Below are 56,157 nucleotides of genomic sequence, written 5' to 3'. Positions count from 1 at the left end.
ATGCCCCGGTGCCCGTAGCGCAGCTTGTAGGTGCCGCGGCCCAGCGCGCGGCCGAGGATCTGGTTGCCGAAGCAGATGCCGAACAGCGGCAGCTTGCGGTCCATGGCCTGGCGGGTCAACTCCACCTGCTGATCGGTGGTGGCCGGGTCGCCGGGGCCGTTGGACAGGAACAACCCGTCCGGCCGCACCGACAGCACCTCGTCCATAGTGGACGCCAGTGGCAGCACGTGGACCTCGATGCCGCGCTCGGCCATCATCCGCGGCGTGTTGGACTTGATGCCCAGGTCCAGCGCGGCCACCGTGAACCGCTTGGCGCCGATGGCGGGCACCACGTAGGGCTCGGCGGTGGTGACGTCACCGGCCAGCGACGCGCCGACCATGCCCGCACTGGCCTTGACCTCGGCGATCATCTCCTCGTCGGAGCCCAGCTGCGGGCCGGAGAAGATGCCGCCGCGCATCGCGCCCAGCTCGCGGACGTGCCTGGTCAGGGTGCGGGTGTCGATCCCGGCGATGCCGACGATCTGCTGGCGCCGCAACTCCTCGGCCAGGGATCGGCGGGAGCGCCAGTTGGACGGGATCCGGGCGGGGTCGCGCACCGCGTAACCGGCGACCCAGATCTGCTCGGACTCGTCGTCCTCGTCGTTCCAGCCGGTGTTGCCGATCTGCGGCGCGGTCTGCACCACGATCTGGCGGTGGTACGAGGGATCGGTCAGGGTTTCCTGGTAGCCGGTCATGCCGGTGGTGAACACGACCTCACCGAGGGTGCGACCCACCTCGCCGTAAGCCTCCCCGCGGAAGATCCGACCATCCTCCAGCACCAACGCGGCGGGGGTGTGCGAACTCATTTCTCCTCCTGCCGCGACTCAGCGGAGCCACGGGTCGTTTCGGGTCGTGAGTGCGAAAGCCGGTTGGAGCCGGTTTTCGCACTCACGACGTCATCGGCAGGCGCCAGCGCCCGGACCGCCTCGACCCACTCGGTCTGCGCGGCCTTGTCATCGCCGCGGAACCCGGTGTCCAGCAGCTGATCGCCCAGTCGCCAGGTCACCACCACCAGTCCGGCCCCGGGCACCACCTTGTTGGCCAGCTTGTGGTCCAACCGGCAGTCCACTACGGACTCCGCGGGGATCCACAGCGCGCTGGCCCCGGTCCGGCGCAGCAGCAGCCCCGAGGCGTGCAGGTGCGCGGTGCCGTTCGCGCGGTGCCCGATGTCCCCGACCGCGATGCGGTCCTGCCAGTCCGTCCCCCTGGTGGTGCCGACGTACATGCCGGTGGCGGCGGGCAGCAGCTCCTCGCCCGGTTCGACCGGCGGCGCCGGGAAGTCCGGTAGCTCAGCGGCCTGCCGACGGGCCCGGTGCACCCAACCGCGCCGCATCCCGAAGAACACCAGCGCGAGCAGCACGAGCAGGCCCAGCACCCACAACAAGCGGTCCATCAGCGCCTCACCTTGCCCTCGTGCGCGGTGAGCCGTCCGCGCAGCAGCGTCGCGACCACCCGACCGGGCAACCGCATGCCTTCGAACGGCGAGTTCTCGCCGAGACTGGCCAGTTCCGCACCGCGCACCGTCCACTCGGCATCCGGGTCGACCAGCACCAGGTTCGCCGGTTCGCCCACTTCGACCGGTCGGCCCTGGTCGGTCAGCCCCGCGATCTCGGCGGGCCGCTCGCTCATCACCCGCGCCACGCCGCGCCAGTCCAGCAGGCCGGGGCGCACCATCGTCTGCACGACGATGCCCAGCGCGGTCTGCAGGCCGAGCATCCCGGGCCGCGCCGCGGCCCACTCGCAGTCCTTGTCCTGCGCGGCGTGCGGGGCGTGGTCGGTGGCCACGCAGTCCACGGTGCCGTCGGCCAGCGCCCGCCGCAGCGCCAGCACATCGGCGTCGGTGCGCAGCGGCGGGTTGACCTTGTTCACCGGGTCGTAGGTGTCCAACCGGTCGTCGGTGAGCAGCAGGTGGTGCGGCGCGACCTCGGCCGACACCGTGCCCACCTGCCCGCCGTCGGCTCTCTTGCGGGACTTCCACCAGCGCAGGATCTCGGCGGTGCCCTCGGTGGAGACGTGGCAGATGTGCAGCGTGCCGCCGGTGTGCCCGGCCAGCAGGCAGTCGCGGGCGACGATCGTTTCCTCGGCAGGCGCGGGCCAGCCCGCCAGGCCCAGCCGCGCGGCGTTCGCGCCCTCGTGCGCCTGCGCGCCGACGGTCAGCCGCGGCTCCTCGGCGTGCTGCGCGACCACACCGCCGAAGGACTTCGTGTACTCCAGCGCATGCCGCATGATCAGCGGGTCGTGCACGCAGTTGCCGTCGTCGGAGAACACCCGGACCTCGGCGACGCTGCGGCGCATGGTGCCCAGCTCGGCGAGCTTCTCGCCGCCCAGGCCGACCGTCACCGCGCCGACCGGATGCACGTCGACCAGACCGACCTCGCGGCCCCGCCGCCACACGTGCTCGACGATCACCGCGTTGTCGGCGACCGGATCGGTGTTGGCCATCGCGAAAACCGCGGTGTAGCCACCGAGCGCGGCGGCCATCGAACCCGTCTCGATGGTCTCGGCGTCCTCCCGGCCCGGTTCCCGCAGGTGGGTGTGCAGGTCCACGAGGCCCGGCAGCAGCACCGCACCACCGGCCCGCACGATCTCGTCGGCGTCCACGTCCAGCCCGGCGCCGATCTCGGCGATCACCGTGCCGTCGACCAGCACATCCACCGGCTCATCCGCACCGTAGGGGCGGACGTCCTTCAGCAGCACCCGGCTCATGACTGGCCCGCCTCTCCGCAATTCACAGTGGTGGTTGCGTCAAGCCCAATCTCCCGTTGCGTGGCTTCTTGTGGCTGGCTTGCGCCACGGTCCCCTGCGGTGCGGTTGAGGAGGACTGAAGTTGACACAGGGCTGCTCATGCCGCGATCTCCTCTCCGGCCAACAGGTGGTAGAGCACCGCCATCCGAACGTGCACGCCATTGCTGACCTGCTGGGTGATAGCCGCGCGCGGCGAGTCGGCCACCGCTGGCGCGATCTCCATGCCGCGCAGCATCGGACCGGGGTGCAGGACCACCGCGTGTTCGGGCAGCCTGCCCAGCCGCGCCTCGCCCAGGCCGTAGGCGATCGAGTACTCCCGCGCCGACGGGAAGAACCCGCCGTGCATCCGCTCGGCCTGCACCCGCAGCATCATCACCGCGTCCAGCTTCGGCAGCTCCGCGTCCAGGTCGTGGCGCACCTCCGCACCCCAGTGCTGCACCCCGGCGGGCACCAGCGTCGGCGGCGCGACCAGCACCACCTCGGCGCCGAGGGTGCGCAGCAGGTGCACGTTCGAGCGCGCCACCCGGCTGTGCAGCAGGTCGCCGACGATCGCGATGCGGCGACCGGCCAGCTCGCCCAGCCGCTCGCGCAACGTCGCGGCGTCCAGCAGCGCCTGGGTCGGGTGCTCGTGCATGCCGTCGCCCGCGTTGATGACCTGCGTGCCGACCTCGTCCAGCCAACCGGCCAGCCGGTGCGCGGCACCCGAGGCGGGGTGCCGGATGATCACGCAGTCCGCTCCGGCGGCGGCCAGCGTCTGCGCGGTGTCGCGCAGCGACTCGCCCTTGCCGACCGACGAACTGCTCGCCGAGACATTGATCACGTCGGCGCTCATCCACTTCCCGGCGACCTCGAAGGACACCCGGGTTCGGGTGGAGTTCTCGTAGAACAGGGTGACCACGGTCCGGCCGCGCAGCGTCGGCAGCTTCTTGACCTCGCGCCCCAGCAGGGTCTGCTTGAGGGTGTCGGCGGTGTCGAGCACGGCCGTCGCGGTGGCCGCGTCCAGGCCCTCGGTGGACAACAGGTGGCGCATCACTCACCTCCGCCTGGCCGCCGCAGCACCACGCCGTCGGTCTGGTCGGTCTCTTCGAGCTGGACGGCGACGTCCTCGGAACGCGAAGTCGGGATGTTCTTGCCGACGTAGTCGGCGCGGATCGGCAGCTCGCGGTGGCCCCGATCGACCAGCACCGCCAGCTGCACCGCCCGCGGTCGGCCCTGGTCGCGCAGGGCGTCGAGGGCGGCCCGCACGGTGCGACCGGAGAACAGCACGTCGTCGACGAGCACCACCAGCGCGTTGTCGATGCCCCGGGTGGGCAGGTTGGTGGGCTCCAGCGGACGGTTCGGGCGCTGCCGCAGGTCGTCGCGGTAGAGCGTGATGTCCAAAGTCCCGGTGGGCACCGTCACCCCGCTGAACTCGCTGATCTTCGCCGCCAGCCGCCGGGCCAGCGAGGTCCCCCTGGTGGGGATGCCCAGCAGCACCACGTCGCTGTTCGCCGTGTCCAGCGCGGTCTTTTCGATGATCTGGTGAGCGATTCGGGCTATCGTGCGCGCAACGTCACCGGCCGAAAGCAGCTCGCGCTGCTCGACCGGATCCGCCGCGTCCGCCGGTTGGCGTGACGCCACGGTGGACCTCCTTCCCCGCCTCACTGGACGGGTCCTTAAAGGATGGTGTGTGACCTGCCCCGCAGTCACGGACTCGGAAGCCACTGCGGACTGCCGGGCTGCCTTGTACGCTATCAGCGCCAACAGGTCAATCGTCCGGGTGGTGTGGTGGCGTTCGCCGCATTGCCGAGAAAGACCAACTTGACCTGGTGACGCTTGCGAGCGAACATTACTCTCCGTATCGATCTGAGCTTTACTCCCCGACCGCCGTTATCGGCTGACGGGGCGAACGAACGGAGAAACGCCACATGGGCGACTACGCCAAGGCGCTGGGCAGCAAGCTCCGCGCTATCCGCCAGCAGCAGGGTCTGTCGCTGCACGGCGTCGAGCAGAAGTCTGGCGGGCGGTGGAAGGCCGTGGTCGTCGGGTCCTATGAGCGAGGCGACCGCGCGGTGACCGTGCAGAAGCTGGCCGAGTTGGCCGACTTCTACGGAGTTCCGGTCGCGGAACTGCTTCCGGAGGGTCGGGTGCCGTCTGGCGCCGAGCCCGCCACCAAAGTTGTGATCAACCTGGAGCGGCTGCAGCAGCTACCCGCTGAGAAGGTGGGCCCGCTGGCCCGCTATGCGGCCACCATCCAGAGCCAGCGCGGTGACTACAACGGCAAGGTGCTGTCCATCCGCACCGAGGACCTGCGATCCCTGGCCATCATCTACGACATGACGCCAGGTGAGCTCACCGAGCAGCTCATCGACTGGGGCGTGCTTCCGCCGGAGGCCCGCCCGGCGCGGGAGGAGTGACAACACACCCGGCCCCACTCGAACGGGTGAGGGCCGGGCACGCAAACAGGGCACCCGACGACCAGAAGTCGCAACAGGTGCCCTTCGTCTTATCCGAGTGAAGGGCACCTTTTACCGACTTACCCGGTCAAAGGTGCCCTTCACTCGTAATCCGTTCGGGTGAACGGTGAACGGTGAACGGCGTTATTCGGCGGATTGTTCTGCTGTTTGCTCCGGGCGTAGAGCCTTGCGCAGGCGGGGGGCGATGCCTGCGATGCGGCCCAGGACGCCGTTGACGAAGCGCGGCGAGTCGTCCGTGGACAGCGCCTTGACCAGCTCGACCGCCTCGTCGATCGCCACCGCTGGCGGCACGTCGTCGCTGAACAGCAGCTCGTACAGGCCAAGCCGCAGCACCGAGCGGTCCACCGCGGGCATCCGGGCCAGCGTCCAGCCCTCGGCGTGCTGGGTGAGCAGCTCGTCGATGCGCTCGCGGTTCGCGTTGACGCCCTCCACCAGGGTGATCGTGTACTCGCCGACCGGCGGCACATCCGGTGAGCCGACCCGATCGGCCAGCAGGGTCACCGGGTCGACACCGCGCAGATCGGCCTCGTAGAGGAAGTCCACGGCACGCTTGCGTGCTTTGCTCCGAGAACCCACCTCACACCCTCTTTCCGGCCGGACCGGGTCCCGCGGCGGACGGGCAGGCGATCATTTGGTGCTGACGCGGCTGAGGTACCGGCCGTCGCGCGGGTCGACCTTCACCTTGTCACCGGTGTTGAGGAACAGCGGCACCTGGATCTCGGCACCGGTCTCCAGGGTGGCCGGTTTGGTGCCGCCGGTGGAGCGGTCGCCCTGCAGACCCGGGTCGGTGTGCGAGATCAGCAGCTCCACCGAGGCGGGCAGCTCCACGTACAGCGGGTTGGCGTCGTGGCGCGCCACGACCACCGCGCTGTTCTCCAGCATGTAGTTCGCCGCGTCGCCGACGACATCGGTCGAGATGTTGACCTGGTCGTAGGTGTCGGTGTCCATGAACACGTAGTCGGCGCCGTCGTTGTAGAGGTAGGTCATCTCGCGGCGGTCGACGTTCGCGGTGTCCACCTTCACCCCGGCGTTGAAGGTCTTGTCCACCACCTTGCCGGAGAGCACGTTCTTCAGAGTGGTGCGCACGAAGGCGCCGCCCTTGCCGGGCTTGACGTGCTGGAAGTTCACGACGGTCCACAGCTGGCCGTCGATGTTGAGCACCAGTCCGTTCTTCAAGTCGTTCGTGGTTGCCACGGTAGGGTTCTCTCCTGCGGTGATGGCTTGGGCGTGTTTCGTCGGAACGCGAACCCGATTTCAGCGGTGTGCGTCAGACTTCGACGAGCTCCTTCGTCGTCAAGGTGAGGAGCTCCGGTGTGCTGGGACGCACGACCAGCGTGTCCTCGATGCGGACCCCGCCCTGCCTCGGCAAGTAGACACCGGGCTCGACGGTGACCGCCATCCCGGCGCTGATTCTACCGTCCCCCCGCTGCGACAACGCCGGTGCCTCGTGGATCTCCAGGCCCACGCCGTGTCCCAAGCCGTGCGGGAACTGCTCGCCGTAGCCCGCATCCTCGATCACCTTGCGGGCCGCGGTGTCCACCGCCTTGACGTCGGCGTCGACCTGGACCGCGCCGCGGCCAGCGGCCTGCGCCGCCCGCACCAGCTCGTAGATCTCGCGTTGCCAGGCCGCTGGCTTGCCCAGCACCACGGTGCGGGTCATGTCCGAGTGGTAGCCGTCGACCTCGGCGCCGAAGTCCATCTTCACCAGGTCGCCCGCGGCCAGCACCGCGTCGGTGGGCCGGTGGTGCGGCATCGCGGAGTTCGGCCCGGCGGCGATGATCGTGTCGAACGACGGACCGGCCGCGCCGTGGTCGAGCATCCTGCTCTCCAGTTCGCGCGCGACTTCCAGTTCGGTGCGCCCGGGGCGCAGCCCACCGTGCTCGATGAGGTCGGCCAGCGCCCGGTCGGCGGCCGCGCAGGCCATCCGCAGCGCCTCGATCTCGGTTTCGTCCTTGACCATCCGCAGCTGTTCGACCAGGCCCGGTGCACGCACCAGCTCGGCCTTGGCCGCGGCGTCGGCCAGCACATCGCGGCGGTCGACGGTGACGTGCTGGCTCTCGAACCCGACGCGGCCGTACTCGACGGGTTCGGTACCGATCCGCTTGGCCAGCGCCAGATCGCTCGCCCGGTCGTTGACGCGCGCCAGGTCCGGCACCTGCGTGGCGGCCTGGGCGAGGTAGCGACCGTCGGTGCAGAACACCGTCCGCGACTCGGTGCCCGGCTCGTCGGCGGCGTGCACCACCAGCGCGGCGTTGGATCCGGTGAAGCCGGTCAGGTAGCGGATGTTGAGCAGATCGGTCACCAACATCGCGTCCAGGTTCTGCTCGCGCAAGTGGGCGCGGAGGGCGTGACGTCGGTGGTTGTGCGTTTCGGACATGTTTCGGAGCCTAACCCCCGGGAGCGCGAACCGGCCGGGTTGCGGCAACGTCGGCGGGAAGCCGCCATGATCTTGCGCATCGCCTGTTGTCGGTGCTCAGCGGTACTCTTCCGGGCATGTCGCTGTCGTGGAGCGTGGTCGCCAGCCCCGTCGGGGAGCTGACGGTGGTCGCCGCCGCATCCGGGGTGCGCCAGGTGGCCTTCGCCGGGCCGGACGAGGTGCTCGGCGAGTACGACGAGGCCGAGCTGAGCCGGGACACCGGCATCGCGGTCGATGCCGCGCGGCAGCTCGGCGAGTACTTCGCGCGGCGGCGCCGCGAGTTCGACGTGCCGATCGAGTGGTCGCCGCTGCAAGGGTTGCGGCTGCACGTGCTGCGCACGCTGTACGAGCTGGTGCCCTTCGGCGAGACGGTGAGCTACAAGGGGCTGGCGGAGTTGTCCGGCCGACCGGAGGCGTCACGGGCGGTCGGCACCATCATGGGCAGCAATCCGGTGCCGTTGATCGTGCCGTGCCACCGGGTGCTGGCCAGCGGTGGCGGGCTCGGCGGATTCGGGCCGGGGCTGGAGGCCAAGCGGCGACTGCTGGTGCTGGAGGGCATTTTGGAGCCCAGCCTGCTCGAACTCGACCTGCTGCCCTCGTGAGCGACCCTTCGCGTCACCGTCTCGGAATCCACTGTGTACTGTTAGTGATTTTTCCGGCAAGAACCGGGATTTCCGCTCAGGAGCAGCTCACTTGCCGGACAGGAACAGGTGGTAGGTCGTCTGCTTGCGGCCCAGCGCCACCGGGATCGTGATTTCTTCGCAGTTGCCGAAAACCGCGTGCATCGCGGCGCTCAGCTGCGGGGCGGTGTCGGCTGACCAGATGGCCAGGGTGCCGCCCGGGGTGAGCACTTTTTCGCACCGGGTGAGGAAATCGGCCCGGTAGATCGCGGAATTCGCTTCGTAGACGAGGAAATCCGGGCCGTTGTCCACATCGAGCAGCAGGACGTCGACGCCCTCCGGCGGCTGCGCACCGATCACCTCGGCCACGTCGCCGACGCTGAACCCGACCCGGTGGTCCTGGATCGCGGCGGCGGTTTCCGGGATCAGCCCGCTGCGGTGCCAGTCGAGCAGGTCGGGCTCGATCTCGACGACGTGCGCCGCGCGCACCCGCGGATCGGCCAGCACCTCGCGCAGGGTGAAACCAAGGCCCAGCCCGCCGATGAGCACCCGAACCCCGTCGGTCCGAACCGCGGCGGCCCGAACCGCAGCGCGCAACGTGGCGCTGGCCAACATCCGCTCGGTCTCGGTGTGCACGGTATCCATCACGAACACACCGTTGACCCGCAGCTCCAAAGCGCCATCAGCCCGCCGCAACAACGTGACCTCACCACGCTCGCTACGACCCCAAGCGACCCGATCCGCCATCCCCCAAACGTACCGCCCCACCCCCATCACCCGATCCGGGCGAGGTGAAGGGCACCTTTCACCAACTTAATTGGTAAAAGGTGCCCTTCACCCTTCACCAGATCGGAGAAGCGGGGTGGGGTGGGGTTTGTCCGGAAATGGCTTGTTCGTTGGGCTGGATCGGGTAGTTCTGGCCGACCGTCCACGAAGGACGTGCTGTTCTGCGACGGTGCGCTGGCCGCCCCGAACGACGGCATCACCGGGCCGGTCGCGGCGATCCTCGGGGCGGCCTTCAACCGCTCGATCCTGCTGGACCTCACTGACCAGCCCGGCACCGATCCGGCCGCCTTCTACCAGCACCAGGTCACCAACCACTACGCGAAGGTGATGCACGCCAACACCGAGGACGGCAAGGCCTACGGGTTCGCCTTCGACGACGTGGCCGGGTTCGCCCCCTACATCCAGGACGGCGCGCCGACGTCGATCACGGTGACGCTGACACCGTGGTGACCGGCTCCGGCGCCTTGCGCCGGACCGACACCGAGAAGGCCGTCGCCAGCAGGCACAGCAGGCCCGCGCCGTACCAGGCGGCGGCGTAGTCGCCGAACTGGTCGCGCACCACGCCCGCGATGCTGGCGATGGCCGCCGCCCCGACCTGGTGCGAGGCGAACACCCAGCCGAACACCACCGATGCGCGGGAGCCGAACTGCTCCCGGCACAGCGCCATGGTCGGCGGCACGGTGGCCACCCAGTCCAATCCGTAGAAGACCACGAACAGCACCATGTTCGCCTCCACCGAGGGGGCGAACAGCTGCGGCAGCACGAACAGCGACACGCCGCGCAGCGTGTAGTAGACGGCGAGCAGGATGCGCGGGTTGATCTTGTCGGTCAGCCAGCCGGAGAGCACGGTGCCCACCACGTCGAAGACGCCGATCACGGCCAACAGCCCGGCAGCGGTCGTCGTCGGCATGCCGTGGTCGTGCGCGGCGGGCACGAAGTGGGTGTTCACCAGACCGTTGGTGCTGGCCCCGCAGATGGCGAAACCACCAGCCAGCAGCCAGAAAGCCGGTGCGCGGGCGGCATCGCGCAAGGTGCGCAGGGCGATGGCGGCCGGGTTGCCCCGGTCGCGCACCTGCTCGGGTTCGGCGCCCGTCGCGCCGTAGGGGTCGGCGCCGACATCGCGCGGATACTCGCGCATCACCAGCCACACCAGCACCCCGACCAGCAGCGCCGCAGCGGCGATGGTCAGGGCGGCGACGCGCCAGCCGAGGTTCTCGACGAGAACGGCGGCCAGCGGCAGGAAGATCAGTTGACCGGTCGCGCTGCCCGCGGTCAGCACCCCGCTGACCAGTCCGCGGCGGGCCACGAACCACCGATCGACCACAGTGGACACGAAGGCCAGCGCCATCGACCCGGTGCCCAACCCCACCAGCAGCCCCCAGCAGACCACCAACTGCCAGCTGGCCGTCATGAACACCGTCAGCCCGCTGCCCGCCGCCACCAGCAGCAGCGCGGTGACGGTCACCCGGCGGATGCCGAAGCGCACCATCAGCGCCGCCGCGAACGGTGCCGTCAGGCCGTAGAGCAGCAGGTTCAGCGACACGGCCGATGAGATGACGCTGTGCGGCCAACCGAACTCGTCGTGCAGCGGATTCATGAACACGCCGGGCACCGACCGGAAGGCCGCGGCGCCGAGCAGGGCGATGAAGGCGACGGCCGCCATCCACCAGGCGGGGTGGATGCGCCGCGCGGACGCAGTACTGGTCACGCTAGCAGCTTCGTCGACTCCGAAGCCGCCGACCAGTGGCCGGAGGGACAAGATGTGAGAAGATCCGGCCATGGACACCAGCAACCGGCCACATCGGATCGCGGTCCTCGGGATCCCCGACGTCATCGGCTTCGACCTCACGATCCCGTCGCAGATCTTCGCCGGTGCCCTCGGTTCGGACGGCCAAGCGCTCTACGACGTCCAGGTCTGCAGCCTCGACGGTGGCCCGATCCGCACCACCAAGGGCTTCTCGATCCTGCCCCAAGCCGACCCCGGCTTCCGCACCGCGCCGGACACGCTGATCATCCCCGGCACCCATGTGACGGGCCCGCGCACCGACGGCAGCCTGGACCCGAAACTGGCCGCCTACCTGACCGATCTGCCCGCCACGACCCGGATCATGTCGATCTGCACCGGCGCCTTCGTGCTCGCGGCGGCCGGTCTGCTCGACGGCCGTCCGGCGACCACCCACTGGCAGCACGCGCGCCGCTTCCAGCGGCTGTACCCACGGGTCGAGTTGCACCCGGACGTGCTGTTCGTGGACGACGGCGACGTGCTCAGCTCCGCTGGGGTGGCGGCCGGGATCGACCTGTGCCTGCACGTGATCCGCCGCGACCACGGCAGCGAGGTCGCCAACCACGCCGCCCGCTCCAGCGTCGTGCCGCCGTGGCGCGACGGCGGCCAGTCCCAGTACATCGAACGGCCGCTGCCGGAACCCACCGGCGTCGGCACCGCGCCGACCCGCGCGTGGCTGCTCGAACGGCTCACCGATGCCCTCACGCTCGACGAAGTGGCCGCCCACGCCGGGATGAGCGTGCGCACCTTCACCCGCAGGTTCCGGGACGAGACCGGCACCAGCCCGCTGGACTGGCTGCTGCGGCAACGCATCGAGCGCGCCCGCCACCTGCTGGAGTCCACCGACCTGCCGATCGAAGTGGTGGCCCAGCAGTCCGGTCTGAACACCGCCGCCTCGCTGCGCAAGCACCTGCGGCTGCGCCTGGGCACCGGTCCGGCCGCCTACCGCCGCACTTTTCGCCGCGGCGCGTAGTGGTTTGCGCCACGTCTGCAACCTGCGCATGGGGTCGCGCGTCTCTTGATCAGAATTCGATGTATCGGGAGACGAAATGATTCGAGCAAGGATCTTCGCGATCACGGCGGCGGCGCTGGCGGTGGGCACGGTGGGCCTGAGCGCCTGCAGCCCGGGCGGATCGAATGCGCAGGCTCCGGCGGGTCAGGCACCGGTCGCGCAGGAAAGCGCCTCGACCGGCGCGGCGTCCGGGTTGATGGCGCAGTCCAACACCGGCCAGGAAGCGGGATCCGACAACGGGCTGTGCAAAGCCGGTGACCTCCAGCTGTCGTTCGGTCGTGGTGGCGCGGCGGCCGGAACCGCGTACCGGCCGCTGATCTTCACCAACGTCAGCGGCCAGCAGTGCGTGATCCAGGGCTTCCCCGGGGTGTCCTACGTCGGCGGCGAGGACGGCCACCAGGTCGGCCCCGCCGCCTACCGCAACGGTGAGAAGGGCGCGGCGGTCACCCTCGGTCCTGGCGAGCAGGCGTCCGCCGTGATCGGGTTCGTGACCGTCGAGAACTACCCCGCCGAGGTCTGCCGACCGGAGCCGGTCAAGGGCCTGCGGATCTACCCGCCGCAGGAGACGGCGGCGATGTTCATCCCGTTCGACTACGCCGAGAACGGCTGCGCCAACGAGCAGCTGCCAGGCAACCAGCTCACCGTGCAGACCATCCAGGCCGGTCGGGGCGAGCAGTAATCGCTGGGGTGTGCGGCGCTCTCGCCCGGTTGTTCCGGGCGACGGCGCCGCTCACCTGATCGCTGGCCGACCGGCGCCATCGAGGAAGACGGTGGTGATGGCCGCGCCCGCCGACTCGACGCCGAGTTCGCCGCGGGCGACCAGGTTCAGCGCCTTCTCCAGCAGTCCGGTGAACATCTCGAACAGGACCTGCGGACTCAGGTCCGCGCGCAGCGTGCCGTCGGCGACGCCCCGCTCGAACAGCTCGCGGATCGGGTTGGCGACCGCCCGCTCCATTTCGGCGCGGTCGCCCAGCTCCTTCTTCGCGCCGTGCACCAGCACCGCGTACTTGCGACACCGCCGAGATGTACGGGCGCGGCGGCTCGGAACGCGCGCTCACCTCCGCGCTGGGCGAACTCGGCCGCCGTCCCGGCGAAGTCGTGATCGCCACGAAGTGGTCACCGGGCCTGCGCACCGCGTCGAACATCCGCCGCACCATCGGAAACCGGTTGACCGCGCTGCAGGGCTACCCCATCGACCTGCACCAGATCCACCTGCCGCAGGGGAGTTTCTCGACGATCGAAGCGCAGGTCCGGGCGATGGCCGAACTGTGCCGCGCCGGTCGGATCGCATCGGTCGGGGTCAGCAACTTCTCGGCCCGCCAGATGGCGAAGGCCAGCGAGGTGCTGCGCTCCTACGGGTTCGTCCTGGCCAGCAACCAGGTGCAGATCAGCCTGCTCAAACGGGATGTGGAGCGCAACGGGGTGCTGGCCGCCGCGCGGCGCCTGGGGGTCACGCTGATCGCCTACTCCCCGCTGCGCTCCGGGGTGCTCACCGGCAAGTTCCACGACGATCCGGCGCTGGCCAGCACGATGCCGCGAATCCGGCGGAGGATCGGCGGCCTCACCGACCGGGCGCTGGCCCGAACCGCGCCGCTGATCGACGAGTTGCGCGCCATCGCGCGGGCCCACGGCGCCAGCACCGGGCAGGTCGCGCTGAGCTGGCTGATCACCTTCTGCGGCGACACCGTGGTGGCGATTCCAGGCGCGACGAAACCGGGCCAGACCAGGGAAAGCGCCGCCGCCGGTGAGGGGCACCCGTGACCCAGTAAGTTGGTCACGGGCGCCCCTCACCCCGTGCTCAGCCGCGGCGGAGGTCTCCGGCTTGGGTGTGGGTGTCCCATTCCTGTTGGGGGACGTCGACGATCGGGGAGCTGTTCTCGTCGGCCGCCTCCGGGGTGACCGTCCACAATCGACCTTTGTCGTCGAGCAAGCCGACCAGGCCCTGCGGCGATCGCAGTGCCTTCGCTCCGGCGGAAATCGTGCCGGTCACCGGGAGTTTGTCCAATGTGGACATCCGGGTGTCCAACACTCTGGTGACCAGGCGCTCCGCCACCGAGCGGCGTTCCACCCGGATCAGTCCGCCGTCGTGCACCACGTCGACGGTGCGCGCCGGGGACGGTACCCCGAAACCTGCCAGCACAGCGGCGGCCTGCCGGGGCGTCGCGCACCCGTTGACGCCGGTGACGTCGATGCCGAAGTGCCGGATGTCGGTCGGCGCCGCAGCGGCGGCGGTGGCGCGCAGGAGGTCCACCGGAACCGTGCCGCAGGGGTCCGATGTGGACGCCGGGGCGTGACCGTCGGGCTGGCGGACCAGTCCCGGACCCTCCTGCCAAGGGCCCGGCACCACCACCGGTTCGTAGGGATGGCGGGTGAAATCGCGGTCCCAGAAGGTGATCGTGGTACCCGCCGTGGTCTGGTGCGCGATCGCGAAGGCGTCCAGCGCCGGAACCCACATCCAGTCCGCGCTGAACGCATCCACCACCGAACGGGACCGCTTGGCACCAGCGGGCGCGAAACCGGCATCGGTCAAGATCTGCACCTGGTCGGTGAACTCGGCGTTGCGGGCGCGCAGCACGAACTGCCCGGCGCCGTTCCACCCCGCCCCGGACGCCGTGGTGTCGGTGAACATCAGGTAGAACCAGCCATCCAGGAACAGCGCGGACGGCTGGCCAGCCCCGTAGACGTTCTCCCGGTTCACCTCGCCGGAAGCCGTGACGATCGGGCGACCACCGGCCTCCCGCCGCCAGGCGAAGCCGTCGGCGCTGCTGGCGACCCCGATGGCGTTGCCGTGCGCGTGGTCCCCCGCCGCGCCCGTGTAGTACAGGTAGTAGCGACCGTCCACTTTCAACACCGACGGGTCGCAGGTGTGCATGCCGTCGAAACCGCCCGGCTGCCCGGCGAAAACCGGCACCGCGGGCGCGCCGCCGCTGTGCGTGAACGGTGCGTCGAGGTTGCTGGACGCGGCGTTGAGGATGTCGTCACCGGGCGGGCCGATCCCGGGCAGCTGGCTGCACCACCATGCGCGGTACTGCCCGCCCTCGACCAGCACCGTCGGGCCGTAGTTGTACGGCGCGGGCAACCCACCCGCCGCCACCACGCCAGCGCTGCCGCGCTCGCCGCCGACCGCGAGCTCGATCGGCTCGCGCGGCACGTCCGCCCGCTGCTCGGCCTGCGGCTGCGGATCGGGCACGCCCTCCACCTGCGTGCACCCCGCCAACGAAGCCACCGCCGCCAACACGGCGACCAGCCGCAACGGAACCCGCTCGCTCACCCCGGAACCTCCCCCAGCACCAACACGCGAGTGCACCCCCGCGGACTCGGCCGTGCGAATGGTGCAATTGGCGGGGCACCCGTAGCTAAACTACTGGGTCGCCGAGGCCCGTCGCGCCAAGTCAGCCGCGTGTTTCGGCCAGCCAGCGGATCGCCAGCGGGTAGCCCGCCACGCCGAGGCCCGCGATGACCGCGGTCGAGATGTCCGACAGGTAGCTGGTGTGCCGGAACTCCTCGCGCTTGTGCACGTTCGAGATGTGCAGCTCGATCAGGTCCGCGCCCAGCTGCGCCGCCGCGTCGCGCACCGCGATGGAGTAGTGCGTCCACGCGCCCGCGTTGAGCACCACCGGCCACTGCTGGTCGGCGGCCTCGTGCAGCCACTGCACCATTTCGCCCTCGTGGTCGGTCTGCCGGACCTCGACCTCCACGCCCAGCTCCTTACCGGCGCACTCGCACAGCTCGACCAGATCGGCGTACGTGGTGCTGCCGTAGACCGAGGGCTCGCGCTTGCCCAGCCGACCGAGGTTCGGTCCGTTGAGGACCAGCACCTTCACAGCAGCACCTCCGTGCTCGACCCGGCTTCGCCGCCGGTGATCGCGGAATACGCGGCGGCGATCAGCGACGGATCCGGCCCCTCCAACCGGCCGGGCTTGGCCAGGCCGTCGAGCACGACGAACCGCAGCACCCCGGAGCGGTTCTTCTTGTCCACCCGCATCGTCTCCAGCAGCTGGCCGAGCGCGTCCGGGTCGTAGCTGGTGGGCAGGCCCAGCAGGTCGAGGACCCGCTTGTGCCGGTCGGCGGTCTCGTCGTCCAGCCGCCCGGCCAGCCGGGCCAGTTCCGCCGCGAAGACCAGCCCGACGCTGACCGCCGCGCCGTGCCGCCAGCGGTAGCGCTCCCGGCGCTCGATGGCGTGGGCCAGGGTGTGCCCGTAGTTGAGCACCTCGCGCAGGTGCGATTCCTTCAGATCCGCGGCGACCACATCGGCCTTGACCTGGATCGACCGGCGCACCAGTTCACCGAGCACCTCGCCGCTGGGATCGGTGGCGGCCGCCGGGTCGGCCTCGACGAGCCGCAGGATCTCCGGGTCGGCGATGAAACCGGCCTTGACTATCTCGGCCATGCCCGCGACGAGCTCGTTGTGCGGCAGCCCCTCCAGGGTCGTCAGGTCGGCCAGCACCAGGCTCGGTTCGTGGAACACCCCGACCAGGTTCTTGCCCGTCTCGGTGTTGATGCCGGCCTTGCCGCCGACCGCCGCGTCCACCATGCCCAGCAAGGTGGTCGGCACGTGCACCACGCGGATCCCGCGCATCCAGGTTCCGGCGACGAAACCGGCGACGTCGGTGACCGCGCCGCCACCGAAGGAGACCACCACGCCGCTGCGGTCCATGCCGATCTTGCCGAGGACCTCCCAGCAGAACCCTGCCACCTGGAGGCTCTTGCCGTCCTCGGCGTCGGGGATCTCCACGCGGTGCGCGTCCACCCCGGCGTCGGCCAGCTCGTCGCGCACCACCTCGACGGTGTTGGTGATGGTGGGCTGGTGCACCAGCGCCACCACCGATGCGTCGCGCAGGTAGTCGACGAGCTCGGCGAGCAGTCCCCGGCCGACCACCACGTCGTAGGGCTGCTGGCTGGCGACCCTGATCCGCACCGGTTCGGTCATCATCGTCCCTTCGGATGCACGGATGTCATGATCAGCTGGATGGGGCGCTGCTCGCCGACAGCGCGGTGACGACCCGGTCCACGATCTCGGCGGGATCAAGGTGATCGGTGCCGATCTCCACCGCGGCCACCGAGCGGTAGACGGGCAGCCGCTCATCCAGCAGCGCTTTGAACGTGGCGCGGGGGTTCAGCCCGGCCAACAGCGGTCGCGCGGTGGACAGCCCGACGCGCTTGGCCCCCTCGGCCAGCCCGACCGACAGGAAGACCACCGGGTGTCCGGCCAGGCGCTCGCGGGTGCGTTCGGAGAGCACCGAGCCGCCGCCCAGCGCCAGCACCCCGTCGTGTTCCCGCAGCGCCGCGGCGACCGCGTCTTCCTCCATCGCCCGGAACACCGGCTCGCCGTCGTTGGCGAAGATGTCGGCAATGGGCCGACCCGCGGTCCGCACGATGTCGTCGTCGGTGTCCCGGAACGACACGCCGAGCCGCTGCGCCAGCAGCCGACCGATCGTCGTCTTGCCCGCGCCCGGCGGGCCGATCACCACTGCGCGCGGGGCCATCACCGCACCTGCCGCTTCTCGGCGCGCTCCCGCAACGAGGCCAGGTAACCCTCGACGTTGCGGCGGGTCTCCGGCAGCGAGTCGCCGCCGAACTTCTCCATCGCGGCCTCGGCCAGGACCAGCGCGACCATCGTCTCGGCGACCACCGCGGCGCGCGGCACCGCCGTGATGTCGGAACGCTGGTGCATCGCCTGCGCGGGCTCGCCGGTGCTCATGTCCACAGTGGCCAGTGCGCGCGGCAGGCTGGAGATCGGCTTCTTGGCCGCCCGGACGATCAGCGGTTCACCGTTGGTGATGCCGCCTTCCAGGCCGCCCGCCCGATTGCTGCCGCGGCGCACCCACTTGACGCCCTGGTCGGGGTAGATCTCGTCGTGCGCCGCGCTGCCGCGCCGGTGCGCGTTGGCGAAACCCTCGCCGATCTCGACGCCCTTGATCGCCTGGATGCTCATCAGCGCCCCGGCCAGCCGCGCGTCGAGTTTGCGGTCCCAGTGCACGTGGGAGCCGATGCCCGGGGGTAGGCCGTAGGCGATGACCTCGACGACACCGCCGAGGGTGTCGCCGTCCTTGCGGGCCGCGTCGACCTCGGCCATCATCCGCTCGGTCGCCTCGTCGCCGAAGGCGCGCACCGGGTTGTGGTCGATCGCGTCCAGGTCGTCGGGCCCGGGCAGCACGCCGCGTTCGGCGTCGACACCGCCCAAGCTGATCACGTGGCTGACGATCTCGACCCCGAGCAGCTGCCGGAGGAACTGCCTGGCGACCGTGCCGACCGCCACCCGCGCCGCCGTCTCGCGGGCGCTCGCCCGCTCCAGCACCGGTCGGGCCTCGTCGAAGCCGTACTTCTGCATCCCGGCGAGGTCGGCGTGACCGGGGCGCGGCCGGGTCAGCGGCGCGTTGCGGGCCAGCGACGAGAGCACGTCCTCGTCGACCGGATCGGCCGCCATCACCTGCTCCCACTTGGGCCACTCGGTGTTGCCGATGCGGATCGCGATCGGGCCGCCCTGGGTCCGGCCGTGCCGGATGCCGCCGACCAGCTCCAGCTCGTCGGCCTCGAAGTTCATCCGCGGGCTGCGCCCGAAGCCGAGCTTGCGCCGCTCCAACTGGATCGCGATGTCGGTGGAGGTCACCTCGACCCCGGCCACCATGCCTTCCAGCACCGCCACCAGGGCGGAGCCGTGCGATTCTCCAGCGGTCATCCAGCGCAGCACACACAAATCCTGCCACGTTCAGTCCACCGTGAACCCGCCCGGGGTCCCGCAACAAGGCCGTCGCGGTGTCGTGAGCGCCGAACCGGCCACGCACTCACGACCCATTCAGGTACCCGTCACCTCGTGGTGGCTTGCGCGCGGTGTGACGGAGTGCGGTTCGGTGCGTGCTCACGGCCACGGTGGGAACGCGGTGGCGAGCCAGGCCGGGGCGAGCATGGTTGGGCCGTGCGGGATGCGGGCGCGGCGCAGCAACAGCGCCGCTACCAGCGTGGCTGCCGCTGCGGCGACCATCACCACCAGCACCGCGGGCAGCGACACCGCGCCCACCGCGGCACCGAGGCTGCCCGCCAGCTTGACGTCGCCGGGGCCCATCGCGCCCCATGACACCACCCGCACCAGCAGGTAAGTCCCGAAGAACAGCAACGCACCGCCGAGCGCGCCGATCAGCGTCCCGGGTCGGTGCGCCGCCGCGACGGCCAGCAGCACCGCCGCCACCGGATAGGCGGGCAGGGTCAGGACGTCGGGCAGCCGACCGGCGAGCACATCGCACACCGCCAGCAGCACCGCGAGCCAACCGAGCAGCAGCGGAACTCCCGCCCACCACAACGGCATCCCGCACACCACTCGAACCGCGACAACCGCCCACAACAACCCCACCGCCACCTCGCAGCACAACCGAGGCGGCCGAACACCCCGCCACGCGCGGCACAGCACAAGCCGCCCCAGCCGCCCCGCACCGAACCCCACCACGCCACCGACGATCCCGATCAACGCGAGCATCGCGCCAGCGTCGACCGAACAGCACCACACCTCGTGCACCCCGCCGACGAACGTGCGCGTGTCGGCATGAACTCGCGAGTGATGGTCGCCCCGACGATTGCACGAACCCTATCGGGTGCTCAGCAACCGGATCAGGTGCGGAGTGAGGGGCACCCGTGACCAAGTAACTGGGTCACGGGTGCCCCTCACCTCGATGCCGAACGGGTTAGGCGTCCACTGTGAACAGGGGGTCGCCGGAGACGACCTGGCCGTCCTCCCGGGCGTCGGCCAGCGCCTCCGCCGCGACGTCCAAGGCGACGATCGGGCAGATCGACGAATACCCGTGCGACTCCACCTCGCTCGGGTCCCAGCTGACGATCCGCTGGCCCGCCTCGACGACGTCGCCCTTGGCCACGTGCAGCGTGAAGCCCGCACCCTTGAGCTTCACGGTATCGATGCCCAGGTGCACCAGGATCGCCGGACCGCTGGGCGAGGCGATCACGAAGGCGTGCGGGTGCAGCGTCGCGACCGTCCCGGCCACCGGCGCGACCGCGTCAGCCCGTCCGCCAGACGGCTGCACCGCCACTCCCGGACCCACCATGGCCTGCGAGAACACCGGGTCGGGCACCTCGCTGAGCGCGGTGGCCAGACCCGCTACGGGGCTACCGACCTCGACACTCACATCAGGTCCTCGATGTCATCGGCCAGCGTGTCCGCCTCCGGCCCCACCACGACCTGAACGACCGAGCCCTGCTTCATCACGCCGTGCGCGCCAGCGGCCTTCAGCGCCGCCTCGTCAATCTTCGAACCATCCTCGACCTCGCAGCGCAGCCGCGTGATGCACGGCTCGATCTCCACCACGTTGTCCCCGCCGCCAAGTGCGGCCAGGATCGCCGCGGCCTTGTCCTGAGCCACCGCGTGCTCCCTTCGTCCTCCAACGGCGCGGGCGGGTGCACCGCGCCGCGACGATCTTGTGTCACTCGGTGTCGATGCGGCAACGAAATCCGGGCCATCTTGACACCCGATCGCATGACGGCGCATTGTTCGCAACCGACTGGTTTAGACCGGACAGTACCAACATGGTGAGGCCGGTGAACAGCACCGGATGAACAGCGATCCGATCCGCTCATGTTCGACCCGGCGCCAGCAGTCCACAAGGCACCGGAGGCGGTTTCGGCAAGACCGTTGGAGGCAGTGTTGGCCGCACGGCGAACCGCGGACCGCGGCAAGGGCGCCGAGGTGCTGCACGACGGCCCAACACCCAAGCACGCCCAGCTGCGGGAAATCCTGCGGGAACTGGCGAGCGCGGAACTGCTGCCCGGATCGCCGGTGCCCTCCGAACGCGACCTCGCCGAGCGCTACGGGGTCTCCCGGCTGACCGTCCGCGAGGCGGTCGGTCAACTCGTCGCCGAAGGTCTGCTGGTGCGAGTCCGCGGCAAGGGCACCTTCACCACCCGGCCGCGGGTGGATGCCCAACTGCACCTCGCCTCGTTCACCGAAGACATGCGGCGCCGCGGCATGCGTCCGGAGACCGAGGTGCTCGACGCCGCCGAGGCGATCCCACCACCCAGCACCGCCGAGGCGCTCGGGCTGGGCCCCGACCAGTCCGCGTACTGGCTGTACCGGCTGCGCAAGGCCGACGGTGCGCCGATGGCCGTGGAGCGCGGCTGGTACCACTCTGCGATGCTGCCCCGGCTGCTCGACCACGACCTGACCGATTCGATGTACACGCTGCTGGCCCGCACCTACGAGGTGCAGCTGGAAAGCGGTACGCAGACCGTGCTGGCCGAAGGCGCCGACACCGAGACCGCGCGGCTGCTCGGGTTGCGCGCCGGCAGCCCCGTCCTGGTGTTCCGCCGGATCGCCACGGCCCAGGGCCGACCGGTGGAAGACATGACTTCCTGGTATCGCGGCGACCTGTACCAGGTGACTATGCAACTGGACCGCGACCCCAGCGGCTCCGGCCACAACCGCCCATCCATGCGGCCCGTCTGAGGCCGACCGCAAGACCACTCGGTGTCCAAGACACAGGAGGTATCCGATGAGTGCCAGCCCCACCACGGTGAGCGGCAACAGAAAGGGTTTCGCCCTGCTGCAACGGCTAGGCCGGAGCCTGATGCTGCCGATCGCCGTCCTGCCCGCCGCCGCGCTGCTGTCCCGCCTCGGCCAGCCCGACCTGCTCGGGGACGAAGGACTCGGGCGGGCTCTGCCCTGGTTGCTGCCGGTGGCCGGGGTGATCGGCTCGGCCGGTGACGCGCTGTTCAACTACCTGCCGCTGCTGTTCGCCATCGGCGTCGCGATCGGCTTCGCCAAGCGGGCCGACGGTTCGACGGCGCTGTCCGCGGCCGTCGGCTACGTGGTGCTCTCCGGGGTGCTGTGGGAGATGACCGGCACCGAGGCGGACACGGTTTTCAACAAGGGCCCGTACGGTGTGCTCGGCGGCATCGTCGCCGGGTTGACCGCGGCCTGGTTGTGGCAGCGCTACCACCGCATCAAGCTGCCCGACTACCTGGGTTTCTTCGGCGGACGCCGATTCGTGCCGATCGTCACCGCGTTCGCGATGGTGATCGCCGGGGTCGTGCTCGGCCTGCTGTACCCGATCTTCGATGCGGTGCTGACCGCCTTCAGCGACGCGGTGACCCAGAACGCGGTGATCGGCGGCGGCATCTACGGCGTGATCAACCGACTGCTGCTGCCCCTCGGCCTGCACCACATCCCGAACAACATCGTGTGGTTCCTCTTCGGCGACTACCACGGCGAGAAGGGTGACATCGCGCGGTTCTTCGCCGGTGACCCGACCGCGGGCACCTTCATGACCGGTTTCTTCCCGATCTTCATGTTCGCCCTGCCCGCCGCCGCGCTGGCGATCTGGCAGTGCGCGAAGCCGTCGCAGCGCAAGATCGTCGGTGGCGTGATGATCTCGGTGGCGCTCACCTCGTTCCTCACCGGCATCACCGAGCCGCTGGAGTTCTCGTTCATCTTCGTGGCCTGGCCGCTGCTGCTGATCCACGCGGTGCTCACCGGCACCTCGCTGGCGCTGGTCAACGCATTGGACATCCACACCGGGTTCGGGTTCTCCGCAGGTGCCATCGACTACTTGCTGAACTTCGGCATCTCGCAGAACTCGCTGTGGCTGATCCCGATCGGTCTGGTCTACGCGGTCATCTACTACTTCGTGTTCCGCTTCGTGATCACCAAGTGGCAGCTGCGCACTCCGGGCCGTGAGGAGGACGACAACGACACGGCCGGGGTGGCTGCGGATAATGCCGGAGGGGACGCCACGCCAACCCCCGAGAAGGACTGACCCCCGGCGTTCGTCCCCCGAATCTCCCCGACGAACCCCGAATCTCCCCGACGAACGGAGAGCCATGCTGGAGCGACGGGTAACCGTGGCTAGCAAAGTGGGGCTGCACGCACGGCCAGCGGCACTCGTGGCCAAGGCCGCCGCGGCGCAGTCCGTGCCGATCACCATCCGCAAGGACGACACGGATCCGGTCGAGGCTGGCAGCATCCTCGGCCTGATGACCCTGGGTGCGTCCTACGGCGACGAGGTGGTGCTCGCGGCCGAGGGCGACGGCGCCGAAGCGGCGCTGGATCAGATCGCCCACCTGGTCGCCTCCGACCTCGACAACTGAAACCCAACCCCCGAACGAACGGCCCCTCCCGCCCGGAGGGGCCGTTCGCACGAGTTCACCAAGCCGCGGTTCCAGAGCTCCGCCCGCACCTCGCCTGGCGGCGCGGGAGGCGCGTCGTTCGGGTGCTGGGTGAAGGGCACCTTTTACCCAGTTAGTTGGTGAAAGGTGCCCTTCACCTCGTTCGCACCGGCGCTGGGGTCAGAGCGGGAGGGGGATTTCGCCGCCGGTGGCGGTGGCGAGGGCGTCGCGCATGGCCTCGCGGGGCGCGGTGCGCCCGGTGAACTGCTCGACCTGGCCGAAGGCCTGGTGCAGCAGCATGTCCAGACCGGTGGCGATCCGACCGCCGGTCGCCGTGACCGCGGTGGCCAGCGGTGTCGGCCACGGGTGGTAGATCACGTCCAGCACGCAGTCGGCCTTGGCCAGCTCCAGCGCCCGCGCGTCCAACACCCCCGCGGGCAGCGTCGACACCACGACGTCCGCCGCCGCCGCGGCGTCCGCGAGCGATATGCGGTCCAGCCGCTCGATGTGCACCCGCACCCCGACCCGCGCCGCCGTCTGCGCCGCGTCGCGCGCTCGCGCGGGCTCGCGCACCGCGATCGTCGCTTCGCCGATCCCCAGGTCCGCGAATGCCGCCAGGGTCGCGGCGGCGGTGCCGCCCGCCCCCAAGATCAGTCCACTGTGGCCAGTGGTGAAACCGCCCGCGCAGCGCAGCGCGCCAACAACTCCGTCGACATCGGTGCAGTCCGCGCGCCAGCTCCCGTCGGCGCGGTGCACCAAGGTGTTCGCCGCGCCGACGGCCGCGGCCCGCTCGCTGACCTCGCTCGCGACCCGCAGCGCCGCCCGCTTGCCGGGCATGGTCACCGACAGCCCGGCCCACTCCGGGCCGAGCCCGGCGACGAACTCCACCAGCCGATCCGCGTCGGCCTCCACCCGCTCGTAGGTCCAGTCGTGCAGACCGAGCGCGGCATAGGCGGCGCCGTGCAGCACCGGGGACAGCGAGTGCTCGATCGGCGAACCGAGCACCGCTGCCCGCCGCGGCTCAGAACGCGCCACGCGCCCGTGCCTCGTCGATGTAGGCATCGTGCTGTTCCGGGGTGTCGGCGAAGCAGGAGGTGCCGTCCGGATAGCACTTCACGAAGTACCGCCAGTTGCCCTCGACGGGCTGCTCCGCGGCGGCGACCGCCTCCTTGCTGACCGCCGAGATCGGGGTCGGTGGCAGGCCGTAGTTCTGGTAGGTGTTGTACGGGCCCGGCCGATCCCGGTCTTCTGGCCTGGTCAGCAGCGTCGGCTTGTCCAGCGGGTAGTTGATCGTGGAGTCCAGTCCGAGGTGCATGGTGGGCGGCGCCAAGCGGTTCTGGATCACCCGCGACACCTTCGGGAAGTCCTTGGTGATGCCTTCGCTCTGCACCAGCGACGAGATGATGAGCAGCTGGTACGGGCTGAAGCGGGTGCTCTCGGCGGCCTGCGGCAGCCCGGCGACCTCCAGTGCCGCGGCAGACCGGGTGACCACGTCGCGCAGCACGTTCTCCGCGCTCTCGCCCGGTTTCACGTCGTAGACGCCGGGCATGATCAGCCCTTCCAGCCGCCGCTTGGGTTCGGCCTTGGCGGCCTCCTCGACGGCCCACTGCGGCACACCGAGCGAAGCCAGATCGGCCGTCTCGGCGACCCGGTGCATCTCCTCCGGCGTGGTGCACTTGGCGTTGGCCCCGGCGCAGGTCGCTTCGGCGAGCCGCCGCAGGATGCCGGGGGTGTGCCCGCCGTCGGGCGCCAACTGGTCCTCCAGCCGCATGCCGCCGCGCACCTCAACCCGGCCGACCTTCGCGTCCATCGACAGGATGTGCGTCACGGCGGCGGCGCCGGACATCTTGTTGCGCATCAGGTAGTAACCCGGCTGAATGCTGTTGATCTGCCGGTTGTCCTCGGCGGCCTTGGTGAACGCCTTGGTGCTGGCGACCACGTCCTGCTGGGAGAGGGTGCGGCCGATGGCGCTGACGGTGTCACCGGACTTGACCTCGATCACGACGTCGCCGGTGCCCTCCCCGTCGTAGTCGTCGTAGGCGCCGATCTGCATGATCTGGCTGGCGCCGTAGAGCACGCCGACGCCGACCAGCAGCAGCACGAACAAGCTCGCCACCGCCGTCACGATCCGGCGCCGTTTGCGGCGGCGGAACCGTTCCGGATCCGGGGCGCGCCGCCGCCGCTCGCCGGGCTCGTCCGCGAACAGTCCGAGATCGTCGGTCACGAAAGTTCCTCTCGTGTCGTCTTCCCCCGGCCGTCCAACCATGCCTGCAGGATCTCCACCGCCGCCGCCTGATCCACCACGGCGCGCTGCTTCTTCCCCCGCACCCCGCGTTGCGACAGCATCCGGCTGGCCGTCACGGTGGTCAACCGCTCGTCGGCGAACCGCACCGGCACCGGTGCGATCCGTTCCGCGAGCGCCGCCCCGTAGGCCTGCGCCGATTCCGCTGCAGTTCCGTGCCGACCTGCCAGCGTCTTGGGCAGGCCGACCACGACTTCCACCACTTCGTGCTCGGCCACGAGCTCGGCCAGTTCACCGAGATCGCGACCGCCGTCGGCGTCCCGCTGCAAAGTGATCAGCGGGGTCGCCAGCATCGGGGCGGGGTCGCTGAGCGCGACACCGACCCGGACCGCACCTACGTCGACGCCGAGCCGACGCCCCGGTCCGGGATCCGCCTGCCGGTGCTCGTTCACCCGTCAGCCACCACCTGGTCCAGCGCCTTGCGCAGCGCCTCGATCGCCGCGGGGATCCCCGCCGGGTTCGAGCCGCCGCCCTGCGCCATGTCCGGCTTGCCGCCGCCGCGACCGCCGACCTCGCCCGCGAAGCCGGGCACCAGCTTGCCCGCCGCGATGCCCCTGTCCCGCGCCGCGTCGTTGGGGCCGACCACGAAGCTGACCTTCTGCTCGTCCGCCGAGAACAGCGCCACCACCGCTGGCCGGGCGCCGATCCGACCCCGGATCTCACCGACCAGGGCGCGCAGCGCGTTGCTGTCCACACCGTCGGGCACCTGCTCGGCCACCAGCGTCACACCGCGCACGTCGGTGCCCTTGTCGGCGAGCTCGCCAGCGGACCGCAGCACCTGGGCGGTGCGCAGCTGCTGCAGCTCCTTCTCGGCGCCGCGCAGCCGGGACACCACGCCCTGGATGCGTTCCGGCAGCTCCTCGGCGGGCACCTTGAACTGCTCGGCGAGCTGGCTGACCAGCAGGTGTTCCTTGCTGATGTAGCGCATCGCGTCCATGCCGACCAGCGCTTCGACGCGGTGCACACCGGATCCCACCGAGGAGTCGGCGACCAGCTTGACCACACCGAGGCGGGCGATGCTCGGCACGTGGGTGCCACCGCACAGCTCGCGGGAGTACTCGCCCATCTCCACGACCCGGACCCGGTCGCCGTACTTCTCGCCGAACAGCGCGACCGCACCGAGCTCCATGGCCCGGTCCATCGTCGTGGTGAAGTCGCGCACCTCGACGTCGGTCTGCAGGTAGTCGTTGACCTCGTCCTCGACCCCGGTGAGCACCTCAGCCGACACCGACGTCGGAACGGTGAAGTCGAAGCGCATCCGGCCCGGCGAGTTCAGCGAACCGGCCTGCGCGGCGCGTTTGCCGTAGGCACCGCGCACCGCCGCGTGCACCAGGTGCGTCGCGGAGTGCGAGCGCTCGATGGCGTGCCGACGCGCCACGTCCACGGCGGCCTCCAGCGTGGTGTCCACGCCGAGCTCACCTTCGACGACCTTGGCGCGGTGCACGAACAGGCCCGGCACGGCGCGCTGCACGTCGTGCACCTCGACCGCCACACCGGGGCCGACCAGCCGACCGGTGTCGGCGACCTGGCCACCGCCCTCGGCGTAGAACGGGGTGCGGTCCAGCACCAGCTCCACCTCGGTGCCCGCCGCGGCGGACTTCACCGGCTGGCCGTCCACCAGCAGGCCCAGCACCCGGCTGTGCGACTGCAGGTCGGTGTAGCCGAGGAACTCGGTGGTGCCGTGCTGGTCCAGCAGCGAGCGGTAGGTCGACAGGTCGCCGTGGCCGCTCTTGCGCGCCTTGGCGTCCTCCTTCGCCCGGCGGCGCTGCTCGGACATCAGGTTCCGGAAGCCCTGCTCGTCCACGGTCAGGCCCTGCTCGGCGGCCATCTCCAGGGTCAGGTCGATCGGGAAGCCGTAGGTGTCGTGCAGTTGGAAGGCCTTGTCCCCGGCGAGCTGCCGACCACCGGCCTGCTTGGTGTCGGACACCGCCATGTCGAAGATCTTCGAGCCCGCGGTCAGGGTGGCCCGGAAGGCGTCTTCCTCGTTGCGCATCACCGAGTCGATCCGGTCGAACTCGGTGACCAACTCCGGGTAGCTGGGCGCCATCGCGTCCCGCACGATCTTGCTGAACTCGCCGAGCACCGGCTCCTGCACGCCCAGCAGGCGGGTGGAACGGATGATGCGGCGCAGCAGTCGCCGCAGCACGTAGCCGCGGGCCTCGTTGCCGGGGGTGACGCCGTCCCCGATCAGCATCACGCCGGAGCGGGCGTGGTCGGCGATGACGCGGAAGCGCACGTCGTCGTCGTGGTTGGCGCCGTAGCTGCGGCCGGAGAGCTCCTCGGCCTTGGCGATCACCGGCCGGACCAGGTCGGTCTCGTAGACGTTCTCCACGCCCTGCAGCAGGCACGCCACCCGCTCGACGCCCATGCCGGTGTCGATGTTCTTGGTCGGCAGCTCGCCGATCGGCGGGTGGCCTTCCTTCGGCGGCAGCTCACCCCTGATGTCCTGCATGAACACCAGGTTCCAGATCTCGATGTAGCGGTCCTCGTCGGCGACCGGACCGCCCTCGCGCCCGTACTTGGGTCCGCGGTCGTAGTAGATCTCCGAGCTCGGCCCACCGGGGCCGGGCACGCCCATGTCCCAGTAGTTGTCCTTGGCGTCGCGGGCCTGGATCCGCTCGGCGGGCAGGCCGGTGATCTCCTGCCACAGTCCGGCGGCCTCGTCGTCGCCGTGGTAGACGGTGGCCCACAGCCGCGCCGGGTCGAGACCGTAGCCGCCGTCGGCCTGCGACTTGGTGATCAGGTCCCAGGCGTGCTCGATGGCGCCCGCCTTGAAGTAGTCGCCGAAGGAGAAGTTGCCCGCCATCTGGAAGAACGTGTTGTGCCGGGTGGTCTTGCCGACCTCGTCGATGTCGCCGGTGCGCACGCACTTCTGGATGCTGGTGGCGCGCGGGTAGGGCGCCGGGGCCTCGCCCAGGAAGTAGGGCTTGAACTGCACCATTCCGGCGTTGACGAACAGCAGCGTCGGGTCGTCCAGGATGAGCGAAGCGCTGGGCACCACGGTGTGGCCGCGGCTGCGGAAATGCTCGATGAACCGATCGTTGATCTCGTGGGTCTGCACGGTGAGTCCTCGGGAATTCAGGTAGCGGACACGGCTGCGGGTATCGGCGAACGGCTGGCGGCGCGGTGCGCCGACGTCAGCGGCCCGCCCGACGAGCTCGCCGCCCGCCTGCCGCGCCCGCGTCGGCGGGTGCCTCGATCCGGCGGAACTGCACGGTGTCGGCGCTGTCGACCACGTCCTGCAGCTCCTGCTCCCGCTCCTGCATGCCCGCGCGCACCTCGGCGCCGAACGAGCCGACCGCCCCGGCGAGCTCGCGAACCGCGCCGCCCAACTGCTCGGCCATGCCGCTCGGGGTCGCCTTCCGGGCAGTCTCGTTGAGCTTGCGAGCCAACGCGACTCCGGCCGCGACTCCGGCACCGAACCAGAACAGGCGCCTCACTTGCGCCCCCCTTTGCCCTTGCGGCGGAAGTGCCGACCAGCAGGCTCCTGCTGCCGCTTCCGGCGGGCTCGCAGCGCCTTGCTGACCCCGTAGGAGAAGGCCGCCGTCTTCACCAGTGGGCCACCCAGTGTAGCCGTGAACAGCGAGGACAACGCCGAGACGTTGCCGCTGATCGTCTTGGCGTTGGCGGTGATGCCGTCGACCCGTTCGAGCTGGGTGTTGACATGGTTGATCGTCGAGTTGGCGCCGGTGAACAGCGGATCGGAGTTCTCGTGCGCCTTGCGGATCGCGATGGTCGCCTCGTCCAGCGTGCGGCCGAGTTTGATCAGCGGGATAGCCAGCAGCACGACCAGCAACACGAACGCTCCGGCGGCGATCAGCGCGGCGATCTGCGTGGGCGTCACGTGCCCTCCCGTATGTCCACGTCATGTCCGTAGCACCGAGGTCGCAGACCCCGGTCTGTTGATCGTGCGTCAGGTTACCGGGGCCACCGCACGACACCCGCACCCGGTCGCGCCAGCGCGAGGCGGTGGGTACCCGGCCCGCGCCACCGGAGCGACCTGGTCAGGATTCGGGCGTGCGGTGAGCTGCCGGGCACCCGCGATCAGGGCCGGACCGGGGTGACCGGCTCGTTGCCGCTGAGGACCTCGACCACGTTGCGGGCGGCGAGTTCGGCCATCGCGGTGCGGGTTTCGGTGGTCGCCGAACCCAGGTGCGGCGCGACCACCACGTTGTCGAGATCGAGCAGGGCCGGTTCGACTTCCGGCTCGTGTTCGAAGACGTCCAGCGCCGCGCCACCGATCCGGCCCTCGCGCAGCGCCTCGGCCAGTGCCAGCTCGTCGACCACCGGCCCCCGGCTGGTGTTGACCAGCACCGCGGTGGACTTCATCGCCACGAGCGCTGATTCGTCGATCAAGTGCCGGGTCTGCTCGGTCAGCGGGCAGTGCAGGGACACCACGTCGGCGGTGCGCAGCAGCTCGTCCTGGGGCAGGAAACGGGCGTTCAGCTCCGCCTCCACCTCGCCTGCGGCGCGGCGCCTGCCGGTGTAGACGATGTCCATCCCGAACGCGCGGGCCCGCCGGGCCACGGCCTGGCCGATCGCGCCGAGCCCGACGATGCCGAGGGTCTTGCCCTGCAATCCGGTGCCGAGCATGAAGCCGAGGTGGAAGGTCCACGGCTGGCGGGCGCGCAGCAGCCGTTCGCCCTCGCCCAACCGGCGGGTGACCATCAGCAGCAGCCCGAGGGCGAGGTCGGCGGTCGCGTCGACCAGCACGCCGGGGGTGTTGGTGACGATGACGCCGCGCTCGGTCACCGCCGGGACGTCGATGTTGTCGTAGCCAACCGCGACGTTGGCCACCACCTGCAACCGCTCTCCGGCGGCGGTGATCACGTCGGCGTCGATGCGGTCGTGCAGCATGGCCACCAGCCCGTGCGCGCCGCGAACCGCTTCGTGCAGCTCGGCAACGGTCAGCGGTCGGTCCTGCGGGCAGACGTGCACCGCCCCGACCTCGCGCAGCATGTCCAGCGCCGACTCCGGCACCGACCGGGTGACCACGATCTGCTTGCCCTCCACCAGCGACCTCCTCGCGACGAATCCTCGCGAAATCTACCCCGCGACCCCGAGATCCCCGCCTGCCTGCGACGCGCCTCGCGCCCTTCGGGCCTCCGGCGCCCCAATACCGTGATCTCCGCAGGTGAGCACACCCTCCAGCGACGAACAGCAGCGGTCGTCGGCCACGAACCGACCAGGACGAAAAGGTCAAAACTCCGCACGGTGCAAGCAAAACTGTCACGCCGGACACATCCGCGGTGCGGAAGTGCCGGGCTCGGCTCAGTCCTCGCCGCGGATGATGCCGCGCAGCTTCGGGACGCGGTCGCCCAGCGTGCGCTCGGCGCCGCGGCCGGTCGGCTGGTAGTAGTCGCGTCCCACCAGCTCGTTCGGCGGGTACTGCTGGGCGAGCACGCCTTCCGGCTTGCTGTGCGGATACAGGTAGCCCGCGGCGTTGCCGAGCTTGCTCGCCCCGGCGTAGTGCCCGTCGCGCAGGTGCGGCGGCACCGGACCGCCCTTCCCGGCGCGCACGTCGCCCAGCGCCTCGTCGATCGCCGTGATCACCGCGTTCGACTTCGGCGCGGTGGCCAGGTGGATCGTGGCCTGCGCCAACGCGATCCGCCCCTCGGGCATCCCGATGAACTGCACCGCGTGCGCGGCGGCCACCGCAGTCTGCAGCGCGGTCGGATCGGCCATCCCGATGTCCTCGCTGGCGTGCACCACCAGTCGGCGTGCGATGAACCTCGGATCCTCGCCCGCCTCGACCATCCGGGCCAGGTAGTGCAGCGCAGCGTCCACATCGGACCCGCGGATCGACTTGATGAACGCGCTCGCCACGTCGTAGTGCTGGTCACCGCCCCGGTCGTAGAGCACCGCGGCGCGATCCACGGTGGCCTCCACGGTCGCCAGGTCGATCGCTGCCGCGCCGGTCGAGCTCGCCGACTCGGCCGCCGCCTCCAACGCGGTCAGCGCGCGCCGCGCATCGCCCCCGGCCAGCGCCACCAGGTGCGCTTCGGCCGCGTCGTCGAGGCGCAGCGCGCCGCCCAGACCGCGCTCCTCGCTGACCGCCCGGCGCAGCAGCGTGCGGATGTCCTCGTCGCCGAGGCTGCGCAGTTGCAACACCAACGATCGCGACAGCAGCGGCGCCACCACGGAGAAGAACGGGTTCTCCGTGGTGGCCGCCACAAGCAGCACGATGCGGTCCTCGACCGCACCGAGCAGCGCGTCCTGCTGGGTCTTGGAGAAGCGGTGGACCTCGTCGATGAACAGCACCGTCGACTCACCGGAGCGACCTAGTCGGCGACGCGCCTCCTCGATGACTGCGCGCACCTCCTTCACCCCGGACGACAGCGCGGAAAGGGCCGCGAACCGACGCCCGGTGGCCAGCGAGACGAGGTTGGCCAGGGTGGTCTTGCCGGTGCCGGGTGGGCCGTAGAGCAGCACCGATGCCGGTGCTGCTCCTTCGACCAGGCGGCGCAGCGGTGCCCCGGCCCCCAGCAGGTGCTGCTGGCCGACGACCTCGTCCAGTGAGCGGGGCCGCATCCGCACCGCCAGCGGCGCGTTCTCGGCCAGCCGCGCACCCGCGCGCGTCTCGGCGTCGGCGCCGAACAACCCGTCGTCGAACAGGGCATCACTCACGAAGACGACGCTACCCGGCACCCCCGACCAGTCAGCCCACCCGGGCGGGCAGGGCCACTTCGACGGTGCAGTCGCCGCGCCGACGCTGCGCCGCCCAGTGCTCGACCGCCTGGTGGCAGGCCCGGTCGAGGTGCCGGACCATCGTCAGGTCGAGGTGCACGTGCTTGCCGGTCGGCAGCTGTTCGAGGTGGTCCAGCAGCCTCGGCAGCCGCAGGAACGTCGCGTTGCCGCCCAGCTTGACCCACACGTGGTCGTCGCCGTGCTCGGCTCGAACCGACAGCCGGGACACCTCGATCGCGGTCTTGACGATGGCGACCGCCAGCCCGGTCAGGGTGCCGATCAGCAGGTCGGTGGCCACGATCGTGCCCGCGGTCAGCACCAGCACGAACGCCTCCGAGCGGTGTTCCCGCACCAGTGCGACGACCTGCCGCAGCTCCAACAGCTTCCAACCGGCCTGGATCAGCAGGGCGGCGAGCACGGCCGTCGGGATGAAGGCCAGCACCCCCGGCAGCAGCACCACGAACAGCAGCAGCCAGAACCCGTGCAGCACGCGGGAGAGCCTGGTCTTCGCACCGGCCTGCACGTTCGCGGCGCTGCGCACGATCACCGCGGTCATCGGCAGCGCCCCGAGCAGTCCGCAGACCGCGTTCCCGGCGCCCTGGGCGACGAGCTCCTTGTTGTACCGGGTCTTCGGGCGGTCGTGCATGCGGTCCACGGCGGCGGCGCTGAACAGGCTCTCCGCCGAGGCGATCAGCGCGAAGGTCAAGATCGACCCCAGCACGGCGGGGGTGACCAGCGCGCCCCAAGCTTCCGAGGTCGGCGGGTTCAGCGCCGCCAGCAGCGAGCCCACCTCGACCTTCTGCACCGGCAGCGCGAGCAACACCGCCGCCGCACTGGTCACCACGACCGCCAGCAGTGCACCGGGCACCACCCGCAACCGAGCCGGAGCCCGCTTCCAAGCCGCCATGATCACCAGCGCCGACACCGCCAGCACCAGCCCGCTGATGCCTTCCGGAGTGGTCGTCACCATGATCACCAGATCCGGGATTCCGGAGAACTTCGCCCAGGTGGACTCCGGCTGCGCGAGCCCGCCCACCGGGTAGATCTGGCCCAGGATGAGCACCAGCCCGATACCGGCGAGCATGCCCTGCACCACCGATGGCGAGATCGCCCGGAACCAGGTGCCCAACCGGCTCAGGCCCAGCACGATCTGCACGACGCCCGCGCCGAGCACGATCACGCCCAGCACCGCCAGGCCGTGCCGGTCGACCGCCGAGGCCACCAGCACCGTCAGGCCCGCCGCGGGCCCGCTGACCTGCATCGTGCTACCGGGCAGCAGGCCGACCACCAGCCCGCCGACGATGCCGGTGACGATGCCCAGTTCGGCGGGCACCCCGGAAGCAACGGCCACGCCGACGCACAGCGGCACGGCCACCAAGAACACCACCAGCGAAGCCCCCACATCGGCGCCGAAGGTCGGCGCGCTGGGCTTTCGGCGCGTGGGCCGAGCCGGATTGAGTTGAGCAGTCACAATGCCCTCCAAGGGCGAGTCAAGAATGCCGGGAAACAGGTATCGCGCCACGCACCACCGTGGTGCGGGCGTCGACCTGGCGAACGGGATTTACAGCGGCAGGAAGTCCGAGACGTCCGGGTCCTGCGGGCAGACGAAGGTCAGACCGGTGTCGATCTCGTAGAACCAGCCGTGCAGCCGCAGTTCACCCATGGCGAGCCGATCCCGGATGAATGGGTATTCACGCAGCGTCTGCAGCTGCGCCTGGATGTGCCGCTTGCTCTCGGCGCTGACGCTGGGGTCGCCCAGCTCGACGCCGGTCTGGCCATCGACGCCCAGCCAGGTCCGCAGCGCGGGAAGTTCCTCCATACCGCGTCCGGCGAGCGTCAATGCCGTGACCGCACCGCAGTACGAGTGCCCGCAGACGATGATCTCCGGTACGCGGAGCTGGAGCACCGCGTATTCGATGGTCGCCATTTCACTGGACGCCGAGTCCGGTGCGTATTCCGGAACCACATTGCCAGCGGTCCGCAGTTCGAACAGTTTCCCCGGTTCGGCGCCGGTGATCTGAGAGGGGATCACCCGCGAATCGGAGCAACCGATGAACAGGGCGGCCGGTTTCTGACCTGCGGCGAGCTGCCGTCGGCGGGCCTCGGAAAGGGTACTCGGGTGCTGTCGTGCGTGTCGCACGAAATGTTCGAAGCTCATTTTCGCCTCCTGATCGTCTGCTCGGAAAAATTTCGCGAGCGCACCGATCAGCGGCGGATGACCTGGAGTCCGGCAGGTGAATGTTTGAGCTTGGCGTAGCAGTGGTGCGGCGTGCTCCCGGATGCTGGGAGCACACCGACCTCCGTCTGGTCGTCGATATCGGTGGCGCGCTGCAGCTCTCGCGGCAGCAGCGCACGGCGATCTTCCTGCCCGTCTTGGGAACGTCGATGCAGCGCGATGCCGGGCAGGCGTTCGCGCAGCTTCTCGCAGTCCCGTCGCTCCTTGGTCTCGGACTTGGAATCCGCGGGGGCCCCGGTGCGCAGCAGCGTGCTGCCCTCGGCTTCCGAGTGCACCGGGCTGAGCACGGCGAGCACGACCGCGAAGAGCAGGAACAGCCCTGCCCTCGTGATCTGCCTAGCCTTGCCACGCACCGAATGCCTCCTGGAATTGAGCAGCCGATCCCCTTCCGGCGACATCGACGGTAGCGGGAAGAAGTAGCGAAACGCTGAACTCAAGGTATCTGACAACGGCGGTGGTAGCGCAAGTCGCAGATGCATCGATCTGTCGGGAAACAAATGAAGCTTTGTTAATACGACCCGGTTCGACCTGCGAATTCACCCGGTTGCCGGGTGGACACGGCTACCGCCGCTGCGGTGTGTAAACGATGTTCACTACGGAATGTGTCGAAACTGTGACAAGTATTACCGTATCGTGGGAGTTTGAAACATGTACCAATTTCACTCAGGCAACAGAGCCGAAACAACCGATCCTAGAGGACCCGATAGTGGTAACTGTGGGAGGGCTCGAAACCTAACGTTTCGTAACACCGCCGCGCACCGGGATTGTCCGCCTCGACCTGAAGGAAGAGCCGCGTCGCCCCGGCGGTCGATGCCCACCGGGCGCCCGCCCGCAGGACCGTGCTCGCGATGCCGAGCCGCCGCCAGCCCGGATGCGTGGCCATGCCGTAGATCCCGCACCAGCCCGCCGAGACGGCGAACATCCCGACACCGACCGGGACCCCGTCGTACCGGGCGATGGCGAACCGCACCGGCTGCGGCACCCGATCCAGGCTCGGTTCCGGCGTGCCCCCCACCGCCTCGGTGGCGACCAGCCAGGACGGTCGCGGGCTGGACTCCAACCGCACCTCGAAGGACTCGGCCGATGTCCCGGGCTCGATCCACGCGCAGTCGGCGAACATGGCCACCGTCGGCGCGATCGCGCGATAACCCCGCCCGGCCAGGAACGCATCCAGCTCGGCGTGCTGATCCAGCGGGCTGACCTGCACGATCGGCGCGATAGACCGCGCGGCGTAGAAGCTCTCCACACGCTCGACCGCCGCCGCAGGATCCGCGACGACCTCGGGTGGCAGCGCCGAGTTCGAGCGCTTGCGGTTGAGCTGTTCGCAATGCCGTAGCAGCCAACCGTCAACGCGCTCCACGGTGGCAGCAGGCCAGGTGTCGACGGCCGCCTGCTCGATCTCCAACTCGACGGAACCCACCACACGCCTCCAATGCATACCATGCAAAATCCCGCATATCGATACAAGCACGGTAGGCGTGACTGTTCAACACAATTACCGAGGCGATCTCGACCGCGAAGCACCGCCGCGGGCTCCCCGCGGACCCTGAGCCGAGGCGGCTACGAGGTTCGGAAGGCCGGGTACGGCAACAGGTGCAGCGCACCGGCGCCGAAGCGGTCCACCAGCGCGTCGACCAACTGGTTCGCGAACTCGGCGACATCGGCCATGCCCGCCTCTTCGGCGTCCGTGCGCAGGTGGCGCCACCGGTCGACCAGCGCCGTGCTGCGACGCGGCGAGGGCATGTGCAGGTCGATCGGCCGGTCCGTTTCGCCGGTGCGCGGCAGGAACCACCAGGTCGACACCCACACCCACAGCAGCTGGGCGTTGAACAGCCGGGGCATCAGCACCTCGTCGTCGTCCAGCTCCGGCCAGACCTCGGCGATCTCCGAACGCCACGTCGACAACATGCTCTGCGCCAGGTTCTCGGGCAGCGCGTACGAGCACCACGAGGACGGGAACGGGTACTGCAGGTACGCGGCGTCCATCGCGACATCGCGCACGCAGCCCCACTCGAAGTCCAGGAACCGCACCCCGTTGCCGGTCACCAAGCTGTTGTCCGGGCAGATGTCCGACGGGCTGAAAGACCGGTACCGGCTCGACTTCAGCAGTTCGCTGGCGCTGGTCAGCCGCTCGACCATGAGCGGCGGCGTGTCCACCCCGAGGATCTGCGCCAGCAGCTCCGGCAGCTCGGACACCGAGCGCACGATGTCGTCGGCGACCGGATCGGTCCACGACTTCGTGCCCAGGCGGCGCATCAGCGCGTCGAAGTCCGCCTCGCAACCGGCGGTGGTGCTGTGCAGGCGCCCCAGCGCCCGCGCCCACGCCAGCAGCGCCCGCTCGGCCACCCGGGGGTCGTCGGCGAACAGCACGTCGGCGAGGGTGGAACCCCGTCCGAGGTCTTCGAGCACCAGCAGGCGCGCGGCGGCGTCGTGCGCGATGAGTTCGGGGCCGACCCGAGCCTCCGGCGGCAGCGCCGTGGTGAGCTGGCAGCTCGCCGCCTCGTGCGCGAACGGATCCGAGCGAGCCTCCTCCGGGCACGCTCCGTAGTGCTTGACCACGACGGTCCGAGGCAGTTCGAACGGCGATTCGGCGATCCGCACCCGCATCACGACCGAGCGGTCACTGCCGCCGAGATCCTCCGCATCGGCAAGCCGGACCGGGGCTCCTGTCCGCTTGCTCAGCACAGCTTCCGCGGTCCCGACGGTGTCGGTCGCCTCCGTGCTGGCTGGGACACGAACCTCCGGGGGACCGGTGGTGATCTCCACGCTCATCGTCTCCAGACACTACCCCCACAACATGAACCCGAAAGGGCATGACCGGTCAAGTGACACACAACCGGTCAACACCCGTAATCGCAGCGTGTTCGCCCGAATACACCGCTCCCACCGCCGGTGAGCCCGAGCCGAACACACCCCTAGACGCTGACGGAATCGAACGTCGGCGACGTTGCACGGCGGCGAAGATTGCGCAACCGCATCTCACACCACCTCCCGCGTCGGCACCCGATCGCGTGCCCCCGCACGCCTGCGGCGCAGCACCAGGACCGCGGCGGCGGCGACCACGATGCCGACCAGGTTGACCAGCAACTGCGCGACCGAGCCCAGGCACTGGGCCCAGTCGCCGAGCGTCGCGGCCACCACCGCGTAGCCCGCGGCGGGCACCGTGGTGACCGAGATGAACACACCGACCAGCACCGCCGATTTCGCTGAGGTCAGTGACAGCATTCCGGCGGCACCGGCCAACAACGACACTATGAGTGACGACCAGCCGACTTGGTAGACGAACGCCACCTGGCTGTCGGGCGGCAAGGCGAGCCGGTCGATCAGACCGCCCCACTCACCGAGCAGCGCCGCTGCCGCGGTCACCACCATGGCCACCGGGAAGCCGACCGCCAGCGCCGCCGAGGCCCGCCGCACCAGCAGCCAGCGGCGGGACACCAGCCCGACGGCCAAGGCGGCCAGCGGCCCGAACTCGGGCCCGACCACCATCGCGCCGACGATCGTCACCGGTGAGTTGGTCACCACGCCGACCGCCGCGAGCACGCAGGCGATGGACAGGAACGCCAGGAACGTGCCGTTGAGCCGACATTCCTCACCGGTGCGGGCGATCAGCTCGTCCCAGACGACCGCGTCGTCACCCTCGCCGGGTGCTGCCTCCTCGGCACGCTCGGCGCGCTGGGACAGCGTGGTGCCCGCCTCGGTGATCGTCACCGCGCCGACCTCGGCCAACTCGGTGGCGCCGATCGCGGACAGCACGTCGTCGGCGGCCTCTCGCGCGAGGTCGACCTCGACGAGGTCACCCGGCGGATCGACCGCGCCGCCGCGCACCACCACCACGTGCGCCGCGCCCGGATGCGCCCGGACCTCGGCCAGCACGCCATCGGTGTACTCGGCCGGGCAGATGACTCGCAGGTGCAGCACTTGGCGTCCCGCTCCCGCTCAGCCCTGCTTCTCCACCACTCCGGGTGGGAACACCGAAATGCTCTGGTCGCCGACCTGGGCCGCCGGTTTGGCGTCGATCCCGGCTTCCTTGCGCTGCTCGATGGTGATCGGCGAGGGCGCCCCGGTCAGCGGGTCGAAACCGCCGCCGCTCTTGGGGAAGGCGATCACGTCGCGCAGCGAATCCGCACCGGCGAGCAGCATGCAGATCCGGTCCCAGCCGAAGGCGATACCGCCGTGCGGCGGCGGGCCGTACTTGAACGCCTCCAGCAGGAACCCGAACTTGTCCTGCGCCTGCTCCTGCGAGATGCCGAGCAGCTCGAACACCCGCTCCTGGATGTCGGAGCGGTGGATACGAATCGATCCGCCACCGATCTCGTTGCCGTTGCAGACGATGTCGTACGCCCAGGCCAGCGCGTGCTCGGGGTCCTGGTCGAAGGTGTCGACCCAGGCGGCGTTCGGCGAGGTGAACGGGTGGTGCACCGCGGTCCAGCGCCCGGTGCCGACCGCGACGTCGTCGGTCTCGTCCACCGGCTCGAACATCGGGGCGTCCACGACCCACACGAACGACCAGGCGTCGTGGTCGATCAGGCCGCCGCGTTCGGCGATCTCCAGCCGGGCCGCGCCGAGCAGTCCGCGCGCCGCCGAGCGCGGACCGGCGGCGAAGAACACGCAGTCGCCCGCGGCCGCGCCCACCGCCTTGGCCAGGCCGTCGCGCTCGCTGTCCGACAGGTTCTTGGCGACCGGGCCGGACAGCGTGCCATCAGCCCCGACGAGCACGTACGCCAGGCCCTTGTGGCCGCGCTGCTTGGCCCACTCCTGCCAGGCGTCGAGCTGCCGACGGGGCTGGTCGGCGCCCCCGGGCATCACGACCGCGCCGACGTAGGGCGCCTGGAACACCCGGAACGGGGTGTCCTTGAAGTACTCCGTCATCTCGGTGAGTTCGAGCCCGAAGCGCAGGTCCGGCTTGTCCGTGCCGTACCTGGCCATCGCCTCGGCGTAGGTCATCCGCGGGATCGGGCGCGGGATCTCGTGATCGACGAGCTTGCTCCACAGCCCGGCCAGGATCTCCTCGCCGAGCTCGATGACGTCGTCCTGTTCGACGAAGCTCATCTCGATGTCGAGCTGGGTGAACTCGGGCTGCCGGTCGGCGCGGAAGTCCTCGTCGCGGTAGCAGCGCGCGATCTGGAAGTAGCGCTCCAGGCCGCCGACCATCAGCAGCTGCTTGAACAGCTGCGGCGACTGCGGCAGCGCGTACCAGTTGCCGGGCTGCAGCCGGGCCGGGATCAGGAAGTCCCGGGCGCCTTCCGGCGTGGAGCGGGTCATCGTGGGGGTTTCGACCTCGACGAAGTCGCGGCCGTGCAGCACGTCCCGGGCGATCCGGTTGATCTCGCTGCGCATCCGCATGATCCGCGTGGGTTCGGCGCGCCGCAGGTCCAGGTAGCGGTGCTTGAGGCGGACTTCCTCGCCGACCTCCAGGTGCTCGTCCAGCGGGAACGGCAGCGGCGCGGCCTCGGAGAGCACTTCCAGCTCGCCCGCGGTCACCTCGATCTCGCCGGTGGCGATCTCCGGGTTCTCGTTGCCCGCCGGGCGGCGAATCACCTCACCGGTCACCTTGACGCAGAACTCGGCGCGCAGCCGGTGCGCCCGCTGCGCCATCTCGCCTTCGCGGAAGACCACCTGGGCGACGCCCGAAGCGTCGCGCAGATCGATGAAGATGACCCCGCCGTGATCGCGACGGCGCGCCACCCACCCGGTGAGGGTGACGGTCTGCCCGGCATGACCGGCGCGAAGCGATCCGGCCTCGTGCGTGCGCATCACGGGTACTGAGCTCCTTCTTCCGCTGTTCGGCGCTTGGCGGTGTGACGATGCTGCTGCCGCCGAGCTCGTCGCGCCCGGTGGACACGCAGGCTCAGCAGCCAGGAAGCGAGACATCAAGGCTAGCCAACGGGCACTGCCCCGCAGCGGGCAGGTGCCGCGGGTCCGGCCGCCACCCCAGCGCACGACCGGTGATCGCGACCGCCCCGATCGCACACCGGACCAGCGCGGATGCTCGCCCCGGTTCGCTCGTTCGCCAGAGCGACGCCAAATGGTCGATACCAATTTCGGCGCGGGTGGTCCACAATTCACCTGATTCCAAGCACGATCGACGATCAGGTGACGGCATTGTTTCGGCATCTGGGAGTTGATTCCCAGCCCGAAGTTCAGCCCAGTTCCTCCTTTAGTTGGAGGCACATACCGGAACTCGGTCGTTGCACAACATAGATCCACTGATTAGCGTAAGTCGGAATTCGGCGGACACGAGGAGTAACGATGACCGGCCCGAAAACCGAGGCTCGCCCGGCCGCCCACCCGGCCGTCCGCAGCGCGCAGCAAGGAGCGAACGCATTGTCGGCCGAACTCTCCGAACTACTCCGGACCGGTCCGTTCGAATCCGCCCTGCGCACCGCGATCCGCGCGAGCCGGTTGAGCCTGGAACGCATCCAGCACCGGCTGCGCGCCCGCGGCACCCCGGTCAGCATCACCGCGCTGAGCTACTGGCAGTCCGGACGTCGGCGCCCGGAGCGCCCCGACTCGCTGCTCGCCCTCCAGCAGTTGGAGCAGGTCCTGGGCGTGCCGGAGAGTTCGCTGTCGGCGCTGCTGGGACCACCCCGACCTCGCGGCCGCACCCGGCAGGCCCCGGCCGAAGCGCCGCCGCTGAGCGCGCTGTGGTCGGAGAACGAGTCGGCCGCCGAACTGCTCACCAAGATCGACACCAGTCACGACAGCAAGCTCGCCCGGCTCAGCCACCACGACGTGGTGCACGTCGACCAGCGCGGTGAACTGCGCAAAATCCGCACCCGCAAACTGGTCCGGGCCGAAACCAACGGCGTCGACCGCTGGGTGATCATGTTCGACGGCGCCTCGTCCAGCGAAACCCCGCCGATCATCCGCCCGATCCGGTCCTGCCGACTCGGCCAGGTGCTCACCGATCACGCCCGCGACCTGGTGGTGGCGGAGCTGCTGTTCGACCGGGCGCTGGCGCGCGGTGAGACGCTGCTGCTGGAGTACGAGATCATCGACCCCCCAACCGGACCGAACGAGGTCGAGCACAGCTTCTGCCGATTGTTCCGGCTACCCGTGCGGCAGTACGTGGTCGAGCTGCAGTTCGACCCCGCACACCCGCCGACCAGGTGCGAGAGCTACGTCGGGGATTCCACGACGCAGGAGGTGGAGCCGCCGAAGCACCTGACGGTGGACCAGTTCGGCCGCACCCACGCGGTGGCGCTGGACTTCGGCATGGGCGTCTTCGGCGTCCGGTGGCAGCCCGAGGAACAGCTGGGTTCCAGCACGTCTTCGCGCACCACAACGCGTTGACCCATTCCAGGGACGCGCAGGTCGAGCGACAGTACGGAAGGTAACCGGAAATCGGCGCCCTTCTCACCAAACGTTGAACTGCGAACGAGGCCGCTGGTGCTTTTACATTCCAGAAACCAGCCGTCACGTTCCGACACTGTTGAGACATCGTTTTCCTTACCATTGTCTTAAACCAATCGAAAATGATGTGCATTTCCCGAACCACCTTCTACGCACCAGTCTCCGCCTCTGCCGGGGGTCTCCGCCTCTGCCTGGCTCACAGCAGGCTGAGCTGACGCACTTCCTCCTCCTCGGCGGTGGACCGCGCGGAACCGGCCTCGACGTCGCGGAACTGCGGCATCCGGGACGATCCGATCCCGTGGCGGCGCTTCGCCTCCGCCACCAGGTCGAGCACCTCCCGCTGATAGGACTTCGGCAGGTAGGAGCCCTCCCGGTACAACCTGGCGGGACCACCAAATGCCCCCAAACCATCGGCGGGCGCCCGCATCCAAGCGACCTGACCCACCGCCTGTTCGCAGCGGACAACCCGGGGCCGATGGTCCAGTTGATGACCGGGTGCGGTCGACGGGCGCACCGGTTCGTCCTGGACAGCGAGAGCAAGAGGTCGACTGCCCGGAATGCCTGAAGTCGGCGCCGTGACCCGAGGACCGATCGTGCGCTACCTCGCCGACGGCCGCGCCCTGGTCGACCGCGCGAGCCTCGCCACACTCACCGGCCGATCGCCGCACACCATCCGCGCCCGCTGCCCCATCGCCGGCCACGCCGACGACGGCCGCGCCCTGTACGACGCCGAGCAGTGCGCCGCGACCCTCGCCACGATCCCCACCCGTAAACGCCGTCCACAGTTGACACCGCCCCGTCACAACCGAGATCATCCACGGAGACACCCCCGCCACCCTCGCACAGCACCTTGCCCACCGTTTCCGTCCCCGCCTGCCTACATCTTTCGTATCCTCCTGCTCATGGGGCACCGACAAGACGACAGCCACGAGCGGCACCGGGAAGACGACGCTCCCGACAAGATCGGGATCAACAACGAAATCTCAGGCGGACACTTCGAAGGGCCTGTAGGCCAATTCGGCCACGTTTACGGGAACGTGAACCTGAACCCCCCAAAAAGCCCCGAAGAAGCAGCCTTCCGTGCCCGATATATGGCAAAGATGCAGGAAGAGTGGGACGCCGAGGAGAGATTGCAGGCAGAGCAAGAGAGACGAAAGGCGGAGCAAGAAGAAATCGCGCACAGGCGCATCACGGCCTTGTTAGTGGTTCTCGCGACCCTCGTAGGCATCGTGGCCATCTCGGTGGCGATTGATCTCGCCATCAACTGAGGTCCTCTCCACGGTAAGAACCTCCGCCCACGAGTGACGTCTGGATGACCGCACCGGGGAGGTGACCTGATGACCGCCTCCCGCCCGGTCACCGAGCAGGAACGCGAGCGCGTCCGCGAACTGCACGCGCAGGGCAAGACCCGAAACGCCATCGCAAAAATCATGGGTCGCTCGCCTGGCACCATCAGCACCATCGCCCGCGAACTCGGGTTGGCGTTCGACCGGTCGGCCACCGCCGCAGCATCCGCCGCGAAGGCCGCCGACAACAAGGCCCGCCGCGTCGAGATCGCGCATCCGGCCACCGCGTGGGCCGCCGAACTGGTCGACGCGGATTCGTCGATCTCGACCGGCACCGCCCGGTTGACCGCGCAGTATGTGCCGAACGTGCGCCCGTCCCGAGCGTGGCGCGCGGTTCCGCAGCTGGCCCCGCTGGGCCGCAGCGACTTTGACGGCATTGAGGGTGTGCTTGACGCGCTCGACGAAACGTATTCGAGCTGGATGCGGGACATCCGCCTGGCGAAAGCCCGGCTGATCGTGCCCGAGTCCTACCTGGAGAACAACGGACCGGGCCAAGGCGCGTCGTTCGATGACGACCGGGAGTTGTTCACGCCCGTGAACACGCTCGGCCGAGCCGACAGCGACAATGGCATCACCGCCAACCAGTTCGCCATCCGGGTAGCCGAGCACCGCGACAGCGCGCAAGACCTCATCCGCACGGCGCTGCGCACGGCCGGGTACAGCCCGGCAACGTTCGGCGACCAAGACGGTGGAGCGCCGGTGACCGCAACCGAGATCGCCGCCCGTGAGCGGATCTCGGAGCGCACCCGCAACAAGAAGGCCCGATACTGGGCCGCTGGACTCGCGCGGATCACCGCGGCGTTGCTCGACGTCGACCAGGCTGTGTTCCGCAGCCCCGGTTCCGGCGGCGAGCTCCCGACGGTCGAGTTCCCCGACCGGGCACAGCCCGACCCGGAAGCGTTGGCGCGCACCGCGCAGTCGCTCTACGCGCCGAAGCCGCCTCGACCGAGGTACGGGTCCGCATGGTCCATCCCGACTGGGACGACCCCGCGGTGAACGCAGAAGTCGAACGCATCCGCGCCGAATCCGGCGCCACGCTGCCCGACCCCCGCGAGTTCCTGAGCGAAACCGCGGCGACCGGCGTTCCGTTAGTCGGCGAGTAGGAGAACCCTATGCCCTGGCCTGAAATCCGGCGCTTCGACGGCCTTAGCGCGAGCGAGACCCAGGCGGCGTTTGAAGGCTACCTGCCAGGAATGGCAGCACGCGGGCAAGCACATCGGCGGAGCTGCGCCAGCCGCCCACATGGTCGGCATCGGGAAGGGAGAAGAAGCTCGTTCCGGCTCGGTCGGCGAAGGTTCGCATCGGGTCGTGCCAGGGGTCGGCAGTACCCGCGTACATGAGCATCGGAACGCCGGTGTCCTCCAGTTCGACGTGCACCCCAGGCTCGTGCAAGAACGCCTCGAAGTTCGCACGGAGAGCCGCCGGGCCCACGGCATCGATCACGGCGGCCAACTCGGAATTGGCCCTGGCTCCCTGTTCCATCAACGGCCAGGGCTCGGTGTCGGCTGGCAGACCGAGCTGCCGGAGCATCGCCTCGACCGCCGAGCGGAACCCGTTGATCGGGTCGAAGCCACCGGCGACCAGCCGAGTAAGCCGCTCGGGGGCGTGCACCGCAACGGCGTAGCCCGTCAGAGCCCCCAGCGAGTAACCCCAAAAGGCCGCCCTGTCCGCGCCGAAATCATCGAGTACGGCTGTGACGTAATCGGCGCGTCGCGCCAACGAGTAGGCGGCCGGGTCCTGCGGAGCGTCGCTGGCGCCCAAGCCCAGTGGGTCGACGGCAATCACCGTATGGGTGGCCGCCAGCGTCGAGGTGTAACCGGCTCGGCTCCAGTGCTCGCCGATCTGGAACATGCCCGGATGCAAGACCAACGGGGGCCCGTCCCCGACGACTTCGTACGCGATCTTGAATCCGTTGCTGCGCGCGATGGGCACTGCCACTCCTCGCCGTCGATTCGCTCATCGAACCGGGCGACAACTGTACTCACAAGGCAGCTTCGATCTCCCCGTGACGAACAACACCACCATCGAGTCGGCCGATGAGTAGACGCCCCGTCCAGGGGTGATGGGTGGTGGGTGCGGTGGCGGTGGCGGTGAAACCTGACGAATTGGACAGGATCGCCGCCACCGTCGCCGCCCTCTACCGCGAAGCCGAAACCGCCCTCGCCCAACTCATCGCCCGCCACCTCGAAGGCGACCTAGACGCCGACCTACCGGCGCCGGTGTGGGCCGAACGGAAGTTGGCCGCCGTGCAGGCACTACGCCGCTCGGCGTCGGCGATCATCGCCGCGCTGCAAGCGGATTCGTCGGATGCCTTCCGCCGGGCGGCGGCGGATGCGTGGCGGGCCGGGTGGCGCTCCGCACTCGACGAGCTGGCCGCACGCTGGTTCCCGCGCTCCGGGCTGTCCGAGCAGGCACGGTCCGCCGCCGAGGAGGTGCCCGGCTTCGCCGCGGTCGAATCCCTCGCGGCAGCCGTGCACACCGACGTCGGCGAACGCTCCCGCAACATCCTGCGCGACGTACTCGACGCCTACCGAGCCGTGATCACCGCCGCCACCGCACGCATCGTCACCGGCGTCCAAACCCGCCGCCAAACCGCACAATCCGCGTGGCAACGGTTCATCGACCGTGGCATTGCTGGTTTCACGGACCGGTCGGGGCGCCGGTGGCGGCTGTCGTCCTACGTCGAGATGGCCACCCGCACCGTCGCCCAGCGAGCCGCGGTGCGGGCGCAGACCGACCGGTTGGCCGCTGCTGGTGTGCCGCTGGTGTACGTGTCCAATGCGCCGCAGGAATGCGCCTTGTGCCGCCCGTTCGAAGGCCGGATCTTGCGCACGACGCCCGGTCCGACCGGTGAGGTGCAGGTGCCGCACCAGATCACCGACGAACCCGTCACGGTCGAAATCGTCGACACGTTGGCAGGCGCGCAGTTGGCCGGGTTGTTTCACCCGAACTGCCGCCACAGCGTCTCCGCGTACCTGCCGGGCGTGACCCGACTACCAGCGCAGCCAACGGCCGACCGTGCCGGAGACCGAGCACGCCAACGACAGCGGCAGATCGAACGCACCATCCGCAAGTACAACTCCCGAGAGCTGCTGGCCCTGGACGACGAGTCGATCCGATCCGCACGGCGCAAGGCACGCCAGTGGCAGGCCGTGCTGCGCGCCTTCCTCGCCGAGCACCCGGAGCTGAAGCGGCTGCGGTACCGGGAACGTCCGGGCGCCGGAAACATCGCCATCGAGTCCACCCGGCCAACCGGTTCCGTCGGCCGCGCCATGCAGCCGCCGCTTGACCTGTAACCCCACTGCCCGGCCAGGTGTCGGGCGCACTTTCCCGGAAACCCAGGAGGTTCCCGCATGTCCGAAAACGCCACAACCGTTCCCGAGACACCGGCCGACGCGCCCGCCGCAGTCGAGACCGACGCCGGGCAGGAGCCAGAGGGTACCCAGAATGTGGGTACCCCTGCGGACGGCGACGAACTTGCGTCGCTCGATTCGGCTGCGCTGGCGAAGATGGTGCGCAAGCTGCGCGCTGAGAACGCCTCCGCACGCACCAACGCCAAGCAGCGGGACGAGTAGTAATCAGCGAGAAGCGCCCGCCCGGTATGTGTCATGCCGGACGGGCGCTTCTCGCTTTTGGGTAGCTGGCATCAGTATTGCCATACATGCCAGCGCGCGCCCGGCAGCACGACTACCAGGCGGGTGCCGGGGATTCTGATTCCACTGCAGGCGGCGACGCCGCTCGCCTTGACGGTCGCGGAGCTCGTCGACCCCGCGTCACAACAGAGTGAGCTGGCGCTCCCGATCCCGGTCCGCATCGGACTGCGGCGGATCATGCTGCTGTGTGCGGAAGTTCTCCGGTCGCTGCGGGTGCGCCAACCCATGACGACGCTTGGCCTCCTCCACCCGATGTGCGACTTCCCGCTGATACGACTTCGGGGTATACGCGCCGCGGCGGTAAAGCCGCTCATACAACGGCAGCAGTTCGGGCCGCTGACTGCGGAGCCACTCGTGGTACCACTCACGCGCACCCGGACGCAGATGCAGCACTATGGGCATCAGGCTCGTCGCCCCCGCCTCGGCGATCGCCGCCACCGTACGATCAATCTCGGCTGACGAGTCGCTGAGTCCGGGCAGGATCGGCGCCATCAAGACCGAGCACCCGATGCCCGCCTCGGCAAACCGTCGCACAACGTCGAGACGACGCAGCGGCGATGGCGCCCCCGGCTCCACTGCCCGCCACAAACCCTCATCGACCGACCCCACCGACACCGCCACCGAGACCCTGGCCCGCTGCGCAGCCTCCGTAATCAGATCCAAGTCCCGCAGGATCAGCGTCCCCTTGGTCAGGATCGAGAACGGGTTGGCGCGATCCCGCAGCGCCGCGATGATCTCCCGCGTCAGCCGGTAGCGCCCCTCGGCGCGCTGGTACGGGTCCGTGTTCGTGCCCATCGCGATCGCCTCACCGGTCCAACGCGGGCTGGCCAACTCCTTGCGCAGCAACGCCCCGGCGTTGACCTTGACGACAATCTTGCTGTCGAAGTCGTGCCCCGCGTCCAAGTCCAAATACGTGTGAGTCCGGCGGGCAAAACAATAAATGCAAGAATGGGTGCATCCTCTGTATGGATTCACCGTCCAACGAAACGGCACCTGCGACTCCCCCGGCACCCGGTTGATGATCGACTTCGCGTGGATCTCGATCGCGTATGCCTCTTCCGTGCCTGCTTCGATCGGCACCGGATCCGGCAGGCGCAGGCCAGCCCGCGGACGCTGCTCCGACGAACTACGGGCGCCTTCGGGCAAGCCCAGAGGAAGCTCCGGGGCGCTCGCGTCCCCTTTCGGCGGCACCACCCGCTGACGTTCCCACCGCATGACACCATTCGAACATTAATTCGATTCTGTGTCCAGCCGATGCGTCACTTCTACTAGGCTCGCGGGCATGCCAGACACGCAGTACGAAGACCTGCTCCGCCACGTGCTCGACACGGGGGCCCGCAAGGAGGACCGCACCGGCACGGGCACGCGGTCGATCTTCGGTCACCAGCTGCGCTACCCGCTGTCCGACGGCTTTCCGTTGATCACGACGAAGAAGGTCCACTTTCGCTCGATCGCGTATGAGCTGCTGTGGTTCCTGCGCGGCGACGCGAACGTCACGTGGCTGCGGGAGAACGGCGTCACGATCTGGGACGAGTGGGCGGCGCCGGATGGTGATCTCGGCCCGATCTACGGCGTGCAGTGGCGGTCGTGGCCGACCCCGGACGGCGGCCACGTTGACCAGATCAGCGAGGTGCTGCGCACGCTGCGTGAGAACCCCGACTCTCGGCGGATCATCGTGTCCGCGTGGAACGTCGCCGACATCCCGCGGATGGCGCTGCCGCCGTGCCACGCGTTCTTCCAGTTCTACGTCGCCGACGGCAAGCTCTCCTGCCAGCTGTACCAGCGCAGTGCGGACCTGTTCCTCGGCGTGCCGTTCAACATCGCGAGCTACGCGCTGCTGACGCACATGATCGCCGAGCAGGTGGGCCTCGGCGTCGGTGACTTCGTCTGGACCGGAGGCGACTGTCACATCTACGACAACCACGAGGACCAGGTTCGCACGCAGCTCGCACGCGAGGCGCGGCCGTTCCCCACGCTGAGCCTGAGGCCGGCGGACAGCCTGTTCGACTACACCTACGAGCACATCGCGTTCGACGGCTACGACCCGCACCCCGGCATCAAGGCACCGGTGGCGGTGTGATCGGGCTCGTCTGGGCGCAGTCGGCGAACGGCGTCATCGGCCGCGACGGCACGCTGCCGTGGCACCTGCCGGAGGACCTGAAGCACTTCCGCTCCCTGACCGCGGGCGCGACCGTGCTCATGGGCCGCCGCACATGGGAGTCGCTGCCGCCGCGGTTCCGGCCGCTGCCGGGCAGGCGCAATCTTGTGCTGTCGCGCACGCCGCAGGAGGGCGTGGAGACGTTCCCCGCACCACCGCAGGCGCTCGCCGCGGTGTCCGGGGACGTGTGGGTGATCGGCGGCGCGGCGGTGTATCGGGCGGCGCTACCGTTCGCGGACCGGATCGTGGTCACCGAGATCCGGGAGTTCTTCGAAGGTGACACGCACGCGCCGGACGTGGGGCGCTCACCGGACTCCGTTGGGCCGTGGCAGGAGTCGTCGACCGGGCTGCACTACCGATTCCTGACCTGGAACTGAGTTCAGCGACTGGGCTGGGAATCACCGGTCTGGGGTAAGGCGGCTGAACGTGAGGACCACCAGTCTGGGTCAGCCTGGCGGTGGGCAAAGTCCGGTGGGCAGAAGCTCGCGCCGCCCGGAATTGTCGGCAGTAGCCGTACTTCTAGGCTCGATCGGATAGGCAGCGTGAGTAGCGTTATGCACCAATCTCAACTGGGTAGCTGGCGTCAGTACCGGCAGGCGTGGCCGCAGCCCCGATAGGGGTTGATGGTCCACGCGAAAGGCACCTTCGACTGTCCGGGTACCCGGTTGATGATCGATTTCGCCTGGATCTCGATCGCGTAGGCCTCGGCCGTGCCAGCCTCGATCGGCACCGGATCCGGTAGGCGCAGACCCGCGCGCCCACCGGTCCGCGCCGGTTGCTCCGGCAGCGCGAGCGGCAGTTCCGGCACTTTCCCGGCGGGTGGGGTGATCCGTTGCTGTTCCCATCTCATGATTCGATTCGAACACATTTTCGAGATCATGTCGAGCAACAAAACCCAACGTCCACCTATCGTGGAAAACCGGCGACAGGGGTGCGTCTGGTCACCTGAGTGCACCCTCTGCGGGGGATATCGGGTGGGCAGTACGCATAATTGCGCGGTGACCGACCGCCCTTCCGCCGCCGAACCCCGTGAACCCGGCGGTGGCCACCGGGCTCGCCACCGCCGGGCAGCGGACCCCGACCAGGCGAACCCGGATCACCCGCCGCACCACGGACACGGGCACGGCCACGGGCACGGCCCGACCGAACCGGCATCCAAGCAGGTCAAACGAGTGCTCGCGGTGGCGCTGGTGCCCTTCGCGCTGGCCGCCGTAGTCGGTGTCCTGCTGCTCTACCCGTTCGGCCACCACCAGCGCACCGGCACCGATCTCGGCTTCGGCCAGTACCCGGTGAACGCCGAGGTCGTCTCCGCCGTCGCCGGATCGTGCACCCAGGACTCGACCGAGCAGGGCGGCTGCGTGCACCTCGGGGTGCGGATGCAGGACGGCCCGCGACCGGGCCAGACCATCCAGCAGGTGGTGCCGACCGACCCCGGCAGCCCGCGCTTCGCCGTCGGTGATCAGGTGGTCCTCAGCTACTCGGGATCCGATGCCGCCGACCCGACCGCCTACCAGGTCGTCGACTTCCAGCGCGGCACCCCGCTGCTCGTCCTGGCGCTGGTGTTCGCCGCGGCGGTGATCGTGCTCGGTCGCTGGCAGGGCTTCGCGGCGCTGATCGCCCTCGGGATCAGCCTCGCCGTGCTGATCGGCTTCGTGCTGCCCGCCATCCTCGCGGGCGAGGACCCGCTGCTGGTGGCCATCGTGGGCGCCGGGCTGATCATGTTCGTGGTGCTCTACCTGACGCACGGATTCTCCGCCCGGACTTCGACCGCGGTGCTCGGCACCCTGCTCAGCCTCGCGCTGATCGGCCTGCTCAGCGCGGTCTTCTCGGCGGCCACCAGCCTGACCGGGCTGGACGAGGACACCGCCAGCCTGATGGGCGTGCTGGGCGCTCCGATCGACGCGCGCGGCCTGCTGCTGGCCGGGATCGTGATCGGCGCGCTCGGCGTGCTCGACGACGTGACGGTGACCCAGACCAGTGCGGTGTGGGAGCTGCGCAGGGCCAACCCGGCGCTGTCCTGGCGGCAGCTCTACTCCGCGGGGCTGCGCATCGGCCGCGATCACGTGTCCTCGGCGGTCAACACCCTGGTCCTGGCGTACGCGGGCGCGGCGCTGCCGATGCTGCTCGCCTACACCCTCTCCGGCCGGACCTTCGGGCAGATCGTGAGTTCGCAGGCGGTGGCGCAGGAAGTGGTGCGCACCCTGGTCGGCAGCATCGGCCTGGTCGCCGCGGTGCCGATCACGACCGCGATCGCCGCCGCGGTGGCGAGCCGGGAACCCGCGCGGGTCATCCGGCGCGGCGGAAGCTCGGTCGCGGACCGGGTCGGCCGGGCAGCCGCCACCGGCTCGGAAGCTCCGACGGTGCGCAGGCGTCCGCCGGGGCGCAAGTCCAGTCGCTGATCGGGCTGTTCGGCGGGGTCGTCGTGCAGCAGACTGTCGACCATGCGAATGCCGTTACCCGATGTCGGCAGCGTGCTCGGCGTCCCCGGTCGGTTGCTGGGCGGTCTGGTCTTCGTCGGGGGCCTGGTGATCCGCGAAACCGGCGCCGTGCTCGCCGCGATCCACGCGTTGCCCAGACTGGTCGTGGCCCTGGACCGGCTCGCACCGGCGGCCGATTCGCTCGCGGCGCTCGCGGATACCCGCGACGCGCTCGACGAGATCGCCCACGGCGCCGAGCACCTCGCCCCCACCCTGGACCAGCTCCGCGTGCTGCACGAGCAGGTCGTGGCGCTGGCTTGCGACCTGCGCGCGCTGGAGCCGGAAATCCAGGACCTGGCGAAGACCACCGCTGCGCTGGACCGCTCGATCCGCGTGCTGGCGGGCGCGATCGGTCCGCTGCAGACCACCACCGAACGCGTCGGTCGGCTGGTGGACCGGCTACCGGAACGGCGCCGCCGCGCCGATCAGTGACCCGGTGTCCAATGACCCGGTGTCCAATGACCCGGTGCCCAATGACCCGGTGCCCAATGACCCGGTGTCCAATGACTCGGTGTCCAATGACTCGGTGCTCAGTGACCCGGTGCTCAGTGGCCCAGTGCGGCCACGAAGCGGGCGACCGCGTCGGGATGCAGCCGCTGCGCCATCCGGCCCGGCGGAGCAACCGATGCCAGCCGGTACAGCGGGCGGTCCGACGCCGCGTCCCCGCGCGCTTCGGACCGCAGTTGCGCCACGATCAGCTGGGAGAGCACCAGTCCTCGGGTATCGCCAGAGCCCGCCAAGGTGTCGGCCAACCGACGCAGCGCGTACACCCCGAGCTCCCGGCCGCCGGTACCCGCGTACATGGCCAGCGACACGCTGATCGCCTTGCCCTTGGGCGGCCCACCGACCAGCAGGTTCACCGTCCGCGCACCGCGCAGGTCGGTGACGAACAGGTCGAGGCGATCGGCGTTGCGCACCTCGACCACCCGGCTGCCCAACGCGCGGGCCACCAGCTCGCCGCCGCGCAACGCGATCGTCTTGCGCGACTCCGCGAAGGCCAGCAGCAGCAACGGGATCGCGACGATCGCCACGGTGGTGGCGAAGCCGATGGGGCCGGAGAACAAGCTGATGATGCCGCCGAGCGCCGCCGCGACGATCAGGCCCGCGATGGCGACGTTGCGGGCACGGGTCCGAATCGTCTTGCGATCCAGCAGATCCAGCGGAATCGTCTCGGTTTCGGTCATCTCGGTGGCTCCGCGACCGCGGCCCGGACGTCGTCCACCAACGTTTCCAGGGCCACCGCGCGCTGCTCGCCGCTGGCCAGTTCCTTCAACTGCGCACTACCGGTTTCGAGGTCCCGCTCGCCGAGCACCAGCGCGAACCGGGCACTGGAGCGGTCGGCCGCCTTCATCGCGCCCTTGAGGCCCTTCCCGCCGTAGGCCAAGTCGACGCGGACCCCGGCGGCCCGCAGCCCGCCCATGGCCACCACCAGGCGCCGCTTGGCTGCCTCGCCCAGCGGCACGCAGTACACGTCGCAGCGGGCCTGATCACCGACCGCGATTCCCTCGGCCTGGCAGGCCAGCAGCGTGCGGTCGACACCGAGACCGAACCCGACGCCGGAGAAATCCTGACCGCCGAGCTCGGCCATCAGCCCGTCGTAGCGGCCGCCGCCGCCGATCCCGGACTGCGCGCCGAGTCCATCGTGGACGAACTCGAAGGTGGTCTTGGTGTAGTAGTCCAGGCCGCGCACCATGCGGGGGTTCTCCACGAACGCCACGCCGAGGTCGATCAGGTACGCCTTGACCTGCTCGTAGTGCTCCTTCGCCTCGGCCGAGAGGTGGTCGACCATCAGCGGCGCGTCGGCGACCAGCTCCTGCACCTCGGGCCGCTTGTCGTCGAGCACCCGCAGCGGGTTGAGCTCGGCGCGACGCCGGGTCTCGGCGTCCAGCGGCAGGCCGCGCAGGAAGTCCTGCAGCTTCGCGCGGTACGCCGGGCGGCAGGTGTTGTCGCCCAGCGAGGTGATCTCGACGCGGTGCCCGGTCAGCCCCAGCCGCCGGTAGCCCTCGTCGGCGATCGCGATGACCTCGGCGTCCAGCGCCGGGTCGTCGACCCCGATCGCCTCCACGCCGACCTGCTGCAACTGCCGGTACCGCCCGGCCTGCGGCCGCTCGTAGCGGAAGAACGCGCCGCCGTAGTAGAGCTTCACCGGCAGCTGGCCGCGGTCCAGCCCGTTCTCGATGACCGAGCGCATCACGCCCGCGGTGCCTTCCGGGCGCAACGTCACGGACCGGCCGCCGCGGTCGGCGAAGGTGTACATCTCCTTGGTGACCACGTCGGTGGACTCCCCGACGCCGCGGGCGAACAGCGTGGTGTCCTCGAACAGCGGCAGCTCGATGTAGCCGTAACCGGCGCGGCGCGCGGCATCGGCCAGGGTGTCCCGGACCGCCAGGAAACCGGCCGATTCCGGCGGGTAGTACTCCGGGATGCCCTTGGGTGCGTTGAACGTGCTCATGGGTGGTGGTTCAGTCCTCGGCCAGGTTGGTCTCATCAGGAAAGTGGGGCGTCGGAAGTCGGCAGGCCCTGCAGGAACGGGTTGCCCGCGCGTTCGCGCCCGATGGTGGTGGTCGGTCCGTGGCCCGGCAGCACGACGATCTCGTCGTCCAGCGGCAGCACCTTGGTGCTCAGCGACTCCAGCATCCGGCTGTGGTCGCCGCCGGGCAGATCGGTGCGCCCGATGGCTCCGGCGAAGAGGGTGTCGCCGGACAGCAGCAGCTGTCCACCCTCCTCGGTCCCGATGCCGAACAGCACCGATCCGCCGGTATGGCCCGGGGTGTGCGTGACCTCGAAGCGCAGTCCGGCGACCTCCAGCACATCCCCCTCGGCGAGGTCGCGGACGTCGGTGGGAGCGGCCATCGCCGGACCGTCGCCGAACAGCTGCCGACCAGCCGGGCCGAGCGCGGCCCCGGGATCGGTGAGCATGAACTGGTCAGCGGGGTGGAGGTAGGCCGGTACGTCGTACGCGGCGCACACCTCACCAGCGGAGAAGACGTGGTCGAAGTGCCCGTGGGTGAGCAGCACCGCCGCAGGTGCCAGGCGGTGCTCGCGCAGCTGTTCGTCCAACGGCGGCACGGCGTCCTGGCCCGGATCCACCACGACGCAGGGCTCGCCTTCCCCGCGTGCGAGCACGTAGCAGTTCGCCTGCAGCGGTCCTACCGGGAACCCGAGGACAAGCACGAGGTGCGACCTTTCGTCGGACGACACCCGATGGTGCCGGTCGGCTGCCCTCCAGATTATCGTCCCGCCCACGTGGGCCTTCGCGCGCCGCACGCACAATCCGCAGGCTCTCAGGAACCGCTCGCGGGCCACCCAATAAACTCCCCGCGACAACATCAGACCCACCGCATCCGGGGAGGGAGCAGGTGCCCAGCAACGAACAACGTCGCCAGGCGGCCAAGCGGAAGCTCGAACGCCAGTTGGAGCGCCGCGCAGAGCAGGCCAAGCGACGCCGGATGATCACCATGGGCACGACGATCGTCGTGGTCATCGCGGCTGTGGTGGGTGTCTTCTACCTCACCCGCACCGGTGGGGAGTCGGCCGCGCAGCCGCAGGCACCCACCGAACTCGCACTGCCGCCGGTGCGGCCGACGCCGCTGCCGGACCCGGTCTCCTGCCAGTACCGGCCGGACGGCGAGGCGAGCAAGCCGGTGCAGCCACCCGCCAACGGCGAGGTGTCGTCCAAGGGAACGGTGCAGGCCACCATCGACACCAGCCAGGGCGCGATCCCGCTGACGCTCGACCGGGCCCTGGCGCCGTGCACCGTGAACAGCTTCATCAGCCTGGCCAAGCAGGGTTTCTACAACCAGACCGACTGCCACCGGATCGGTACCGAGGGCCTGCAGATGCTGCAGTGCGGTGACCCGACCGGCCAGGGCAGCGGCGGGCCGGGCTACGCCTTCGACGACGAGACCTTCCCGGAGCTGCAGTACGGGCGCGGCTACCTCGCGATGGCCAACTCCGGGCCGAACACCAACGGAAGCCAGTTCTTCATGGTCTTCGGCGATGCTCCGCTGTCGCCGGACTACACGGTTTTCGGCACGATCTCCGAGGAGGGCCTGAAGGTCATCGACACCATCGCCCGCGCCGGCCACGACGGCGCGTTCGAGCCGTCGCCGGGTGGTGGCCACCCGAACCTGAAGGTCACCTTCAACAAGGTCGAAGTCCAGGCCTGACCGTTCGAGCAAGAGGGGCGCTGCCTACCGGCGGCGCCCCTCTTGCTGCTGCTTGGCGAGAAATCGCGCGGGTCAGGCCGCGGAGGTCACGCGGTAGACGTCGTAGACGCCTTCGATGTTGCGGACCGCTTTGAGGACGTGGCCCAGGTGCTTCGGGTCGCCCATCTCGAAGGAGAAGCGGCTGACCGCCACCCGGTCCTTCGAGGTCGTGACCGACGCCGACAGGATGTTCACCCGCTCGTCGGCCAGCACCTTGGTGACATCGGAGAGCAACCGGTGTCGATCGAGCGCTTCCACCTGGATCGCGACCAGGAACACCGACGACGCCGAAGGCGCCCAGTACACCTCGACCAGCCGCTCCGGGGTGCTGCGCAGGTCGTCGGCGTTGGTGCAGTCGGTGCGGTGCACGCTGACCCAGCCGCCGCGGGTCACGAAGCCCAGGATCTCGTCACCGGGTACCGGCGTGCAGCAGCGCGCCAGCTTCGCCCACACGTCACCGGCGTCCTTGACCACCACACCGGAGTCGCCGCTGCTGCGGCGCTTGCCGCGCAACGTCGACGGGGTGGAGCGCTCCGCGATCTCGTCCTCGGCCTGTTCGGTGCCGCCGATGAACGCCACCAGCCGCTGCACCAAGTGCTGCGCCGACAGCTGCTTCTCGCCCACCGCCGCGTAGAGCCCGGTGACGTCGACGTAGTGCAGTTCGCGGGCCACCGCGCCGAGGGTTTCGGCCGACACCAGGCGCTGCACCGGTAGCCCGAGTCGCCGGATCTCCTTGGCGATCAGCTCCTTGCCGGATTCGATCGCCTCTTCGCG

General features: G+C 69.7%; 60 protein-coding genes and 1 pseudogene (2 of these 61 running past the window's edge). 19 read left to right on the top strand and 42 right to left on the bottom strand.

Annotated elements, in window-relative coordinates; all coding sequences use genetic code 11:
• The 5 genes from carA to pyrR form a co-directional block, all read right to left on the bottom strand.
• A protein-coding gene (gene carA / locus ACTWQN_RS29480; protein WP_443206868.1) for a glutamine-hydrolyzing carbamoyl-phosphate synthase small subunit crosses the window boundary here: on the bottom strand, window positions 1–845 show its 5' portion. It extends 277 nt beyond the left edge of the window; the window shows 845 of its 1,122 coding nt (coding positions 1–845); its start codon is at window positions 843–845; its stop codon lies beyond the left edge, outside the window.
• Window positions 842–1,432, bottom strand: a complete 591-nt coding sequence (locus tag ACTWQN_RS29475) for a PH-like domain-containing protein (RefSeq protein ID WP_443206867.1) — start codon at window positions 1,430–1,432, stop codon at window positions 842–844. The genes carA and ACTWQN_RS29475 overlap by 4 nt, the downstream gene beginning before the upstream one ends.
• Window positions 1,432–2,745, bottom strand: coding sequence for a dihydroorotase (locus ACTWQN_RS29470; RefSeq protein WP_443206866.1), 1,314 nt, complete (start codon window positions 2,743–2,745; stop codon window positions 1,432–1,434). Before ACTWQN_RS29470 ends, ACTWQN_RS29475 begins: the two co-directional genes overlap by 1 nt.
• A gap of 136 nt (window positions 2,746–2,881) precedes the next feature.
• On the bottom strand, window positions 2,882–3,814 hold the full coding sequence (locus ACTWQN_RS29465) for an aspartate carbamoyltransferase catalytic subunit (protein ID WP_443206865.1): 933 nt from the start codon (window positions 3,812–3,814) through the stop codon (window positions 2,882–2,884).
• Entirely contained in the window at window positions 3,814–4,404 is a 591-nt protein-coding gene (gene pyrR / locus ACTWQN_RS29460) for a bifunctional pyr operon transcriptional regulator/uracil phosphoribosyltransferase PyrR (RefSeq protein WP_443206864.1), read from the bottom strand. The genes ACTWQN_RS29465 and pyrR overlap by 1 nt, the downstream gene beginning before the upstream one ends.
• Before the next feature lie 287 nt (window positions 4,405–4,691).
• Between pyrR and bldD the strand changes: the two genes are divergently transcribed.
• Complete coding sequence (bldD, locus tag ACTWQN_RS29455; protein ID WP_010311046.1) at window positions 4,692–5,180, top strand: transcriptional regulator BldD; 489 nt, start codon at window positions 4,692–4,694, stop codon at window positions 5,178–5,180.
• A gap of 183 nt (window positions 5,181–5,363) precedes the next feature.
• On the opposite strand, the gene nusB is transcribed toward bldD, so the two are convergent.
• From nusB to ACTWQN_RS29440, 3 genes are all read right to left on the bottom strand, one after another.
• Window positions 5,364–5,816, bottom strand: a complete 453-nt coding sequence (nusB, locus tag ACTWQN_RS29450) for a transcription antitermination factor NusB (RefSeq protein WP_443206863.1) — start codon at window positions 5,814–5,816, stop codon at window positions 5,364–5,366.
• A 51-nt stretch (window positions 5,817–5,867) separates the two neighbouring features.
• Window positions 5,868–6,434 (bottom strand): elongation factor P, encoded by a 567-nt coding sequence (efp, locus tag ACTWQN_RS29445; protein ID WP_443206862.1) that lies wholly within the window; start codon window positions 6,432–6,434, stop codon window positions 5,868–5,870.
• A 73-nt stretch (window positions 6,435–6,507) separates the two neighbouring features.
• Window positions 6,508–7,617 carry a M24 family metallopeptidase gene (locus ACTWQN_RS29440; RefSeq protein ID WP_443206861.1) on the bottom strand — a complete coding sequence of 370 codons (1,110 nt, stop codon included), beginning with the start codon at window positions 7,615–7,617 and terminating at the stop codon, window positions 6,508–6,510.
• A gap of 116 nt (window positions 7,618–7,733) precedes the next feature.
• Here ACTWQN_RS29440 and ACTWQN_RS29435 point away from each other — a divergent pair, with 116 nt between their 5' ends.
• The gene (locus ACTWQN_RS29435) at window positions 7,734–8,258 is read left to right on the top strand and encodes a methylated-DNA--[protein]-cysteine S-methyltransferase (protein ID WP_443206860.1); all 525 of its coding nucleotides are present in this window, start codon (window positions 7,734–7,736) and stop codon (window positions 8,256–8,258) included.
• 87 nt (window positions 8,259–8,345) lie between these two features.
• On the opposite strand, the gene ACTWQN_RS29430 is transcribed toward ACTWQN_RS29435, so the two are convergent.
• A complete protein-coding gene (locus ACTWQN_RS29430) occupies window positions 8,346–9,023 on the bottom strand; it encodes a spermidine synthase (RefSeq protein ID WP_443206859.1) in 678 nt (225 codons plus the stop codon).
• Between the two features lie 192 nt (window positions 9,024–9,215).
• On the opposite strand from ACTWQN_RS29430, the gene ACTWQN_RS29425 reads away from it, so the two are divergent.
• Window positions 9,216–9,512, top strand: a complete 297-nt coding sequence (locus ACTWQN_RS29425) for a beta-1,3-glucanase family protein (RefSeq protein ID WP_443206858.1) — start codon at window positions 9,216–9,218, stop codon at window positions 9,510–9,512.
• Here the strand turns inward: ACTWQN_RS29425 and ACTWQN_RS29420 are convergent.
• Entirely contained in the window at window positions 9,487–10,842 is a 1,356-nt protein-coding gene (locus tag ACTWQN_RS29420; RefSeq protein ID WP_443206857.1) for an MFS transporter, read from the bottom strand. The genes ACTWQN_RS29425 and ACTWQN_RS29420 overlap by 26 nt on opposite strands.
• Here ACTWQN_RS29420 and ACTWQN_RS29415 point away from each other — a divergent pair.
• Together ACTWQN_RS29415 and ACTWQN_RS29410 are read left to right on the top strand one after the other, a co-directional pair.
• The gene (locus ACTWQN_RS29415) at window positions 10,841–11,818 is read left to right on the top strand and encodes a GlxA family transcriptional regulator (RefSeq protein ID WP_443206856.1); all 978 of its coding nucleotides are present in this window, start codon (window positions 10,841–10,843) and stop codon (window positions 11,816–11,818) included. The genes ACTWQN_RS29420 and ACTWQN_RS29415 overlap by 2 nt on opposite strands.
• Before the next feature lie 76 nt (window positions 11,819–11,894).
• Window positions 11,895–12,536: a DUF4232 domain-containing protein gene (locus tag ACTWQN_RS29410; RefSeq protein WP_443206855.1), complete on the top strand. Its 642-nt coding sequence runs from the start codon at window positions 11,895–11,897 to the stop codon at window positions 12,534–12,536.
• 51 nt (window positions 12,537–12,587) lie between these two features.
• On the opposite strand, the gene ACTWQN_RS29405 is transcribed toward ACTWQN_RS29410, so the two are convergent.
• The gene (locus ACTWQN_RS29405) at window positions 12,588–12,851 is read right to left on the bottom strand and encodes a hypothetical protein (protein ID WP_443206854.1); all 264 of its coding nucleotides are present in this window, start codon (window positions 12,849–12,851) and stop codon (window positions 12,588–12,590) included.
• A 20-nt stretch (window positions 12,852–12,871) separates the two neighbouring features.
• Between ACTWQN_RS29405 and ACTWQN_RS29400 the strand changes: the two are divergent.
• Window positions 12,872–13,618 (top strand): annotated as a pseudogene (locus tag ACTWQN_RS29400) (aldo/keto reductase); the annotation flags it as partial.
• A 37-nt stretch (window positions 13,619–13,655) separates the two neighbouring features.
• Here the strand turns inward: ACTWQN_RS29400 and ACTWQN_RS29395 are convergent.
• The 8 genes from ACTWQN_RS29395 to ACTWQN_RS29360 form a co-directional block, all read right to left on the bottom strand.
• Entirely contained in the window at window positions 13,656–15,128 is a 1,473-nt protein-coding gene (locus ACTWQN_RS29395; RefSeq protein WP_443206853.1) for a glycoside hydrolase family protein, read from the bottom strand.
• A 121-nt stretch (window positions 15,129–15,249) separates the two neighbouring features.
• On the bottom strand, window positions 15,250–15,681 hold the full coding sequence (gene aroQ, locus ACTWQN_RS29390) for a type II 3-dehydroquinate dehydratase (RefSeq protein ID WP_443206852.1): 432 nt from the start codon (window positions 15,679–15,681) through the stop codon (window positions 15,250–15,252).
• The gene (gene aroB, locus ACTWQN_RS29385; RefSeq protein ID WP_443206851.1) at window positions 15,678–16,787 is read right to left on the bottom strand and encodes a 3-dehydroquinate synthase; all 1,110 of its coding nucleotides are present in this window, start codon (window positions 16,785–16,787) and stop codon (window positions 15,678–15,680) included. Before aroB ends, aroQ begins: the two co-directional genes overlap by 4 nt.
• A gap of 31 nt (window positions 16,788–16,818) precedes the next feature.
• Window positions 16,819–17,343, bottom strand: coding sequence for a shikimate kinase (locus tag ACTWQN_RS29380; RefSeq protein WP_443206850.1), 525 nt, complete (start codon window positions 17,341–17,343; stop codon window positions 16,819–16,821).
• Entirely contained in the window at window positions 17,343–18,548 is a 1,206-nt protein-coding gene (aroC, locus tag ACTWQN_RS29375) for a chorismate synthase (protein WP_443206849.1), read from the bottom strand. Before aroC ends, ACTWQN_RS29380 begins: the two co-directional genes overlap by 1 nt.
• A 168-nt stretch (window positions 18,549–18,716) precedes the next feature.
• Complete coding sequence (locus ACTWQN_RS29370) at window positions 18,717–19,328, bottom strand: prepilin peptidase (RefSeq protein ID WP_443206848.1); 612 nt, start codon at window positions 19,326–19,328, stop codon at window positions 18,717–18,719.
• 205 nt (window positions 19,329–19,533) lie between these two features.
• A complete protein-coding gene (locus tag ACTWQN_RS29365; protein WP_443206847.1) occupies window positions 19,534–19,989 on the bottom strand; it encodes a PTS sugar transporter subunit IIA in 456 nt (151 codons plus the stop codon).
• A complete protein-coding gene (locus tag ACTWQN_RS29360; RefSeq protein WP_443206846.1) occupies window positions 19,986–20,222 on the bottom strand; it encodes a PTS sugar transporter subunit IIB in 237 nt (78 codons plus the stop codon). Before ACTWQN_RS29360 ends, ACTWQN_RS29365 begins: the two co-directional genes overlap by 4 nt.
• Window positions 20,223–20,504: 282 nt before the next feature.
• Here ACTWQN_RS29360 and ACTWQN_RS29355 point away from each other — a divergent pair, with 282 nt between their 5' ends.
• From ACTWQN_RS29355 to ACTWQN_RS29345, 3 genes are all read left to right on the top strand, one after another.
• Window positions 20,505–21,302 (top strand): GntR family transcriptional regulator, encoded by a 798-nt coding sequence (locus ACTWQN_RS29355; RefSeq protein WP_443206845.1) that lies wholly within the window; start codon window positions 20,505–20,507, stop codon window positions 21,300–21,302.
• Between the two features lie 46 nt (window positions 21,303–21,348).
• Window positions 21,349–22,611, top strand: a complete 1,263-nt coding sequence (locus tag ACTWQN_RS29350) for a PTS transporter subunit EIIC (RefSeq protein WP_443206844.1) — start codon at window positions 21,349–21,351, stop codon at window positions 22,609–22,611.
• 64 nt (window positions 22,612–22,675) lie between these two features.
• Entirely contained in the window at window positions 22,676–22,942 is a 267-nt protein-coding gene (locus ACTWQN_RS29345; RefSeq protein ID WP_443206843.1) for an HPr family phosphocarrier protein, read from the top strand.
• A 198-nt stretch (window positions 22,943–23,140) separates the two neighbouring features.
• Here the strand turns inward: ACTWQN_RS29345 and ACTWQN_RS29340 are convergent, their stop codons facing one another.
• The 15 genes from ACTWQN_RS29340 to aspS form a co-directional block, all read right to left on the bottom strand.
• Window positions 23,141–23,995 carry a shikimate dehydrogenase gene (locus ACTWQN_RS29340; protein WP_443206842.1) on the bottom strand — a complete coding sequence of 285 codons (855 nt, stop codon included), beginning with the start codon at window positions 23,993–23,995 and terminating at the stop codon, window positions 23,141–23,143.
• Entirely contained in the window at window positions 23,982–25,184 is a 1,203-nt protein-coding gene (gene mltG / locus ACTWQN_RS29335) for an endolytic transglycosylase MltG (RefSeq protein WP_443206841.1), read from the bottom strand. Before mltG ends, ACTWQN_RS29340 begins: the two co-directional genes overlap by 14 nt.
• On the bottom strand, window positions 25,181–25,654 hold the full coding sequence (gene ruvX / locus ACTWQN_RS29330; protein WP_443206840.1) for a Holliday junction resolvase RuvX: 474 nt from the start codon (window positions 25,652–25,654) through the stop codon (window positions 25,181–25,183). Before ruvX ends, mltG begins: the two co-directional genes overlap by 4 nt.
• Complete coding sequence (alaS, locus tag ACTWQN_RS29325; RefSeq protein WP_443206839.1) at window positions 25,651–28,323, bottom strand: alanine--tRNA ligase; 2,673 nt, start codon at window positions 28,321–28,323, stop codon at window positions 25,651–25,653. The genes ruvX and alaS overlap by 4 nt, the downstream gene beginning before the upstream one ends.
• A gap of 76 nt (window positions 28,324–28,399) precedes the next feature.
• Window positions 28,400–28,702 (bottom strand): hypothetical protein, encoded by a 303-nt coding sequence (locus ACTWQN_RS29320; protein ID WP_443206838.1) that lies wholly within the window; start codon window positions 28,700–28,702, stop codon window positions 28,400–28,402.
• Complete coding sequence (locus ACTWQN_RS29315; RefSeq protein WP_443206837.1) at window positions 28,699–29,106, bottom strand: DUF948 domain-containing protein; 408 nt, start codon at window positions 29,104–29,106, stop codon at window positions 28,699–28,701. Before ACTWQN_RS29315 ends, ACTWQN_RS29320 begins: the two co-directional genes overlap by 4 nt.
• A 200-nt stretch (window positions 29,107–29,306) precedes the next feature.
• Window positions 29,307–30,275, bottom strand: a complete 969-nt coding sequence (locus ACTWQN_RS29310) for a 2-hydroxyacid dehydrogenase (protein WP_443206836.1) — start codon at window positions 30,273–30,275, stop codon at window positions 29,307–29,309.
• Between the two features lie 258 nt (window positions 30,276–30,533).
• Complete coding sequence (locus tag ACTWQN_RS29305) at window positions 30,534–31,889, bottom strand: replication-associated recombination protein A (RefSeq protein ID WP_443206835.1); 1,356 nt, start codon at window positions 31,887–31,889, stop codon at window positions 30,534–30,536.
• A gap of 31 nt (window positions 31,890–31,920) precedes the next feature.
• Window positions 31,921–33,420 carry a SulP family inorganic anion transporter gene (locus tag ACTWQN_RS29300; RefSeq protein ID WP_443206834.1) on the bottom strand — a complete coding sequence of 500 codons (1,500 nt, stop codon included), beginning with the start codon at window positions 33,418–33,420 and terminating at the stop codon, window positions 31,921–31,923.
• Window positions 33,421–33,510: 90 nt separating this feature from the next.
• Window positions 33,511–34,107 carry a carbonic anhydrase gene (locus ACTWQN_RS29295; RefSeq protein WP_443206833.1) on the bottom strand — a complete coding sequence of 199 codons (597 nt, stop codon included), beginning with the start codon at window positions 34,105–34,107 and terminating at the stop codon, window positions 33,511–33,513.
• Between the two features lie 47 nt (window positions 34,108–34,154).
• Complete coding sequence (locus ACTWQN_RS29290; RefSeq protein ID WP_443206832.1) at window positions 34,155–34,538, bottom strand: hypothetical protein; 384 nt, start codon at window positions 34,536–34,538, stop codon at window positions 34,155–34,157.
• Between the two features lie 338 nt (window positions 34,539–34,876).
• Entirely contained in the window at window positions 34,877–35,605 is a 729-nt protein-coding gene (locus ACTWQN_RS29285; protein WP_443206831.1) for a GNAT family N-acetyltransferase, read from the bottom strand.
• 140 nt (window positions 35,606–35,745) lie between these two features.
• Entirely contained in the window at window positions 35,746–36,957 is a 1,212-nt protein-coding gene (locus ACTWQN_RS29280) for a phosphotransferase family protein (protein WP_443206830.1), read from the bottom strand.
• 207 nt (window positions 36,958–37,164) lie between these two features.
• Complete coding sequence (locus tag ACTWQN_RS29275; protein WP_443206829.1) at window positions 37,165–38,106, bottom strand: DUF389 domain-containing protein; 942 nt, start codon at window positions 38,104–38,106, stop codon at window positions 37,165–37,167.
• 18 nt (window positions 38,107–38,124) lie between these two features.
• Window positions 38,125–39,945, bottom strand: a complete 1,821-nt coding sequence (gene aspS, locus ACTWQN_RS29270) for an aspartate--tRNA ligase (protein WP_443206828.1) — start codon at window positions 39,943–39,945, stop codon at window positions 38,125–38,127.
• Window positions 39,946–40,437: 492 nt separating this feature from the next.
• Here aspS and ACTWQN_RS29265 point away from each other — a divergent pair, with 492 nt between their 5' ends.
• Complete coding sequence (locus ACTWQN_RS29265; protein WP_443206827.1) at window positions 40,438–41,481, top strand: hypothetical protein; 1,044 nt, start codon at window positions 40,438–40,440, stop codon at window positions 41,479–41,481.
• 256 nt (window positions 41,482–41,737) lie between these two features.
• Here ACTWQN_RS29265 and ACTWQN_RS29260 read toward each other — a convergent pair whose 3' ends face one another.
• Complete coding sequence (locus ACTWQN_RS29260) at window positions 41,738–41,968, bottom strand: hypothetical protein (RefSeq protein ID WP_443206826.1); 231 nt, start codon at window positions 41,966–41,968, stop codon at window positions 41,738–41,740.
• Between the two features lie 130 nt (window positions 41,969–42,098).
• Between ACTWQN_RS29260 and ACTWQN_RS29255 the strand changes: the two genes are divergently transcribed.
• Together ACTWQN_RS29255 and ACTWQN_RS29250 are read left to right on the top strand one after the other, a co-directional pair.
• Window positions 42,099–42,809, top strand: a complete 711-nt coding sequence (locus tag ACTWQN_RS29255) for a hypothetical protein (RefSeq protein WP_443206825.1) — start codon at window positions 42,099–42,101, stop codon at window positions 42,807–42,809.
• A 69-nt stretch (window positions 42,810–42,878) separates the two neighbouring features.
• Window positions 42,879–43,883: a helix-turn-helix domain-containing protein gene (locus tag ACTWQN_RS29250; protein WP_443206824.1), complete on the top strand. Its 1,005-nt coding sequence runs from the start codon at window positions 42,879–42,881 to the stop codon at window positions 43,881–43,883.
• Window positions 43,884–44,033: 150 nt separating this feature from the next.
• On the opposite strand, the gene ACTWQN_RS29245 is transcribed toward ACTWQN_RS29250, so the two are convergent.
• Window positions 44,034–44,819 carry an alpha/beta fold hydrolase gene (locus ACTWQN_RS29245; RefSeq protein ID WP_443206823.1) on the bottom strand — a complete coding sequence of 262 codons (786 nt, stop codon included), beginning with the start codon at window positions 44,817–44,819 and terminating at the stop codon, window positions 44,034–44,036.
• A gap of 134 nt (window positions 44,820–44,953) precedes the next feature.
• Here ACTWQN_RS29245 and ACTWQN_RS29240 point away from each other — a divergent pair, with 134 nt between their 5' ends.
• A complete protein-coding gene (locus tag ACTWQN_RS29240; RefSeq protein WP_443206822.1) occupies window positions 44,954–46,183 on the top strand; it encodes a phage minor capsid protein in 1,230 nt (409 codons plus the stop codon).
• Window positions 46,184–46,240: 57 nt separating this feature from the next.
• Window positions 46,241–46,462 carry a hypothetical protein gene (locus ACTWQN_RS29235; RefSeq protein ID WP_443206821.1) on the top strand — a complete coding sequence of 74 codons (222 nt, stop codon included), beginning with the start codon at window positions 46,241–46,243 and terminating at the stop codon, window positions 46,460–46,462.
• A 198-nt stretch (window positions 46,463–46,660) separates the two neighbouring features.
• Here the strand turns inward: ACTWQN_RS29235 and ACTWQN_RS29230 are convergent, their stop codons facing one another.
• On the bottom strand, window positions 46,661–47,755 hold the full coding sequence (locus tag ACTWQN_RS29230; protein WP_443206820.1) for an Rv2578c family radical SAM protein: 1,095 nt from the start codon (window positions 47,753–47,755) through the stop codon (window positions 46,661–46,663).
• Between the two features lie 67 nt (window positions 47,756–47,822).
• On the opposite strand from ACTWQN_RS29230, the gene ACTWQN_RS29225 reads away from it, so the two are divergent.
• Window positions 47,823–48,620: a thymidylate synthase gene (locus ACTWQN_RS29225; protein ID WP_443206819.1), complete on the top strand. Its 798-nt coding sequence runs from the start codon at window positions 47,823–47,825 to the stop codon at window positions 48,618–48,620.
• On the top strand, window positions 48,617–49,075 hold the full coding sequence (locus tag ACTWQN_RS29220) for a dihydrofolate reductase (RefSeq protein ID WP_443206818.1): 459 nt from the start codon (window positions 48,617–48,619) through the stop codon (window positions 49,073–49,075). The genes ACTWQN_RS29225 and ACTWQN_RS29220 overlap by 4 nt, the downstream gene beginning before the upstream one ends.
• A 206-nt stretch (window positions 49,076–49,281) precedes the next feature.
• Here ACTWQN_RS29220 and ACTWQN_RS29215 read toward each other — a convergent pair whose 3' ends face one another.
• Window positions 49,282–49,548 (bottom strand): radical SAM family protein, encoded by a 267-nt coding sequence (locus ACTWQN_RS29215; protein ID WP_443206817.1) that lies wholly within the window; start codon window positions 49,546–49,548, stop codon window positions 49,282–49,284.
• A 148-nt stretch (window positions 49,549–49,696) separates the two neighbouring features.
• On the opposite strand from ACTWQN_RS29215, the gene ACTWQN_RS29210 reads away from it, so the two are divergent.
• Window positions 49,697–51,097, top strand: a complete 1,401-nt coding sequence (locus ACTWQN_RS29210; RefSeq protein ID WP_443206816.1) for a YibE/F family protein — start codon at window positions 49,697–49,699, stop codon at window positions 51,095–51,097.
• Between the two features lie 42 nt (window positions 51,098–51,139).
• Entirely contained in the window at window positions 51,140–51,607 is a 468-nt protein-coding gene (locus ACTWQN_RS29205; RefSeq protein WP_443206815.1) for a hypothetical protein, read from the top strand.
• A 113-nt stretch (window positions 51,608–51,720) separates the two neighbouring features.
• Here the strand turns inward: ACTWQN_RS29205 and ACTWQN_RS29200 are convergent, their stop codons facing one another.
• From ACTWQN_RS29200 to ACTWQN_RS29190, 3 genes are read right to left on the bottom strand one after another with little or no spacing between them, the layout of a single operon-like run.
• Window positions 51,721–52,359, bottom strand: coding sequence for a hypothetical protein (locus tag ACTWQN_RS29200; RefSeq protein ID WP_443206814.1), 639 nt, complete (start codon window positions 52,357–52,359; stop codon window positions 51,721–51,723).
• Window positions 52,356–53,627 carry a histidine--tRNA ligase gene (gene hisS, locus ACTWQN_RS29195; RefSeq protein ID WP_443206813.1) on the bottom strand — a complete coding sequence of 424 codons (1,272 nt, stop codon included), beginning with the start codon at window positions 53,625–53,627 and terminating at the stop codon, window positions 52,356–52,358. The genes ACTWQN_RS29200 and hisS overlap by 4 nt, the downstream gene beginning before the upstream one ends.
• Window positions 53,628–53,662: 35 nt before the next feature.
• Window positions 53,663–54,349, bottom strand: coding sequence for an MBL fold metallo-hydrolase (locus ACTWQN_RS29190; RefSeq protein WP_443206812.1), 687 nt, complete (start codon window positions 54,347–54,349; stop codon window positions 53,663–53,665).
• A gap of 185 nt (window positions 54,350–54,534) precedes the next feature.
• On the opposite strand from ACTWQN_RS29190, the gene ACTWQN_RS29185 reads away from it, so the two are divergent.
• Entirely contained in the window at window positions 54,535–55,344 is an 810-nt protein-coding gene (locus ACTWQN_RS29185; RefSeq protein WP_443206811.1) for a peptidylprolyl isomerase, read from the top strand.
• Between the two features lie 72 nt (window positions 55,345–55,416).
• On the opposite strand, the gene ACTWQN_RS29180 is transcribed toward ACTWQN_RS29185, so the two are convergent.
• Window positions 55,417–56,157, bottom strand: partial view of a RelA/SpoT family protein gene (locus ACTWQN_RS29180; RefSeq protein WP_443206810.1) — the 3' portion only. It continues 1,578 nt past the right edge of the window; only the last 741 of its 2,319 coding nucleotides appear in the window; its start codon lies beyond the right edge, outside the window — the gene reads right to left on this strand; the stop codon is at window positions 55,417–55,419.

Origin of the sequence: Saccharopolyspora antiqui (assembly GCF_052246905.1) — a bacterium.
GTDB lineage: Bacteria > Actinomycetota > Actinomycetes > Mycobacteriales > Pseudonocardiaceae > Saccharopolyspora.
This window is presented reverse-complemented; position numbering and strand designations above follow the sequence as displayed.

Bases quoted from the DNA above. Each gene is read 5' to 3' on its own strand.
- ACTWQN_RS29475 (WP_443206867.1), bottom strand. From the start codon at position 1,432: ATGGACCGCTTGTTGTGGGTGCTGGGCCTGCTCGTGCTGCTCGCGCTG.
- ACTWQN_RS29470 (WP_443206866.1), bottom strand. From the start codon at position 2,745: ATGAGCCGGGTGCTGCTGAAGGACGTCCGCCCCTACGGTGCGGATGAG.
- ACTWQN_RS29465 (WP_443206865.1), bottom strand. From the start codon at position 3,814: ATGCGCCACCTGTTGTCCACCGAGGGCCTGGACGCGGCCACCGCGACG.
- bldD (WP_010311046.1), top strand. From the start codon at position 4,692: ATGGGCGACTACGCCAAGGCGCTGGGCAGCAAGCTCCGCGCTATCCGC.
- ACTWQN_RS29440 (WP_443206861.1), bottom strand. From the start codon at position 7,617: ATGTCCGAAACGCACAACCACCGACGTCACGCCCTCCGCGCCCACTTG.
- ACTWQN_RS29435 (WP_443206860.1), top strand. From the start codon at position 7,734: ATGTCGCTGTCGTGGAGCGTGGTCGCCAGCCCCGTCGGGGAGCTGACG.
- ACTWQN_RS29430 (WP_443206859.1), bottom strand. From the start codon at position 9,023: ATGGCGGATCGGGTCGCTTGGGGTCGTAGCGAGCGTGGTGAGGTCACG.
- ACTWQN_RS29415 (WP_443206856.1), top strand. From the start codon at position 10,841: ATGGACACCAGCAACCGGCCACATCGGATCGCGGTCCTCGGGATCCCC.
- ACTWQN_RS29420 (WP_443206857.1), bottom strand. From the start codon at position 10,842: ATGGCCGGATCTTCTCACATCTTGTCCCTCCGGCCACTGGTCGGCGGC.
- ACTWQN_RS29410 (WP_443206855.1), top strand. From the start codon at position 11,895: ATGATTCGAGCAAGGATCTTCGCGATCACGGCGGCGGCGCTGGCGGTG.
- aroB (WP_443206851.1), bottom strand. From the start codon at position 16,787: ATGACCGAACCGGTGCGGATCAGGGTCGCCAGCCAGCAGCCCTACGAC.
- ACTWQN_RS29380 (WP_443206850.1), bottom strand. From the start codon at position 17,343: ATGGCCCCGCGCGCAGTGGTGATCGGCCCGCCGGGCGCGGGCAAGACG.
- ACTWQN_RS29370 (WP_443206848.1), bottom strand. From the start codon at position 19,328: ATGCTCGCGTTGATCGGGATCGTCGGTGGCGTGGTGGGGTTCGGTGCG.
- ACTWQN_RS29350 (WP_443206844.1), top strand. From the start codon at position 21,349: ATGAGTGCCAGCCCCACCACGGTGAGCGGCAACAGAAAGGGTTTCGCC.
- ACTWQN_RS29345 (WP_443206843.1), top strand. From the start codon at position 22,676: ATGCTGGAGCGACGGGTAACCGTGGCTAGCAAAGTGGGGCTGCACGCA.
- ACTWQN_RS29295 (WP_443206833.1), bottom strand. From the start codon at position 34,107: ATGAGCTTCGAACATTTCGTGCGACACGCACGACAGCACCCGAGTACC.
- ACTWQN_RS29280 (WP_443206830.1), bottom strand. From the start codon at position 36,957: ATGAGCGTGGAGATCACCACCGGTCCCCCGGAGGTTCGTGTCCCAGCC.
- ACTWQN_RS29265 (WP_443206827.1), top strand. From the start codon at position 40,438: ATGACCGGCCCGAAAACCGAGGCTCGCCCGGCCGCCCACCCGGCCGTC.
- ACTWQN_RS29260 (WP_443206826.1), bottom strand. From the start codon at position 41,968: ATGCGGGCGCCCGCCGATGGTTTGGGGGCATTTGGTGGTCCCGCCAGG.
- ACTWQN_RS29255 (WP_443206825.1), top strand. From the start codon at position 42,099: ATGCCTGAAGTCGGCGCCGTGACCCGAGGACCGATCGTGCGCTACCTC.
- ACTWQN_RS29250 (WP_443206824.1), top strand. From the start codon at position 42,879: ATGACCGCCTCCCGCCCGGTCACCGAGCAGGAACGCGAGCGCGTCCGC.
- ACTWQN_RS29235 (WP_443206821.1), top strand. From the start codon at position 46,241: ATGTCCGAAAACGCCACAACCGTTCCCGAGACACCGGCCGACGCGCCC.
- ACTWQN_RS29230 (WP_443206820.1), bottom strand. From the start codon at position 47,755: ATGCGGTGGGAACGTCAGCGGGTGGTGCCGCCGAAAGGGGACGCGAGC.
- ACTWQN_RS29225 (WP_443206819.1), top strand. From the start codon at position 47,823: ATGCCAGACACGCAGTACGAAGACCTGCTCCGCCACGTGCTCGACACG.
- ACTWQN_RS29215 (WP_443206817.1), bottom strand. From the start codon at position 49,548: ATGAGATGGGAACAGCAACGGATCACCCCACCCGCCGGGAAAGTGCCG.
- ACTWQN_RS29205 (WP_443206815.1), top strand. From the start codon at position 51,140: ATGCGAATGCCGTTACCCGATGTCGGCAGCGTGCTCGGCGTCCCCGGT.
- ACTWQN_RS29200 (WP_443206814.1), bottom strand. From the start codon at position 52,359: ATGACCGAAACCGAGACGATTCCGCTGGATCTGCTGGATCGCAAGACG.
- hisS (WP_443206813.1), bottom strand. From the start codon at position 53,627: ATGAGCACGTTCAACGCACCCAAGGGCATCCCGGAGTACTACCCGCCG.